Below are 45,867 nucleotides of genomic sequence, written 5' to 3'. Positions count from 1 at the left end.
TTCTCCACCCTGAGATTTTCACCTCTCTTAACCAAACTACAAATTAGTCCATTACACAACACCTTGAAAGGGCTAGTCCTAATAACGAACAAATAGAGATTAAAAATGCTTTTCTCCCGAATAATAAGTCGCCAGAGATGAGATTGTTTCAGTTTTAGAAATGCGTGAACGCACATACTCAAAAAAGCTGATTCCCAATTTACGAGGAGTGGCAAAAAGCTGACAAACTCAGACTGTGGTTTTTCTATGGCTTGCTAAGTGGGAGAATCTTTAGTAAAGCAATTCCAGAAATCATCTACAACGACTCTAAATAGCTCAAAAGATCCGCCATTTCTTGGGTGCTAGGCTGAAATTTTGGCATTGGCGGCGTTTCGCCACTGATCACCTGGTGAATCAATCCATATTGAGATTTATGCTTGGAAACAGCTTGCAAACTGGGCCCTACTCGCCCGTCTGCTTCCAAGCCGTGACAACCAGCACAGTTAATTTGAAAGATCGCGTGTCCTTGAACTGGGTTTCCTGTTAGAGATAGAACACTCTTAACATAAGGATCGGAGGCTTGAACCAACTGAATACCAAAAAAGCCCAAAGGGACTGATAGCAGTATGGCCAGCGTCAATAAAACGATGCGCTGAATCAAAATTTCAGGTTTGGTAAACTGGTTATCCAAAAGGTTTGCTGTGAAAATCTAGGTGTGCTCAAAAGTTTTCATTTCCTACACATAGCTTAAAAGTTCTTGATCGTGTCTGCAAGCACATAAGACTATTTTCTTGTGAGCAATCTCTCTCCAAAAAGTCTGTAGGGCGCAGGATTCATACCAAATTTGGTAAAATCAAAAACAGGCAACGAATATTTAATAATTACAAAGAGGAGATTTCCAGTGGTTGAACCCCTGCTATCAGGTATTGTCCTTGGTCTAGTTTTCGTCACCCTCGCCGGACTGTTTTACGCTGCCTATAAGCAATACAAGCGCCCCAATCAGTTGGGCGGTTGAGGAAATGCTGTTAGCAGAGGTAGCGGGACGTTTAGCCCGTGCTGAATAGGGGAGACAAGGGGGACGAGGAGGACAAAGAAGCAATTTTTCTCCCTTCTCTCCCTTGTCTTTCTCACTCCCTTGTCCTCTCATTGCACAATTCTGTAGAAAGTAAGTGATGTGTTGCCGTAAACTTTCTCGCGGCAAATTTCCCAAGCGGGAATCTCTGGGGGTATCCAACCTTGTGAGGCGTGTTCAACTGCGATTTCGCCACTAGGATCTAAAAGTTGATGGTGAGCGATCGCTTCTAATACTGGCTGGTACAATCCACTGGCATAAGGTGGATCGAAGTAAATTCTATCGAATTGCTTGCCTGATAAAGTCTTTAACTGCTGCGTAATATCTCCCCGCAATACCCGAAATTCTTGCTCGGCATTAGCTACCTGCTGCCAATTTTCTTGGATGGTGGCACAGGCTCGCCTGGATTGTTCAATTCCCACTGCTAGGTTGGCTCCTCTACACAAAGCCTCGGCGCCCATTGAACCAGTACCGGCGCACAAATCTAGCCAGCGACAACTTGCAATTTCTCCCTGCCAAATATTAAATACTGCCTCTCTTACCCGCGCACTGGTAGGTCTAGTTTCTTTTCCTGGTAAAGTTTTTAGCTGGCGATTACCGTAAATTCTCAGGCTCATTGGTTATTAGTCATTGGTCATTAGTTATTAGTCATTGGTCATTAGTTTTAGACAAAGGACAAAGGACAAAGAACAAATGACAAAAAGAGTATTAGGCAGGAATTTTTTCGCGGACTTGAGCAACAAAATTAGACAGAATTTGCAATCCGATATTAGAGGATTTTTCGGGGTGAAATTGAACTGCCATGAGGTTTTCGTGAGCGATAGCAGCTGTGACGGTTTGAGTACCGTGGGTGATGATTGCTGCCCTGATTAGCGGGTCTATTGGCTCAACATAGTAAGAATGAACAAAATACACCCAAGGATCGGACGGTAAATGCTCCCACAAAATGCTTTTTGCCTGAGTCATTTGCAGCTGATTCCAACCCATGTGAGGAATAGTGATGTCAGGTTCGGGACGAAACCGCCGCACTTTTCCTTTGATAATTCCTAGTCCTGGTTGGATACCTTCTGCACTTGATTCAAAGAGAATTTGCAATCCTAAACAAATTCCTAAGAAAGGTTTACCAGATGCGATCGCTTCTTTAATAGGTTGTTCCAAACCACGCGCTCGCAGGTGTTGCACTGCTGGATCAAATGCTCCTACTCCTGGTAGTACGATTGCATCTGCCTGCTCTAATTCCTTTGGAGAATAAGTAACATTAGGAGTTGCCCCAGCTTTTTCTAAGCCTTTACAGACTGAGTGCAAATTTCCCATCTCGTAGTCTACGACCGCAATAACTGGCATTCACCTGCTCCTTGTAAATTTATTATGGAGGGTTTTTCTATTCTAAATAATATTTGTTATGAAGAAAAGAATTCTATTAACTTCTTTTGACATTTGCCTAAAAGATCGACAGTCGAATTCTTCTGATGATTTATTACTTGAAGTTAGCAAACTCGATCTGATACCAGATTACTTAAGTTTTTTCCGCCAGTTACCCGTAGACATGCAACTGACAAGTACTCAGGTAATGAAAAAAATCAATGCAATTCAATCTGATTAAATTATCTGTTGTAGACACGCTACAATCCTTACACAATTAAGTGTGGAAGCAGTTGCTAGCTGGAAAAAATGGTTTTATAGACAGAAGTTGATTTAGAAAAATTAGTGGTGTGAGCAGTGGCAATTGACATTAGCCATGACTGCGGTAAATTTGTCTTTACTATTCAGTGTTGACTACTTAACCGAAAATCAACTCACGATCCGTTGTATTTTTGTTCGAGTACTGGTTCTCAATCAAGAAAATTTGATGGGGATTCTTGCAAATTTCGTATTAATTATTAACAAACTGGCACTTTCATCAAGTTGTTAATGTCTGTATGGTGAAAGAAATATCTAAGTATATGTTTCCATTGTTACTAATTTTTCCAATAGCTCAATCAACTCTTACCACACTACCACCTGAAGAAGTCGTGCAACCGCAAGAAGTACGTCCTTTACCAGGTCAATTGGATACAGTGCCAACTTTTAATAGCAATAGTCCAGAATTGGTTTTAAAAGAAGGAATTTTACTCTCCACTTTTCCACCAGATGGGAAAAAAGTGCCAACAGCACATCTGAATTTTCCCTTTCGCGGACGATTTGATATTTTTGCCCATCATGTTGCTAGGGCTGAACCACCAGAGAATTTGCAATCGCTCTATCTTGGGATAATTTTGCATAACCCTGGTTCTGAAGCAGTGAAGGTGAATATTTGGCAGGCGGCGAGTTATTTGAGTCAACCAGATGCACCATTTATTCAGTTACCATCTTTTAGCCAAAATCCTTTAGGGACAATTTTTGCTGGTCCAGGCGATCGCGTTATGTCTGATGTGCTGAGAGGACAGCGACAAGGGATTTTCCCAGCCCAAATTGAGATTCCAGCAAAGCAAAGTCGGATGTTACTAAATTTACCAATTCCTGTGCAGGGATTAACACCGCCTCTGAATGGTCGGTCTACATTGATCCGATTGCAAAGTAATGGCACTGTCTATGCAGCTAGCCTCGCGATGTTTGCAAGGGTAAATCCTGATGGCAGTGAGCGATCGCCTACTTTAGAAGAGTGGCAGAATTTACTAGATAATGGCGATCTGGCTGGGCCACGAGATAAAGCGCCCACTCCCCTAGAAGAAACTGCCAAGCCGATAATTTATGGGCGTGTTGCTGGAGTCGCTGGTGGTTCGCGATGGAGAGCCTTATTAGTGGATAATCCTAAAGCTAGGTATCTGACTATTCCCCAGCCTGGTCAAGTATTTTCTTACGCTTTGAGTACCCTGCATGGCGGAACATTGGGAACTGGTCAAATTCAAAGTGCGCCGATGCTGGTGCGCTATCCTGACACCGCATATCGCGCTCATGGCAACTATGGGATTCAATATAATCTCAAGTTACCGCTATACAACAATACTCAAAGTTCTCAAACTGTGAGTGTGTCCATACAAACACCACTTAAAGAGAATCAGTTAGTCAAACCAGGGTTACGCTTTCTGAGTACACCAGCCCGTGAAGTCTTTTTCCGAGGGACAGTGCGGGTACGTTATAAAGATGAGCAAAATCAGCCACAAACTGAGTTTGTGCATTTAGTGCAAAAGAGAGGTCAATCAGGAGAACCCTTAGTTTCATTAAATATGAAAGCTGGCGATCGCTCTTTAGTAGAAGTAGACTTTCTCTATCCGCCTGATGCCACACCACCACAAGTCTTAACAGTGTCAACCCAAGGGCAGAGTCGGTAATGAATCATAGGTAATTAGGTATAGCTTTTGTCCAATTACCTATTACCTATTAAACTTTTGTAAAAGGATAAAGCTGCCATAACTGTAAATATCCATGCTACTTCACGTTTAGCAGTGCGGAATGACTACTGGGAAACAAGTAGAAATAGCTATCCCAGAAATTTAATTGTAAAAAATGACTCTTGATGAGGCACTAAATATCCTTGAGGAGATTTTAGAGATAGAGCAGTTGAATAAGGTACAAAAAATTGTCTTTTGCCAGTCTTGGGAAGGGCAGTCTTACATGGAGATTGCCAATAGTTTTGACTATGACTATGGCTACATCAAAGATACTGGTTCGCAACTTTGGCAGATGCTCTCAGCTAATCTAGGACAGAAAGTGACAAAATTAAACTTTCAAAGTGTCCTCAAGTATTACGCTAAACATCAAAAATCTCAGTTCCCCAGTCAATCAGCTTCTCTCATACCAGAAGTTAAACCATTAGGGAGTTCGCCATCATCAGAATATTCTGCTTCTTTGATTGGAGAGCATGAAACTCGCTGGATCGGGCGTGAATTGTTAGTTGATGCTTTGACTCAGAAGATTCAGGGCAATTGCCGTGTTCTGATGCTAGTCGGGATTACAGGTATTGGTAAGTCATCCCTTGCGGTTCGACTGGGCTTAGAACCAGCAATGGCTCAAACCTGGCCGATACTTAAACTAATTCGCTTTGATGACAATTTGCACATATTTAAACAGTTTGCTCACCAACTCTTAGAGAAGCAAATGCCATCAGAGCCAGAGTTAGGACAGAATTCTCAAAAACTGGTCATTGACCTCGTTACGTATTTGCAAACCCACCCCTGTTTGCTCGTTCTCGATATGGTTGAGGAAATTCTCGAAATGGGCGCTCGTGGCGAGTTTCACTACAAAGATCCCTTATTTGCCAAGTTTTTCGATCTGTTTACGCAAGCAGAAACAATGCCATCCCGTCTGATTCTAACCTCTCAGGATCGACTCCCTGTGATGGTCGAGGGACGGTATTTAGAGCGATCGCACCTGGAATGGCTCAAAGGCTTAAATCCCGAAGAAGCCCTCGAACTTTTTGGGATTTGGGAGGTTCATCCTCAGACAGACTCCGAACATGAATATCTCCAGCGCATCATTAGCGTTTATGAAGGTCATCCTCTGGCCTTGCGGGTAATCGCTGGAGAAATTCGAGAAAGTCCATACAACTGCGACATCCAAGCCTACTGGCACGATTATGGGGAAGAGACGATCGCCATCGAACAACAAAAACAGGCTTCTGATTTACGTTCAACCGCAGATTCAGTAACTTTAGCCAATTACAGCGTCAGTTTAACGGATCTAGTTAAGTGCCGCGTCGAAAGGACATTTACCCGTCTGCACGTTTCATCTCCTTTAGCTTACGTTCTGCTTTGTATGGGAGCTACATATCGATGCTCTGTAGAACGAACGGCCTGGTTAATTTTAATTGCAGATTCTTCCAAAGAAGCGCAATTAATAGCATTTCAAACCTTACAACGCCGCTTTTTACTAGAAACAGATTATACTGTTGGTCGGGTTTTGTATCGACTCCACAGTTTGATTCGCAGCATCGCGCTCCAGCATCTTACCAATCCTGAGTCAAAGGCCGCCCGATGAACGTTTCAAATCGAGAGTTGCAACTGAAGACATTCACAGAGACCGAGATTCTGAACTGTTGCTTTACAGCGACAGGACAATTGGTTCTAGATAGCGCCAACGATCTTGACCGACAACCGACTCTTCATCAAAAAGCGCATTTCCGAGCAGCTATTTACTGGCTTAAGCATTATCAACCCGATCGCCAAGCCTCCCAACTAGAGCAAGTGCGAGGCTACCTAGAGGCTGCTTACCATTTAGCGCAGCTTGAAGCCTGGGATTTGATTTGTCAAATTTTATTCGTTCGTCTTGATAGCGATCGTAATTTGCCATTACATCAGCAGCTTGGCATTTGGGGATTATATCGAGAACAGATCGATTTGTGTCAACCTTTGTTAGGTAAAGCCAATCATGAATTAGACTGCCTTTGTCTGAATAATCTAGGCTATGCCTATACCCATCTGTGCCAGTATCAAACAGCAGTTAATCACTACCAGCGTTTATTACAACTAGCAACAGAGAATCAGAATACAGAAGCTCAAGCTAAAGCGTTGGGGGGTTTAGGGCTTTGCTATGGCAATTGGGGACAATATCAAACAGCTTGGAATTACTGTCAGCAGCAGTTGCAGGTATTGGAGCGAATTGATGAATCTCGCTCTAGCACTAAATCGGGGAATGCCATATCAGTAGAAAGTTTAGAATGGGAGCAAGATAGTTATGGTGAATGCCCGTCTACAGCAGTTGAGAGAGGCCAAACTTTTGCGACTCTGGGGTATCTAGAAATTCACCTGCGACGTTACCGAAAGGCCATTTATTATTGTCAGCAAGCATTAGCGATCGCTCATACCATCAACGATACCCAAACCCAATGGTATGCTCTAGGACGGCTTGCAGTCGCCAATGCTCAGTTAGGAAAACGTCAAAAAGCCTTGGATGCCTTACAGCAACAGTACCAGCAGCGACACCAAAACTACAATTGCCGTCAAGTTAGTGCCGTATTAGTGAATCTGGGCTTAGTCTACTGCTATCAGCGCAACTTTCAAGCCGCCATCAACTGCGGACAAGAACTTTTAGAAATTAATCAACAGAATGGTGATATCAGCGCTCAGTGTTATGCCTTACTAACCCTATCTTTTATTCATATTTGGCAAGATGAAGTTCAACTGGCGATGGAAAAAACTCGTCAGTGTCTGAGTCTTGCCCGTCAATTTAACTATCCACACCACGAATCTCAGTCGTTATCACAATTTTCTTATCTCCATAGCGCAATGGGAGAGATTCCTCAAGCCAAAGATTATGGAGAACAGGCTTTAGCGATCGCTCAAAACGTTAACAATTCTTTATTTAAAGGTATTGCATTTGCTGTTTTGGGATTGGCTTACCTCGAAGCGGGTAAGTTTGTCCATAGTCTGCGTTTTATCGTTGCTAGTTTTATCACTCTCCCTCCTTGGCGCGGTGGAGATAGCAAGTTATTGTTAGCTTTAATTCTCAAAAGATTTTTCAAATATTTGTCAAAACTGAGCTTTATTCATTTGAACAAATTCGTCGAGTAATTTGTTCGCTAAGGCAGTCTAAAAGTATCTACCAGAGCTGAAAAGCTAGTGCAGCACGGCAGAAATAACTATCCAGTTGAATTTAAAAAGCTTACTGTATAAGCTTTCTTGACTCCTGCCTTCTTGCACTAGTATTTTTGCTATAGCCGAGTACTAATACTACGTGTGTATGGTGAAGTTCTCTATATATTTACTAACCTCTTTGAAAACCCTTTGCTGGCTTTTGTTGCCCCTTACCCTTGGGCTTAAATTTGCTAACTTCTCCTAAAGCTTCCTGAAATAAGTTATGCAAATGTATGGGTACACTAGCAATATCTGGTAACTCTGGCTCAATAGGTTTGTGGAATTCTTGCAAAAGCGTATCCAAGTTACTTTCAAGGCGAAACTCTGGACGTTGCAAAAATGTTTGCAACACATTTTCTAATTGAGTTGGATATTGTTGCGCTAATCGATGCCAAACAAAGGCATTAATACTTTTATCTTCGAGATAGTAGCGAATTAGTTTTTCCGCCCCTTGAATACTTTGCCAGTCATCTGCCGATAAGATTGCTTGTATCTTACTATATGTTGGTAAAAACATTTGTCCCCAACGGGGATGAGAAAGGGCTGTTACCTGTTCAGCTTTCTTGAGTTCAGCAGGCAAATCAACCTTTGGCATCACCATTTTGCTATTGCCGCCTTTGCTGTTCAACATCTGAGAGACTACGTTAGAATCAGCACCAAATTCTTGTGCTGCTGCTTTGATTTCCTCGTCTCCAATGCCAGCTGCTTCTGCCACTTCTGCTAAAGATTTTGAAGGATCAATTCCTGCGGCTGCAAGGGTTTTTTCTGTAATTACTTCTTGAAATTCCGCTATCTTTTTATTTAAATGGTATCCAGATAGAGTGATTTCATCAGAGCCAAAAAAGTCCACAAACTGTTGATGATATTTTTCTACTGACTGCCAAGCTTCTTCTAGCAAGTCTGGAGCATCGCTGTAAAGATTACTTTTATAGTTTTCTTTGAAATTGCCAATTGCTACAGCCAGTTTTGGTTTACCTAATTTACCCATTATTGTGTAGGGGCCAGACAACATCCAGTAGCTATCGGTGACAGGAGAAATGCGAGTTAGTAAAATTTCTCCTATTTTCAACCGAGATATTGCCTGTAATGTTTGAGTATTGTTTGGCTTGACAATGTAGCGTTTATCCGTCAGCCAGTTAGTCAATTCAAAGCCATCAGGTAGGATATTACTAATGGCAAATAAGCCAATAAAACTATGATGCCAGCTTTCGATCAGGTTGCGATCGCTCTCTTCTAAATCTGGATGGCTTTCAATAAACAACTCTAATGGTGATTTGTCACCGACTTTTCCGCCTGTCAGAAAGCTATCGATGATTAAGTCCTGCTGTGTACTATCGCCACTTCCACGGCGCGACTGTTCTGCTGCATAAGTTTCCAGTGCTTTTGCCAGTTCACCTTCAGCATCAAAGACAAAATCTACTAAGGCTTGTTTTAATTGGTGCGATCGTTCTAATATGACATCCACAAGTTAATCTCTCGGTGCGACAGATGTAGATTATAGCCTTTGAGAGAATTACAGCATCTAGCAATAGCTAGATTTATGGTGGCGTGTACTTAGCATATTTAGCTGTCAAACTTCTCTTAAACTAGATACAAAGCATTACACAAGGTTATTACAGATGGTCGCAATTCCAAATTCTAGTTATATTTCCCCAGAAGACTACCTCAAAGAAGAAGAAACTAGTCCTATCAAGCATGAATATAGACAGGGAGAGGTTTATGCAATGGCAGGAGCAAATACTCATGTAATTATTAGCGGGAATCTCTTTGCTATGCTGAGAAATCATTTGCGTGGGAGTGGTTGTCAGACTTATATCTCAGACACCAAAGCACATATTGAGTCCATTAATATCTATTACTACCCCGATGTGATGGTAAGTTGTGACCAACGAGATAAAGCTTTTAATAACTTTCTGCGTTATCCCAGCTTAATTGTAGAAGTACTATCTCCAACAACAGAAGCCTTTGACCGAGGCGATAAATTTGCTGACTACCGACAGATAGAGTCACTTCAGGAATATGTACTTGTGAGCCAAACTCGCTTAAATGTTGAGTGTTTTCGCCGCAACTCAGAGAGACAATGGGTACTTTATCCCTATGGAAAAGAAGATATCATTCATCTGGCAAGTGTAGATTTTCGGTGTGCTGTTGCAGATTTATATGAGGATGTTACTTTTGAATCACCCTAATTGATAGACTACTAAATTAAAAGTCAATACAGTTCAATTAAGCATTTCTTCTTTTTCTTTTCTTCCTTTGCGTTCTTCTCTACGAAACGCTACGCGAATGCGCCCTTTGCGGTAGCCTCGGCAAGCTGAAGGGTCTACGTTAAAAAATTTGACTTTGATAAAGAGTTAGGTACTAACCCAAGCGTATTGGATTAAATTAAAAGTAAGAAACTAGAATCTTGAAGGTTAAAAATGTGTTTTTATAAAGCAAAATAAAAAGGCAAAAGAAGATTTTCTTTTGCCTTTTCAGTTTTTACCTTTTAATCGAGACGCGAGATTTCAAGCCTTTATTCTTCGTCGAAATCATCATCATCGTCTTCTTCTTCTTCCTCGAAATCGTCCTCGTCTACTACTTCATCGGCGATTAATTCATCTTCTTCATCTAGAATTGACCTTTCTGCACGTCTGCTACCAAAACCAGATTCACCAAGAGTCGGAGAATCTAAATTATAGGTGCGGGCTGTACGGTCATCTAAGACCATATCCAGGGGATCGTCAACTTCATCTAAGACACTACTGCTAATTTCAGTAGCATAATCTTCGATCGCACCAGGTTCTTCATAGGTATTGTACCCAGTACCCGCCGGAATCAATCGCCCGATAATCACGTTTTCCTTTAACCCACGCAGCCAGTCAGATTTGCCTTCGATAGCTGCTTCGGTAAGTACCCGTGTTGTCTCTTGGAATGATGCGGCGGAGATAAAGCTGTCGGTGTTCAACGATGCTTTGGTGATACCCAACAATACTGGGGTATACTGTGCCCTCGCACCGCCTGTAATTGCCATAGCTTCGTTCACCTGCTCAACTTGGCGCAGTTCCACCAATTCGCCGGGAAGCATGGTAGTGTCGCCACCATCATCAATCCTGACTTTGTTGGTCATTTGGCGAACAATCACTTCAATGTGCTTATCGGAAATATCAATCCCTTGAGATTGGTACACCATTTGCACTTCGTTCACCAAGAATGTCTGTACCTTCTGCAAAGCAATGCTCGCACAAGCATAGATTCCGTCTTCAGAACCAAGGCTAAAGAAGATTTCTAAAATTTCGTGGGGATTGGATGGGCCATCAGTCAACGGTTGTCCCGCTACTACCATTGAGCCATCTGGAACAATCAAATTTTGTCCAGGGCCCAGAGGATAATCTGTCACCACGCCATTTGATTCTACGACCTTAATAGCGATCGCTTCATCACCACTTTCAGCGTAAACTACCTTAACTTCTCCGCTCCGCCGACATAAAATGCAGGCTTCTTTCGGTTTACGAGCTTCAAGTAGTTCCTCAATCCGGGGCAAACCTTGAATGATATCTCCGGTTTTGGCGCGTTCAAACACCAGCAACACCAAGTTATCACCCCGTTGTACCAAATCGCCGTCTTCTATCTGCAACACAGCACCAGGGCTGACTCGATAAGGACGACCGATACGGGTAGTAACAACGTAGTTTTTAGTACTCAGAGATGATTCCCCACCAGATGCAGCAGCAGCATTTTTAATATCTACTACCTGTCCTGATTCTGGAGCAAAAACTCCAGGAGCAACTTCTGTTCCTTCTACTAGCAAGTCACCCACTTTCACTTTGGGCTGAGTACTAGTATTAATAGTGAGCCTGTCAGCGTCACGCAACACTAAACAGCGACGCACGTTTTCGGTTCCTTTGCGGACACCTCGCACTTCCCCGCCTTCTTTACACAAGATTTGGGTACGTGCGACTACAGATCCAGGGGCGATGGTTAACCCATCGTGTACCTCAAGTGTCGTCTGGGTGCTACCTTGGGTGGCATCGGCGGTAATGTCTCGACGAATTACCAAGGATTCCAAAATTACCAGTTGTAAACGTTGAACTTCTGGATCTTCAGTATCCTCTACTAATTCAATATCTGCTGCCAGGGGTGAAGCATTATGGTCTTGTTCGCCTTCTTGCTCAATTTCCAGTACTAGCTGGGTTCGCAGTAGTTCTACACCTTCAACAGATTTGACACGTTCTGAATCTTTGTAAGGTAGTCTTTGTACCGCTCTTAATTGAATCGATCGTCCGGTTTGTTGACTTACCGATGTAGTGGATGGCACATCTGGGTTATCAGGTACAGCAAACTCGACTACTGGACGACTCAACAGGGCAGGGCCTTCTGGTGTCTCCACATACTGGATATAACGCAATTCCGTGGCGACATTACCTTGGAATTCCTCACCTGGTTGGATGAAGGTGTTATCTCGCCCGATGACTGATTCTGGATCGTCAACCATCAGCAGTTCCCCTGGCTTCACCACCACTTCCCGCAGGATGTCGTTTTTCTGGGTCACTTCTACCACACCACTATTTTGGCAGAAGATATCTTTCACGACTTCGGTGCCAGCTTCTACAAACTGACCGTCTTCCACCAACAGCAAGGAGATATCTTTATTAACTTCGTGGCTTTCTTCAGGAATCCACAACAGTGTACCGCCCTGAACGACTTCATAACCCAGCTTGGCTTTGCCTTTTTTCTGGACTTCGACACCTGCAAATTTCAGGAATCCACCAGTGGTTGTGCGATAGCGGTCATCAATTAACTCAGCGACTACTTGACCATTTTGCACTTTTGTGCCTGGTGTAGCTCGGAGGTTAAATACCTGGTTGTTGCCAGTAGATACTAAGTAGTTATTACGACCTTGAGAACTTTGAACTGTCACCGTTGCTTGGTCTAAGACCACAGAAGCAGTGATAATCTCAATTTCCCTAGTACTCTTACCTGGGGTAGCTTCTGGCAAGCGCACCACACCGCCGTGTAAACTGGCTAATTTGGTTTCTGCTAAAACTCCATTAGCAGCGATCGCATCACCATTTTTCACTATCAATTCGGCCCCTGGAGGCAAGTTGTAAACTTCCCCAGACAGAATCCAAATCAAACCACCACGTGCGGCTGTGGTTGTGGTATTACCTTGACGGTCAGTTTTTTGTTCTGGAACTACTTCGGCAAATTGCACTTCCCCAGCTAAGTCAGAGGCAACATCTTTAACTGCTTTTTCTGTATTAGTCCGAGTTGTCCGTCCACCAAGGGCGACCTCTGCCAACAACTGCCCTTGTTTTACCTTATTTCCATCAAATACATATAGTGTTGAACCTTGGGTAAGATGAACCTCTTGGTTCTCTGGAGTAACATCACCTACTTTTGTTGGTTCCAAAAGCATGATGCCATTAGCCTCAACATAAAGGGCATCTTCCCCGTGGCGAGTCCGATATGTTCTAGTCTTCAGTTTGCGTGGAAGCTTGACAGTCCCATCGATTTTAGAACGAACTTGTTGCGCCACTTCCCCAGTAAACACCCCACCAGTGTGGAATGTCCGCATCGTTAGCTGAGTACCAGGTTCCCCGATACTTTGAGCAGCAATGATCCCCACAGCTTCGCCTAAGTCTACCATCTTGGCGTGGGCCAAACTCCAGCCGTAGCAGTGTTGACAGACAGAACGTGCGGCTTCACAAGTTAGTGGCGATCGCACCACAACTTCTCCCACCCCAGATTTTTCAATTTTCTTGGCCAAGTCTTCAGGAATTGGCGAATTGCGGGCTGCAATCAATTCTTTAGTTACCGGATGCACCACATCTTCGCCAATTACCCGTCCCATCAACCGGGTTCCCAAAGGAATCAAGGTTTTAGCACCTTCTGTCATTGGTCGAATGGCAAGACCTCTAGTGGTTCCGCAGTCAAATTCCCGAATAATTACATCTTGGGAAACGTCCACCAACCGACGGGTGAGATAACCAGAGTCAGCCGTCCGCAAGGCAGTATCCACCAATCCCTTTCTGGCACCGTAAGACGAAATAATGTATTCCGTCACAGTTAGCCCTTCACGGAAGTTGGTTTTGATCGGTAAATCGATAATTTCCCCTTGAGGATCTGCCATCAATCCCCGCATCCCCACCAACTGCCGAACTTGTGAGATGTTACCCCGTGCCCCGGAGAATGCCATCATGTATACAGAGTTCAGGGGATTAGTCTTCTTGAAGTGAACGACTACTTCATCTTTCAAGGCTTCACTAGTACCATTCCAAGTATCGATTACCTTTTGGAAGCGTTCTACTTCAGTGATTTCTCCCCGTTGATAACGGGTTTCAGTAGCGCGAATTTCTTCCTCGGCTGCTTCTAAGAGCAATCGCTTAGTTGGTGGTATCATCAAGTCATCTACACTGATGGAAACCCCTGCTTTGGTAGCATAGCGAAATCCCAAATCTTTCAATTTGTCCGCCATCACTGCGGTTCGCGCTGTACCATAATTCGTAAAAGCCCAAGAAATTAAATTTCTCAGTTGACCTTTGTCAACCACGCGATTGCGAAAAATCATTTTTTCGTTAGTCATTAATCATTAGTCCTGAGTCATTGGGTATTGGGCATTGGGCATTGGGCATTGGGCATTGGTAATTGTTTCCTATGCGCTATGCCCCATGCCCTATTCCCTAACTTGCTAGTGCTTCCTGAATGGCATTGTTGTAAATAACGCGCCCAGGAGTTGTATAAATATACTGAGAAAGTACATTGCCTTTAGCATCTTGTCTGACTCGGCGGAACTTATACATTAATGTCCGAGTCCCATCCTCGTTTTCCGTCACTTTCACAGGTTCCGTATCCGGTTGGTCTGATTCTATGTCACCGTCAAACCGCACGTAAATATAGGCGTGTAAGTCAATTTGATCTTGCTGGAAAGCCATAATTACATCTTCCAGCGAAGAAAAGTAATTTCCTGCGCCTTTTGTTGCACCGGGATTTTCTGCTGTTAAGTAATAGGCTCCCAATACCATATCTTGGCTAGGCGTGATAATTGGTTTACCCGTGGCTGGTGACAAAATATTGTTAGAAGCCAACATCAACAACCGCGCTTCAGCCTGACTTTCTAACGACAGAGGTACGTGTACCGCCATTTGATCCCCGTCAAAGTCGGCGTTAAATGCCGGACACACCAGAGGATGCAGTTGAATTGCTCTACCTTCTACTAAAATCGGTTCAAAAGACTGAATACCCAAGCGGTGCAATGTTGGTGCCCGATTTAGCATTACAGGGTGTCCTTCAATCACCTCTTCCAGCACATCCCAAACACTGGGGTCATTACGTGATATCAGCTTTTTCGCAGCTTTGATATTGTTTACCATGCCGCTACGAATCAGGCGGTTAATCACAAATGGTTGAAATAGCTCAATTGCCATTTCTCTAGGCAAACCGCACTGGTGAATTTTCAGTTTTGGCCCGACCACAATAACCGAACGTCCAGAGTAGTCAACCCGTTTACCTAACAAGTTTTGTCGGAAACGTCCTTGCTTACCTTCAATAATGTCGGACAAAGATTTCAGTGGTCGGTTATTTGCCCCTACCACAGTGCGTCCCCGACGACCATTGTCAATCAAAGCATCTACTGCTTCTTGCAGCATCCGCTTTTCGTTCCGCACAATAATCTCTGGTGCCAAAATTTCTTGCAAGCGTGCCAAACGATTGTTACGGTTAATTACCCGCCGATACAAATCATTCAAATCGCTGGTAGCAAACCGTCCGCCATCTAGTTGCACCATTGGGCGCAAGTCGGGGGGAATAACGGGAATAACTGCCATTACCATCCACTCTGGTTTGGAACCAGTAGCGATGAAGTTGTCAATTACCCGCAGTCGCTTAATTAGCTTGGCTCTCTTTTGCCCCTTGGCGTTACCAATTTCTTCGCGTAGGCTTTCGGCTTCTTGTTCCAAATTGATATCGGCAAGCAAACGCAACAGCGCTTCAGCACCAATACCTACCTCTACGCCTTGCAGCACAGAATCTTCGCTATAAATTTGGTCTTCTATTTCCAACCACTGGTCTTCACTCAGTAGCTGTTTGTAAGTTAAAGTTTCGGCATTACCTGCACTCAGGACAACATAAGAGTTGAAATAGACAATCTGCTCGACATCCCGCAAAGGCATATCCAACAGGATGGAAATATAGCTAGGAATGCCTTTGAGATACCAAACGTGAGCTACTGGTGCGGCGAGTTTAATATAGCCCATGCGGTGACGACGCACCCGTGACTCGGTGACTTCCACGCCACAGCGCTCACAAACAATACCTCTATGACGGACTCTTTTATACTTACCACAATGGCATTCCCAATCTTTCGCGGGGCCAAAGATGCGCTCACAAAATAAGCCATCCATCTCTGGCTTGAGAGTTCGGTAGTTAATTGTCTCTGGCTTGGTAACTTCACCGACTACTTGACCATTAGGCAATGTTCTTTCGCCCCACTGCCGAATGCGTTCGGGGGAAGCCAAGCCGATTTTTACGTAGTCAAACTGATTAGTTTGGGCAGGTCTCATACTTAAGTGCTGAGTTTCGAGTTATGAGTTTTGAGTATATTTAGTTTTAAGGTTTGAATTAAGAGATATCCAAGTGCTAAATGCCAATTACTGAGTTTTTTAATACTCAGCACTCAGCACTCAGCACTCAGCACTCCTTATTCGTCATCATCCAGCGATTCGCGGGAAAGAGATTCGTAAGTTGGTCGGGGAGGTGTGCGACGGGCTGATTGGTCTGCCATCAAATCGACTTCCACATCTAGGGAACTGCCATCTGCTTGGGTTTCTACCTTGTGTACGGCAATGTCTAACCCCAATGATTGCAACTCGCGCATTAGCACCTTAAAGGATTCTGGAGTTCCAGGTCGAGGAATTGCCTTACCTTTAACGATCGCATTTAACGCTTCATTTCGTCCTTGCATATCGTCAGATTTAACTGTGAGCAATTCCTGTAAGGTGTAAGCTGCACCAAAGGCTTCCAATGCCCACACTTCCATTTCTCCAAACCGTTGACCACCTTGTTGTGCTTTACCACCCAAGGGTTGCTGAGTCACCAGCGAGTATGGGCCTGTAGAACGGGCGTGGATCTTATCATCCACCAAATGCACCAGTTTCAGCATATAAGCTACACCGATGGTAATTGCTCGGTCAAAGGGTTCGCCTGTACGACCGTCATACACCATGATTTTGCCTGGGTTATCTGGGTTATATACCCAGTCTTTCCCTGTTTCGTCCCGTGCTTCTTGCAATTTGCCATGCACGATTCGGCGGGATGTCTCTTCCCCATACATTTCATCAAAGGGAGTAATCTTAAATCGTACTCCCAAGGTCTGACCAGCCCAACCCAAGAGGCATTCAAATACTTGTCCAACGTTCATCCGACTGGGTACGCCCAAGGGGTTGAGTACAATGTCCACTGGTGAACCATCGGGCAAATAAGGCATATCTTCCGCCGGTAATATCCGAGAAATAATCCCTTTGTTACCGTGGCGTCCTGCCATTTTGTCGCCAACTTGGATTTTACGTTTTTGGGCAACATACACCCGGACTACCATGTTTGCTCCTGGTGGTAGTTCATCGCCTTGTTCGCGAGTAAACAAGCGCACATCAACTACGCGACCTTTTTCACCGTTGGGGACTCGTAGGGAATTGTCCCGCACATCCCGCGCTTTTTCACCGAAAATCGCCCGCAACAGTTTTTCTTCTGGTGGTTGGTCAGATTCACCCTTGGGCGTGACTTTTCCTACCAAGATATCACCAGCTTCTACCCACGCCCCAATGCGAATGATTCCCTGTTCATCCAACTGACGCAAGGCATCTTCCCCAACGTTGGGAATTTCTCTGGTAATTTCTTCTGGCCCTAGTTTGGTTTGTCTAGCTTCAATTTCATATTTTTCAATGTGAATTGAGGTGTACACATCATCCTGCACCAATCTTTCAGAGATTAAAATTGCGTCCTCGTAGTTGTAGCCTTCCCAAGGCATGTAGGCTACAACGATATTTTGTCCTAGCGCCAATTCACCGCCTTCAGTGGAGGAGCCATCAGCCAATACTTGACCAGCAACAACCTTTTCGCCAATGCGGACGAGAGGTTTCTGATTTAAACAGGTGTCTTGGTTGGAACGTTGATATTTGGAAAGGGTGTACTTAATTTCTGCGGTATTAGCTTTAGGACGGACGCGAATTTCTTTAGCATCCACATAAGTGACATCGCCATCGGTACGCGATACAACCACCATCCCGGAGTCTCTTGCTCCTTGCGCTTCCAAACCAGTACCCACCAAAGGACGTTCTGGCTTAAGCAGGGGTACTGCTTGCCGTTGCATGTTCGATCCCATCAGCGCCCGGTTAGCGTCATCATGCTCCAAGAAGGGAATCATGCTGGTTGCTACCGATACAATCTGTACGGGGGATACTGCTACGTAGTCCACCTGTTCTGGTGTTGTGGTGGAAAATTCTTGCCGATAGCGCACTGGCACCAGAGGCCCAATAATGTGTCCGGTTTCATCTACAGGAATATCTCCCGGAGCTACCCGTAGGTCGTCTTCTTCATCGGCTGTCATGTAGGCGGGAGGTATATCAAACCTAACCTGCCCATTTTCTACAGGTCTAAATGGTGTTTCGAGGAACCCGTACAGGTTAACCCGCGCATGGGTTGCTAAGGAGCCAATCAATCCGGCGTTGGGGCCTTCTGGTGTCTCAATGGGGCAAATACGTCCATAGTGACTAGGGTGAATATCCCGTACAGCAAACCCAGCGCGTTCGCGGGTTAAACCACCAGGGCCAAGGGCACTTAGACGGCGTTTGTGCGTCAGTTCTGCGAGAGGATTGGTTTGATCCATGAACTGACTTAATTGGCTCGAACCAAAGAATTCTTTGATTGCTGCTACCAATGGTTTGGGGTTCACCAAGGAAGCGGGGGTTAGCACTTCAGCATCGGATACTGTCATCCGTTCCCGAATAATTCTCTCTAAACGGTTTAAGCCTACCCGCACTTGGTTTTGCAGCAATTCACCAACGCTTCTCACTCGGCGGTTGCCCAAGTGATCGATGTCATCGATGTTACCGATGTCATATTCTAGGTTAATTAGGTAATCTACGGCTGCCAAGATATCGCCAGCAGTCAATACCCGCATCGTGTCTGGGACAGAAAGGCGCAATTTCTTGTTGAGTTTATACCGTCCAACGCGACCAAGGTCATAACGTTTCGGGTCAAAGAATCTAGAATCTAGGAGTTGCTGTCCACCTAATACTGTGGGTGGTTCACCAGGACGCAGTTTCCGATATAACTCCATCAGGGCTTCTTCTTCAGAAAACTGCCCTTCTTTTTCGATGGTTTTTTGGAAATATTCGGGGTGGCGTAAAGCGTCAAAGATTTCGTTGTCTGATAACCCTAAAGCCTTTAGTAGTACCTGCGCGGAGAGTTTCCGGGTTTTGTCGATACGTACCCACACCAAATCGTTACGGTCTGTTTCAAATTTCAGCCATGCTCCCCGGTTGGGAATTAAGCTAGCTGAATAAGTACGCCGCCCGTTTTTGTCGATTTCTGATTTGTAATAAACCCCAGGCGATCGCACTATTTGGTTGACAATTACTCGCTCGGCCCCGTTAATAATAAACGTGCCGCGATCGGTCATCAAAGGCAAATCACCAATGAATACCTCTTGCTCTTTGATTTCCCCGGTTTCTTTATTAATCAACCGTGTGGGAACATACATTTGGACGGCATAAGTGCTGTCACGCCGTTTCGCTTCTTCGACGCTGTACTTTGGCTCCTTGAGTTTGTAGTTATGACCCAAAAAGTGCAATTCTAATTTGCCCGTATAATCTGTAATAGGACTAAAGGAGTTCAGTTCTTCTATCAGCCCTTCTTCCAAAAACCAGCGAAAGCTTGCTCGCTGGATTTCAATCAAGTCGGGCAACAGAAAGGCGGGTTCCATATATGTTTCTTTAGTCATGCCTCTTCCTTTGTCAACCTGGTAAAATTTTCCCTTGGACACTGATGTTTGAAGCTTCCCACTGCTAGTCAGTATCCTTAGTTGTTTGGGAACTTCTGACACACTTGCTATTTACAGGTGTGGGCAAACGCAGCGATTAAAGCTGGAACGATCGATTTGGACAAGGGGGTAATTCCCCGAATCGGGTACTCAGACAGCAGAAACCCACTATAGTCTTGATTTAAGAAGAATATACAGTTGAGATATTCCTGAGTTTTATCTACGTTCTTCATTTCCCCTCCAAAAAGCGCGTTAATTCGCTGACGCAGCTCTAGACGGTGTGTTTTAAATCCACCCGACTATTTAGATTCTCAGTGATATCTTTAGATATCCTAAGCCTGAGGGAACGATCCGTACCTTGTCGGTTTTGAATCAGAATCACTTCATTTTGCTGGATTATACTCACAAGCCAATTTCGTTTAAGGATTTTGTATAGGTTAAATACACAGAAGTTGATTGTGTGCAAAAGTTTAGCTCAACCTGTTTTGGCACGGTTAGTCATGTGTGGAGAGCATCCGCTTGTAGAGATTTGGAGGATGGCCAAGCCGATAAGATCGCGGAAAATTAGGCTTAGAAATTTTTTGTTCCTTCCTTTATCATTATGGCGCAAGCAAAATGTTTTTGAGGGAATAATATTACCATATTTTCCCTTCCTAGAGTTTTATTTTTTTTAGCACAACCGAATAAAAGAGATTAAAGCCTACTTTATATTGACAGACCGAATAGTTCACAGGCATTCTGGGTGGTTTGATGGGCGATCGTTTCTACTGTTTCTTGACGCAGTTTAGCTACTTGCTCGGCTACATAAAGTACGTAGGCAGGCTCGTTCCGCCTCTCACCCCGTTTCGGAACTGGGGCGAGAAATGGGCAGTCTGTTTCAATTAGTAGGCGATCGCTACTCACCATCGCAGCTGAGGATTGGATCGCTTTGGCGTTTTTGAACGTTACCGTCCCGCTAAAGCTGATGTAGAAGCCTAGATCGAGAAACCATTGAGTTTCTTCTGGCGTTCCTCCCCAGCAATGCATGACACCCCGCACTCTTTCTCCCTTTAGTTCGCGCCATTTTTGCAACACTTTTCTGGTTGCTTCAGCAGCATCGCGGCAGTGGATAATTACTGGTAAGTTGAGAACAGAAGCGATCGCTAACTGTGACTCAAATACCATCAGCTGATGCTCATAGTTATCAGCTTTGTAAAAATCCAGTCCCATTTCTCCAATTGCGACTACATTCGAGTCAGAACTAGCTAAAGTTTTGATTTTCTCGCCTGTTTCGCTATTCCATTTATCAGCATCTAGAGGGTGTAATCCCACAGCAAAGCTGATTTCGGGAAACTCGTGCGCTAGAGATTGAATGCTGGCAAACTCCTCTGGGTGAACACAGGAATGTACTAAACGTACTACTCCTGCTTCTTGCCACCGCGATCGCACTGTTGCTAAATCTGGCTGAAAACTATCAAAGTTAAGGTGAACGTGCGTATCTACCAGTTGCATTCTTTGTTCTTTGTCGTTAGTCATAAAATTGTTAGTTAGCTCCGATAGCGCGATCGCAACTAAGGACAAATGACCATCTAGGTGAATCTTTCTCCTGTGCTAATCGCTACGCGATCGACAAAACAGCAAGAGTTAAAGCACCCCACCACTTGATTTCAATTGGCAAAACCAGTTTCTAATGGAGCAGCCCTGCTGTAGTTCGGTTAAAACGAATAGAGCAAGGGTGTGGAAACTCTCTAGACTACACTAGCTTTACATGAGCAACTGGTTTTGCCAATTACTACAACTTTAAGAAAGGTCCTAACTCAGTGGTTAACTAAGTTAGAAGAGCGCACTGCCTTACCAATGACTATTGAGCGGCTGTTTGAGTTAAGGGCTTTAGTTTATGAGCCAATCTTGACTTTTTCCTTGCCCCATTGTTGGCGTGAAGGACACCCCGTTTGACTGCTTTATCGATTTTGCCGTAAGCTTCGGATAAGCGAGCCTCTGCTTCTTGTTGTAATTCTGGGCTAGGATTAGCTGCATAGACAGCTACAGCATTAGTGTATTTCTTCATCAGCGTCTTAACTGCTGATTTGTAAGCTTTATTACGCAGTCGGTTACGTTCTGCGATTTGGGCACGCTTGAGAGCAGACTTTGTATTCGCCACAGTCAATTCCAAAAATACTATTAATATGTACACACACTACTAGACTTACTAATATAGCATCCAAATTGCCAATGTTATAATTTCCTAAAAAAATTCTGCGATTGGACAATAGTTTTTCTTCTCTTACTTCCTTCTGTCGTCAATTTAGGAAATGCGTTAAAATAGAGCGAATCCAATACAACCGTTACCCTAACTCATCAACTACCTGATAAAGCGGTGTGACTGCCAATGTAATCTATCCTGAATTTAGGATGTATTGTCAGAGGCAAAAAACTGTAAACAGCTAAATTTCAGGGTTTTCAAAGTATAGAAGCGATATAGTATCGTGTCTGTACACACATTAACTACTGAGAAGTTAGGAAAATAAGTAAAAATTATACTCAGACCCTACCCCCTGTAAATCTAGGGGATTGGATGTGCAAACACACCACCTGCACCCCGAAAGGAGTGAGGGAAAGGGCGTAAGGGAAGTAGGAAATTGGCACACCCACTTCCTGCTGCTAGCCTGCTAAGGGTTGTCGGACTGAGGAATTAAGTTGCCTTGTCAAGGAAACCATCTGTTGGCAGTCTTGAGAGTATCAAAAAAATCCAGGTTAAGCTAGAGAAGAGAATTAGAGTCAGCTTGCACACCCCAGTGGGTCAAGAGCAATACTAAATCTCAGGTGTGAATATTATAATTATTGGCATTGTCCTTACTCCATGCTGCGAATCATCACTCAGCAGGCAGACGTTAGAGCAGAACTGCAACGGATCTGCGATCGCACCCATGACGAACAGGTGCTTCACAAAGAAGCAACGGTACGCGAAGTTTTGCAAGCAGTAAAGCGCCAAGGCGACAAAGCTGTATTGCATTACACAGCCGAATTTGACAAACAAACCCTGAAAGCAGAAGAACTTCGAGTTACAGGCTCGGAACTAGATGCAGCCTATCAGCAGGTGTCAAAAGAGTTGTTGGGCGCACTTCGGCTAGCTTGTCGCCAAATTGAAGCGTTTCATCGTCAGCGAGTCCCAAAAAGCTGGGTACACTTTGGCGACGATGAAGTAGTGCTAGGCAAACGCTACACCCCCGTCGATCGAGCGGGGTTGTATGTGCCTGGTGGCCGTGCAGCCTATCCCAGTACAGTGCTGATGAATGCAATTCCGGCTCGTGTTGCTGCTGTACCCCATATAGTGATGGTGACACCACCAGGCCCAGGGGGTGCAATTAACCCAGCAGTCTTGGTAGCTGCCCAAGAAGCAGGAGTACAAGAAATTTATCGGATTGGGGGCGCACAAGCGATCGCTGCTTTAGCTTATGGCACAGAAACGATTCCGAAAGTGAACGTCATTACTGGGCCTGGTAACATTTATGTCACCCTAGCGAAAAAACTTGTCTATGGAACCGTTGGCATTGATTCTTTGGCAGGCCCCAGCGAAGTGCTGGTGATTGCTGATGAAAGTGCTAATCCGGTGCATGTAGCTGCTGACTTGCTAGCCCAAGCCGAACACGATCCAATGGCGGCAGCAATTTTGTTGACGACAGATGCGGCTTTGGCGAAAAACGTGCAATTAGCCTTGGAAAGACAGCTAGTGGATCACCCACGGCGAATAGACACAGAAAAAGCGATCGCTCATTATGGGTTGATTGTCCTTGTGGAATCCCTCGAAGCAGCAGCAGAACTCTCAAATGAATTTGCTCCCGAACACCTGGAATTAGAAGTCAAAGACCCTTGGGCACTATTACCACAGATTCGCCACGCTGGGGCAATCTTTTTGGGTTACTCCACACCAGAAGCTGTGGGAGACTATTTGGCAGGGCCTAATCACACCTTGCCAACTTCTGGCGCTGCCCGCTATGCCTCGGCGTTAGGGGTTGAAACCTTCCTGAAACACTCCAGTATTATTCAATACTCCCAAACAGCGCTGCAAAATGTAGCTGGGGCTATTGATGTGCTAGCAACGGCAGAAGGCTTACCTTCTCATGCCGATTCAGTCCGCCGCCGAGTTCAGCAAGAAGAGTGATTTGGAATGGTTAAGTTTTTACTAATACTATTGACAAAAGTCACTCTATCAGTAGCGAGTCAAAGTTTGGATGGCGATGTCTGAGGACAAGTCGCTACCCTGCTTAAGCCTTTTGGCGGGCATCTACAAATTAGGCATTGCCCGCCTAATCCACTGGCTTATTAAGGAAAGAGTTATCTGTGTAATAAGCTAGCAAGCACGCCCTAATGTCAAAGTTGGTGAAACCGATTTATGGCATAGCCTCCAATACATAAACTAAATAATCAGATGGGAAAAAATTTAGTGTAACTGCCAACAAGTTTTACTCCAGTTTTACTACATACTTATTTAAAGGGTCTACTCTTATAGGAGACGAGAGCGGTGCTAAAGAATATTTTGGTAGCTCTAGATGGTTCGGAAATTGGAGAACGAGTAATTCAGAGTTTAGATAATTTGGCGTTGTCAAAAGATACCAAGATTATTCTCTGTCATGTATTTCCCACGCCAGAGTCAGAGATGGAAGTACCCGCAGATCGTCCTCAACCAGAGTCCCCAACATTTTCTTATTTTCAGCTTGAAAAACAGTTGCAATCCTATCAGGAAAAATTATCAGTCACAAGTGAGTTAGAATTGGTAACTGGCGATCCTGCCGAAGAAATCATTCGTCTTGCCAATATTTACAAAGCTGACTTAATCCTAATTGGTAGTCGGGGGTTGATTGGGATGAAGCGAATTGTCCAGCGTTCTGTTAGCAGTCAAGTTGTAGAAGAAGCGAATTGTTCGGTGTTGGTGGTAAAGCCGAATTAAAATCAGGTAAAAGCAAATCAGACGAGCGTGCTGTGACTATAACCCCAGTAGTTACTAAACGACTTACCTCTGAATTTCAATTTTTCGTTTACCATCGTGCGAATTGTCAGGTGACTCAAAACCAAAAATACTATCAAGTATCCAGAAGATTTATCTGTGCTGGTAAATATTATGGTCAGTATTATTTCTGGTTCTGGAACTGGAGACTGGGGACGCAAAGAATAACCAATGCCCCATGCCCCAATTCTCATTCCCTTCATCTCCAGTTAATTCAACGTCCTTGAGTTGCCAGAAATTGACGCAAGCTCAACAAACTCAAAGTTTGACCCAAATTCAAGGGCAAAAGTGAAACTCCTTCCAAGCGGGATTGTACCCAACCTTCTCCCCAGTACCATTCGTGAAACCCGTCAATACCTCCACTGAGTAGCAAACGGAGACAGTTGGATTTTACAACCTCTACTTGATGATGAATCGAGACTGGCCCAGTCCAGGTTGTAAACTGAAATCCAGGAAGCAGTTCTTCTGGCATTCCTGGTGCAAAGCGTTGCCCTAAGAGCCATTTTTCTAGTTGTACCGGATGCAGCAGACTGTCACGAATTGCATCTGTTGGCGCTTCAATTTCGATCCGCAGTTGGCTTTGTTGAAAATTACCCAGCATTTTTCTAAGATTGCCTAAAAGTGAGACATCGCTATTTCTAATATTGCAAATAGTTTTTGTGATTAGTCATTAGTCCTTTGTCCTTTGCAAATAACCAATGACCAATGACAGCCGTTTATTTGCTTAACACTCCACTACGTTACTTTTCTTGCAGCAGAGAACTTAGAATATAAAAAGTGAACTTGTTAAGAAATGTAAGGTTATTCATGGCGGATCAGTTAATTCGTGCAACAGCAGCCGAAGGTGGAATTCGTGCCGTAGGTGCGATCGCCACACGTTTAACAGAAGAAGCACGGCAGCGCCACAAACTTTCTTATGTGGCAACGGCAGCACTGGGACGGACTATGGTGGCGGGCTTGTTGATGGCTTCGAGTATGAAGCGACCTGGGTCAAGGGTTAATGTCCGGGTAAAAGGCGATGGGCCTTTGGGCGGCATATTGGTAGATGCAGGCTTAGATGGTACGGTACGCGGGTATGTGGGGAATCCATCTGTAGAATTGCCTCCCAATGCCAAAGGCAAACTAGATGTTGGTGGTGCAGTGGGTGGTGGCTACCTCTACGTTGTGCGGGATGTTGGTTATGGTTATCCTTACTCCAGTACGGTGGAACTAGTTTCTGGCGAAATTGGCGATGATGTGGCTCATTATCTGGTGAATTCCGAACAAACACCTTCAGCTTTAGTTTTAGGTGTGTTTGTGGGAGCAGGCGGAGTAACTGCGGCTGGAGGATTACTAATACAAGTGTTACCAAAAGCTGCCAGAGATGAAGCCCTAGTAGAAACCTTGGAATCACGGGTCGCTAGTCTGGCAGGATTTACGCCATTGTTGCAAGCTGGGAAGAATTTGACTGAAATCTTTACCGACCTCTTGGGCGATATGGGACTGCAAATCTTTCCCGAACGGCAAATGCTGCGCTTCCACTGTGGTTGTTCTTTCGATCGCGTTTTGGGGGCACTCAAAATTTTGGGAGAGGCTGAACTGCAAGATATGATTGTTAAAGATGATGGTGCTGAAGCAACTTGCGACTTTTGTGGCAATGTTTACCAGGCAAGTAGCGAGCAGTTAGCTCAACTAATTGCTGATTTGCAAGCTGAATCTACTGTTTCAGGATAAAGTATAAAATAGCACTGTTTTTTGAGATTGATAATGCTACTCTGTGGAGAGAGATAATCAAAAAAGTAGCTTTTTAATCATGAGAAAGTTACTATGTCAACAATGGAATTATCGACCTAAAACAGAGCGCTATTCAATTATTTTGGTGTGAGAGATGACAGAGCGGGATATTCCAGACAGTTGGTCTTCAGCCAGTGGAAGAAAGCCAGATCAAAACAAAAGATTATCCCGAACAGAGCAATTCGGTGAAACTCAACCATTTGATGTCCCAGCTACTGGTTCTACCTCCAAGTCAGTGAAGCGGCGAAAAAAAAACCATCGGGAAGGATTACCTATAAATAGTAATTCAGAAGAAACTGCCCAACTCAGTAGTACTTCTGGGAAATGGCCACGCTGGATGAAAAGCTGGACATTATGGCTAGTACTACTATTGTTGATTCCCGGCAGTGTAGGATTTTTGGCAATGGCAATGCTGTTAAAGTTGCCAGCTGCTCCTAATTGCCCCTCGATTTTCTGGCCCCTAGCTAGTGCTTCTGTCCGGCTACACTGCGCTCAATTGGCGGCTTCTAAGCAGACAGTAAACGACCTATTGCAAGCGATCGCTCTGGTGAAGCAACTACCACAAAATCACCCGTTGCATGGAGAAATCGATCGTTTTATTGAAGAATGGTCGCGGGATATTTTGAAGCTAGCCGATCAAAGTTTCCAAACAGGAAATTTAGAGGAAGCGATCGCTACTGCTCGTCAGATACCCGAAGATGTGGCAGCTTATAAATTAGTCGATGAACAAGTTGACAAATGGCAGTCAATTTGGTCAAAGGCTGAAGCCACATACAACGGTGCGATCGCAGAAGTAAAGGAACGACGCTGGCAATCGGCCTTCATGTTATCCGCCAAAATGCTGCGCGTAGACAATCAATTCTGGGCGGGTACTAAATACGACCAATTGAATCGTCTAATTGCCACAGCGCGGGAAGATGGCGATAAGTTAGGAAAAGCTGAAAGTTTAGCAAACAGCAAAGTTGTCGATAATTTACTGGAAGCCATCAAGCTAGCTGAATCCATTGGGCAGGAAAGTTACCTTTATCAAAAAGCTCAGGAAGCGGTTCCAGTTTTTGGACGCAAAATGCTGGAATTGGCACAGGCAAAACTAGACAAGCGGGATGCCGATGAAGCCCTGAATATTGCTCGACAAATTCCCGAAAGTGCGAAACTACAGGGCGAAACAGATGACTTTATTGCCATAGCTGACGCGAAAAGAAGTGCTTGGATAGGTAATGTTTCTGGTTTAGAGGCTGCGATCGCTCAAGCGCAACAAATCGATCCTTCCAGACCAGTGTATAACGAAGCACAGCAACTAATTGCTCGTTGGCAGTTGGAAATTGAAGATGTTGCCCATCTGGAAAAAGCCAGAATATTGGCTAGTCAGGGAACAGTCCCTAATTTAACAGCAGCGATCGCTCAAGTGGAACTCATCCCTGCTAATAACCCTAGAGGCGCAGAAGCTAGGCAAGAGATCGGTCGCTGGAATGCCCAGGTGGAGACAATTGAAGACCAACCTTACTTAGACCGCGCCGAACAGATAGCAATATTTGATGATATTAACTCCTTGCAAACTGCGATCGCTCAAGCCAGCGAAATTCGTAGAGGTCGGGCATTATATCCAGAAGCACGGAAAAAAATTCGTACTTGGGTAGGGAAAATTCAGCGAATTCAAGACCAACCCTACTTGGATCGAGCACAAGAACTGGCTCAGAGTGGAAATCTCACCGCCGCCATTAGCGCAGCCCAACAAATTGCCTCGTCGGGAAGGGCGCTTTCACAAGAAGCACAAGCTGCGGTAAATGACTGGGAAGGTCAAATCCGCACTAAAGAAAACTGGAAAAAAGCCCAGGAAGTGGGCGCGGCTGGCACGCCAGAAGCTTTGGTTGAAGCAATACGGCTGGCAGATCGGGTTTCAAACAATAGTATCTTACGTATGGATGCGAATCTGGCTATTGACCAATGGAGTCAGCAATTGTTAGAAATAGCCCGCTCTCAAGGTCAGTCTGATATTGCCAGAGGGATTGACATTGCCAAATCGATTCCACGCGGTAGTGCTGCTTACAGTGCGGCGCAAGAGCAAATTAAGACTTGGCAAGACTTTCTGAATCCTCAACCTCAACCTGAACCTAAGCCTCAGCTTCAGCCTCAACCTCAGACTGAATCTCTACCATTTCCTCAATCAACGACTAATACTACTGATGGGCAGTAATTCCTTATTAAAGATTAAAACCTTTTAATTCAGCATTTTCAAAGGGTATATCAGGGATGCTGGGGTGTAAAAAGAAACTTTCTTCAATGTGTCTCACAACATTTTTTAAGTAGGGTAGCATAGCTAGCTGTGCTACCCCACGAATATTTATTCCCCCATCACTCTCCCCATTCTTTAATTACAGAAAACAGTGATGAGTAGTCATCATCAGCAAATGACATTTTCACGGCTGTTTGCAAGATTTGCCGAACACCTTTAATACTACTGAGATCCAAACTTCGGGATTTCGCTTCTGAGATAAATAATTCTGTATCTTTGAGTAAATGTTTTGTGGGGAAGTTCGGATCGGCATAATTGCCATCCAACATTCTTTGTAGCTTTTTGTCAAAGGTAGGTGCGTAGAGTGGACTGTCGCGCAAAATTTGCATAAACACATCCACATCAACACCCTGACGCTGGACGAAAGCTAGACTCAGAGCAAAGCTAGTTGTTAGGGAAGCTATTAGTTGATTTAGTGCCAATTTGAGCGCCGCCGCAGATCCCACAGGCCCTATAAGTAAAGGTTCTGTCCCAAAATTTTGGAGTAACTTCAAATGGCGTTGATATTGTTCTGGCTGTGCCCCTACCATAACACTCAACTTGCCAGCTTTTGCTTCTGGAATACTCCCTAATACAGGTGCTTCTAAATACTCACCACCACCACCAACAACTGCATCTCTTATTTCCTGGCTTTCTGTGGGAGTAATTGTTCCCATTTGAATGATTGTGCGTCCTTCCAGAGTTTGCCAAGCAGTATCTGAAAGCAACACATTATAAATGGCCGGGGCATTAGTAAGCATGAGGATTACGCACTCAGCAGCACGAATGGCATGGCGGGGATGTGTAGCAATTTCAGCCCCAGATGCTTGTAGTGGTGCTAATTTTTCTGGGGTGCGATTGTAGGCAACTAGCTGTATATCTGCGGCTAATAACCTTTGAGCCATTGGTAGTCCCATCAGTCCAGTTCCCAGAAATGCCACCTTCATTTTTCATGTTCCTTTAATACAGCATCACCGATAGCGAGTTTTTGTTCGTGCAGCGAGCGTCTCGTGAATAGCTTCACAGCACATGGCGAACATCGCGTTTGCATTGTTTGATTCAAATTTAGTTGGAAAGTAGTTATTTGAGACTTAAGATCCAATCCCAAATCTCAGGTTTTCTACTCCCCACCGCTACTCTCTAACTTTGGCAATCAACCACCTGCGGCAAAAGTCACCATAATTATCACTGAAAGCAAAATACCAGGGGTAAGTAGTGTTGCTAGCATTAGCAGGTCATGAGTGGACATAATTATTACTTTGGTAATGTGTTTAACTTTACAGTATTCACTGTTATGCTAGTCTATATAAGATTGATACTGCATTCTTAAATAGAGTTTTAACTTTTCAAATATACCTTTACTTTGGCAGGGTCAATCCTTTTATTGGTTGAGAAGTTTCTGTATTGTTCAGACCTTTGCTCTGAATTAGGACTCCAAAGCCGCCTAGTCCTGTGGGATCTATAAGTTGGTGTAGTGCGTCGCGTCGCTGTAGTAACTCCAAGAGGGGTTGCTTTTGATAAGAAAGGGCTGCAATCCGTTCGTCGAAGACGCGGCTTAGCCGTTCGCCTAAACCCAACGCCATCAAAAATAATCCTTGCTGGATAAAACCAATATTCTTTAAATTGCACTTCTCGCCCCAGCGTTCCAGAGCCGTAAAGTCAACATGGGCAGTGATATCTTGTTGCCCAATATTAATATAGGGGTTGTCATGGAAACGATGCTGATAATAACACTGTAGCGTTCCTTGCGATCGCCTGGGATTATAGTAACGGCTGGCGGGGTAGCCATAATCAATTGTTAACACATAGCCGCGCTGCAAGCGGTCTGCTACTATACTCAACCATTCTAGAGCAGCTAAATTAATTTCACTACGGTAGCCATCTGGATATGCACTTTGGCTAAAGTCCATTTCCACTAAGTCTAAATATTCAGCTAGTTGGAGCGTTGAAGGTTCCCCTGTGACTTCCAGAAATGATAAGCATGTTTCTTTTTCATTACTATCTGTGGTTATATAGATTTCTCGGAGTTCTCCCGTTTCTAGGGTGAATTGATGCACGGGGAACGCATCTACTAACTCGTTGGAAAAAAAGCAGCCGACGATCGCATTTGGTGGTATATTCTCTAGATTGCACCAACGCACAGAGAAATCTTGCAAGCGTTGCTGCTGTTCTTGTCTTAAAGTTGGGGACTTTTCGACAATGATGTACTCCAGCGCAGTAAAAAAATCTGGGTAGTGTAGCTGATGATATTTGAGGATATGCAATGCTAGCAGCCCTTGACCTGCTCCCATTTCTACCAGAGAAAAGGGTATAGGTTTTCCTAAAATTTCCCACATTTGGAAAAATTGTTCTGCTAGTAACTCGCCAAAGTCAGCGCAGAGGTTAGGAGAGGTGAAAAAATCACCACCTTTGAAGCCTATTTTGAGTGCATCGGTGGAATAGTAGCCGTATTCAGGGTGGTATAATACCATATCCATGAATTGGGCGAAAGTAATTCGCTGCTGGGGACTGGTGGTAATGTAATTTGCGATCGCTGTACACAATGCTGGATTTGAATCCATAAAATTTGATATTTGAGATTAGATTAGGGTGTTGACAAATAAATTATGAGTAAAGCAAAACAAAATTCATAATTTATCTAATGGTCTACAAACCCCATTTACTTTAACTGACAAATCACATTCCATCAGGTACAAACAGATTGTTAAACTGGCCGCAATCGAAAGCCAGCGTACCATTTTTGGCAAATACGCTAAAACCATCTAAAAATTCTATGGCTGATTCATTCTCTGCATGAGGCCGATTTTGCTCATCCAGCAGCACTTTCTGTGGACGTTGACAGGTAAAACAGAAATCTTGAAAAAAGAATGTCCAACCACACTCAGAAACGTATGCTCTTAGTGTGTTCCATAAGTCTTCTTCTATGAAGCCGTGTAGACACGGTTTCTAACCGCCCTTTAACTTTCTAGTATGTAAGGGGCTGTTGCTAGAGTTTGTGCCCCTGCTTGCATCATTTCCATATTTGATGGCGACCAATGATGAGATCCTTGACAGTGATGTGCTGCTAGTAATCCCCATAATCCTCTGGGAATCAAAATTGGTACAACCAGGTTGGCACGAACCTGCATATTGCGGAGAAAATCTCGGTGACAAGATTCGATTGGCTCTAATTCAATATCAGCGATCGCTCTTACCCTTCCTGCCAAGTATAAAGCAGCGTACTCGTCGTTAAAACAACCATCTGGGCCAGTGGAACCCAGGATTGAAAATTCTTGAGAACTCAAAGATTCAAAAGTCACTTGTCCTTGCCACTGTCCGTAAAAGTAATACAACACTATCCGATCAACCTGAAGTGATTCTCTGAGTTGATTGGTTGTTTGCCGGACTAACTCATCGCGCTGCATTGTTTTAACAAGGCGATCGAGCAAATTTTGCAAACCCTGTTCATAGCGATCGCGGCGATGGTTAAATTCGGATTGAGGATGAATTTGCACGGTTCTAAAATGATGACTAAGTAAATGCTGCCGGATTTATATAGTAATTTATTAGACTTTATTTAAATGCATTGTTGTATTTATAGCAGCAATTCAATTGTAACGAAATATAATACTAGTGAACCTCTTCCGTGAATTTAAAATGAATTATTAAGAAGTTGCAATTTTTAATCTGCACTAGGGATGATTCATAATTATAAATTTAAAGTTAATAATTTTGGAATTTTACACATAATATGTGCATTGAGTTTTTGATAGCATAAATATAGCGATCGCTCGTTTGTATGCAATAGACTTTTACCTCTCCTAAAAAGCTATGGTGTACAAACTTTTATGTGACAAGTCAGTTTGTATTCATAGTTACAGAAAATTCTCAGCTAATATATAGCAGTTCTCAGTTGAGTGAGGTACAAGAACCCCTCCCCGCAAGCGATGAGGGGACTATGATGTACCTCATGTGATTAGGAAACGCTATACCGTTAAAAACTCATTGTAAAAAAAGAGCAGTTGCATAATACAACTGCTCTAAGAAATACTTAGATAAATATTTTCTACCTATCCACAGACCCCATAATCACATCAACACTACCAAGAATGACCACAATATCTGCAACTTTCATTCCGCGCAGTAAATGTGGAACAATCTGGAGGTTATTGAAATCTGCGGCGCGAATCTTCCACCGTGCAGGGAAGACATTATCATCGCCAACTAGATAAATTCCCAATTCACCTTTGCCACTTTCTACACGCGCATAGATTTCACCCTTCGGAATCTTGAAGGTAGGGGAAACCTTTTTACCAATGAATTGGTAATCAAATGCGTCCCACTCAGATTTTTTACCTGCGGCTAAACGCTTCGCTTCCAGATTTTCGTAAGGGCCGCCAGGAAGTCCTTTAAGTGCTTGGCGAAGGATTTTCACCGATTCGCGCATTTCCCGCATCCGAACTACGTAACGGGCAAAGCAATCACCAGCAGTTTCCCACTGCACATCCCAGTCGAAATCGTCGTAACATTCGTAATGGTCAACTTTCCGCAAATCCCATTGCACGCCAGAAGCGCGTAACATTGGGCCAGAAAGTCCCCAGTTAATTGCTTCTTCACGGGTGATAGTCCCTATACCCTCAACACGTCGCCGGAATATGGGGTTATCGGTTACTAAGCGTTCGTACTCATCAACTTTGGGTATTAAGTAGTCGCAGAATTCAAAACACTTATCTACCCAACCATAAGGTAAATCGGCTGCTACTCCACCAACGCGGAAGTAATTGTTATTTACCATCCGATAACCTGTGGCAGCTTCCCACAAATCATAAATCATTTCCCGTTCGCGGAACTGGTAGAAGAAGGGAGTTTGAGCGCCTACGTCAGCTAAGAAGGGGCCAAACCATAGCAAGTGGTTAGCGATGCGGTTCAACTCCAGCATGATGACGCGGATGTAGCTAGCGCGTTTGGGGACAGCGACACCTGCAAGTTTTTCTGGGGCGTTAACAGTAACCGCTTCGTTGAACATTCCCGCAGCGTAGTCCCAGCGACTAACGTAAGGGACATACATTACATTAGTACGGTTCTCAGCGATTTTTTCCATTCCTCGGTGCAAATAGCCGATGACCGGTTCACAGTCAACGACATCCTCGCCATCCAGAGTCATGATTAGCCGCAGAACCCCGTGCATTGAGGGGTGGTGTGGCCCCATGTTTAGCACCATTGGTTCAGTGCGGGTTTCTAGTCTGGTCATAGATTTCGTGTTCTCCTGTTTTGTTCGTGTAGCGTGCCGAAAGCAAATTTTGAATTGAACCGCTTAGATGCCAACCAGAATGTTTCAGTTTGTTGCACTTCTTCAATTATTATATGGAAGCTCGATATCCACTTAATTAAGGCATCGGATTTTTTTCACTTCATCGTGCTGAAACAAGGGGACAATGCCCAACAACTTCTGAGTTTTTACGTAAGCCATAGAGATGTTGTGTCAGTTATATTACAGTTTTCTGACGCTAATACATATCTATGACTTTCAATCAAGAGCGTTTTGATAAGCTAATTCAGAAGTTAGAAGTTTTTGCTAATAAACAACCGTATCTTTATAAATTGCATGTTGCTTTTTTGGCTACTTTAGGCTACGCATATATATTTTTGGTTTTAGGTGTAACGTTGACTTTGTTAGTAAGTATTATTTTGGGGATACTTAACGCTCACTCAATTTCTAACTTATCTTTGACAAATCTTCTGTTTTTGCTGACCTTAGCATTCGTATTACTGCGATCGCTTTGGTTTTCTTTTCCTCCACCTACAGGTTTACCACTGCAACCCAAGGATGTACCCAATCTCTATTCTTTAATTAACGAAATCTCATCGAAGCTAAAAGCTCCACGGTTTCACCACATCCTGCTCACCAACGATTTTAATGCAGGGGTTCTCCAAATACCACGCTTAGGTTTGCTGGGATGGCAGCAAAATTACTTAATTGTCGGTCTACCGCTCATGCTAGCACTCCCACCCGAACAATTTCGTGCCGTCTTAGCCCATGAACTGGGACATTTATCAGGAAATCATAGCCGCTTTAGTGGTTGGATTTATCGTCAACGTGAAACTTGGTATCGCATTCTTAAAGGACTCCAACAAAGTGGACACGATCTATCATTGTTAATTTTTCAACTGTTTTTGATATGGTACATCCCATTTTTTAATGCTTATTCTTTTGTATTAGCACGGATGGATGAATATGAAGCAGATAGATGTGCTGTTGATTTAACGGGAGAACAAAATATTGCTAAAGCTTTGATAAGTTTTCAGGTCAAATCTAGATTTTTAGAAAGATATTTTTGGTCTAGTATTTATAAACAAATACAGACAGAAATTGAACCACCAAAAATGACTTATATGGATATGAGGGAGGTTTTAAGCCAGAGACTTAATCAGGAAATTACAAGTACTTATTTAAGTGAAGCTTTATCGAAAAAAACCAACAATGCTGATACTCACCCTTGCCTGACAGATAGATTAAAAGCCTTGGGATATATCGCCGATACTCAGCAGGAATTAGCTATCTTTGCACCAATTGAAATTAGTGCTGCCCAAGAATTTTTAGGAGATAAGTTAGAGAGTTTTATTGATTATTTTAGTCAAGATTGGCGAGAAAAGATAGCAACACCTTGGCGACAAAAATATGCTGAGTTTCAAAAATCGATAGCTACATTAAAAGATTTAAGTCACAAATCGCAAAAACAACACCTAACTCTAGAAGAAGCTAGTCAGCAAGCATTTTTGACATTGGAACTTGAAGGCGAAGAAGCTGTTATACCTCTATTACAAGAAATTATTCATCGTGATGCTTATCATGCATCAGCTAATTATTTATTAGGTCAAATATTATTAAAAAAACAAGATGCGACTGGAATAAAATACATTGAAAAGGCAATAGAGCAAGACTCAAGTATAGTCATAGGAGGTTGTCAGATAATTTGCTCTTTTCTTAAAAACCAAGATAAAAATAATGAGGCGAAGTCTTATCAAGAACGTGCCGAAAATTATCATAAATTAATTTTAAAAGCACAGCAAGAGCGATCTAAATTGAAAAAAGATGATAAATTTTACCCTCATAATATTTCGGATATAGAGGTAAATAAGCTTTGTCAGCAGTTATCTCATTACCCGCAGATAATAACTGCTTATTTAGTTCAAAAGAATTTGCAACATTTTCCTGAAAAACCACTTTATGTTCTAGCTTTAAAGCGTGGATTTAGTTTTTGGGAAGGTAGTCGTATTTATGAAACCGATAACTCTAAAATTGTTCAGAGCTTATTAAATGAAAATGAATTGCCCGATAATGTATTCATTTTTATTTTAAATAGCAATTTAAGTATGGAGAAAAAATTAAAACGGATATCAAATTCGATGATTTACCAGAAAAAAGGTAAAAAATAGGATGAATTAGATCCCGACTTCTTAAAGGAGTCGGGGATTTGGACAACGCGAATTTATGCCTACGGCAGGCTACGCCAACACAAATCAAATAGAATTGCTATAGATGCTTAAAGTTCAACACCTAGAATCAGCTTTAGGTATGGAATTTATGATATTTTCCTTTTGTGTCTTTGTACTTTAAAAACTATTTTTTAGCTATAAACCCACAAAGACACAAAGAAAAGAATACATAATTAAAGTTCATCTGTGGTTTTTTGCCCTAAGTCTCATGAATCGTCAGCTAGCTATTGAAGAACCGATATTTTCCCATCTACCAGTTTTACCGCAGGAAGTTATTGCAGGTCTAGCGGTATCTCCAGGAGGTCATTATCTTGATACGACGGTAGGCGGTGGTGGTCACAGCCGTTTAATTTTAGCAGCTGCGCCAGATGTGCAATTAACGGCGATTGACCAAGATGAGGATGCTTTAGCAGCAGCGAGGAAAGAATTAGCTGAGTTTGGCGATCGCATACAATTTATCTATAGCAATTTTGCTGACTACAAATTTCCCCCTAATACTTTCGATGGTATTCTCGCCGATTTGGGGGTAAGTTCTTACCATTTAGACCAAGCAGAAAGGGGTTTCAGCTTTCGCCAAGCTGCAAATTTGGATATGCGAATGGATCGAGGGCGATCGCTAACTGCTGCTGATATCATTAATAATTGGGATGAAGCAGAATTAGCTGATATTTTCTTTAAGTACGGTGAAGAGAGATTATCACGGCGCATTGCTCGTCGCATTGTTGAACGCCGACCGTTGCACACGACTACAGAATTAGCTGATGCGATCGCTTCTTCTGTTCCCCCAAAATACCGTTATGGGAGAATTCACCCCGCTACTCGTGTTTTTCAAGCTCTGCGAATTGTCGTCAACGACGAGTTAAAATCTCTAGAAACCTTTTTAGATAAAGCACCAAACGCCCTTGTCCCTGGTGGCAGAATTGCGATTATCAGTTTTCACAGTTTGGAAGACCGCCCGGTGAAGCATGGTTTAAGAAATTCACCTTTATTAAAGGTCTTGACAAAAAAGCCGATTATTGCTAGAGAAGAGGAAATTGGTAAAAATCCGCGATCGCGATCGGCCAAACTAAGGATAGCTGAAAAGTTCCTGAATATTGAGTAAGGTGATGAGCAGATAAAGAGACAGGGGAGTAGAGGGAATACGGTTCGGATAAGGTTTTTTGATGACACGCCCTAGATCGCAAAGACGCGATAAATCGCCGTTTTTACAATAATCAGTCCTTTGTAGAGACGGCGATTTATCGCGTCTCTTGCCTTAACCGAACTCTCCAATTCCCAATTCCTTAAAAGAGCGATCTGTTAATCTAGCGTTGTTGGTAAGTTAAAAAATAATAGATGGAAATTAATAATCTGTTTACAGCAGGTGGCATAGTCATGTGGCCTCTGCTGGCGTTCTCTTTGTTAGGCGTAGCCCTGATTATCGAACGGATCGTCTTTTGGGTAAGAATAAGTAATCGGCAAAATAAGATAGTGCGAGAGGTGTTACAGCTTTATCGCCTGGATAATGTAGTTAGTGCTTTAGATAAGTTGCAGAAGAATGCTGATTTACCAATCGCCCGAATTTTTTTAGCAGCTTTAGAATTAGAGGAGCCGACACCAGAAGAATTTCGTTTGGCATTAGAAAGTGAAGCACAAGGCGAAATTCCCTTACTGAAGCGATCGCAAAACATTTTTGAGACAATTATTGGTCTTGCGCCTCTGTTGGGACTTCTAGGCACTGTTTTAGGATTAATTAACTCCTTTGCCTCTCTAAATATTGGAGATGTGGGAGGTACTAAAACAACAGGTGTAACATCTGGAATTAGTGAAGCTTTAGTATCCACAGCATCAGGGTTAGTAGTAGCAATCTTTACATTATTATTTGCTAATACCTTCCGCGGACTCTACCAGCGCCAGATAGCTTGGATTCAAGAATATGGTGGACAGTTAGAATTACTCTACCGTCGTCGCTATGAAAGAGGTGATAAATCTTATGTGCCTAATAGATAAAGCGGAATTGGGTAATTGTAAATTAGGAATCGGTAATTGGGATTAGTTTACTACTTGTTACCGATTTTGCTCTGCAATTTTTGACTCTAATATTGTTCTAAAATAACAAATAGCTTTTTTCAATACAGTTTTCGAGGGAATATTCCATGACTATTTGGGTAAATGAGCAAATCGATCCGTCTGGGATGATTCATGCCTGTATTGCTACTTGTAATGAATCTCAAGCTAAAGAGTGTCATGATTCCTTCCAGAATAATTTGACCGAGAAGCAAAAGGAAGCAGGCTGGATAGCGCAATTAAGGACAGTAGATTCTTGGGATGAAGTGCCGGTGAATTCTTTAAAACTCAATTAATTGGGTGAGATGGAGTTCATTGTTGGGGTTTTAATCGAACAGATTTCAGGAGCATAGGCATAGCCAGGTCTTGGACACTCTGCATCTATGCTAATGCCTATAGCGATCGCAGCAAATCCCATAAACACAGGTTAATAAAGGATAAAATTCGGATTAAAATTATCAAATTATTATCTTATGCTTCTAAAAAAAGTAATATAAAAGAGGAAAATGATGATTTTTCTGAACTTTTAAGAGCTATCATCTATACCGTAGATTGAATTAAAAAACTTGTATAAGCCGAATCAATTTAGTGAACTATCCCAAAGTTTACACTTCGGAGCAAGCCTGTCCTATTAACTTAGTTGGCGAAACAGGACAAGCGGTTCAAATTTCAATTCATGCTCCCAGTCAATATATCTGTGCTAACTGCGAACGGATATTACCAGATTGGAAACGGCAGCCATTTTTACGAGTCGTGATTGTCTTACAGCGATCGCGTTATCAATTAGTCAAAAAGACGGCAGAAGTAGAGTCAGAGAAAGAACGCTTACGAGAAAAATTTATGCGATTTGGCTGTGATTTAGCATTTAATCTGCGCGATCGCGGCTATTTAACTGACCTGATCGACCCTCGTACAGGCTACCCTTTACTGTCTCATCCCGGCGCAATTCCTCACGATGACACAGCAGTTGTCAAAGCTTTACTCAACTATCCAGTGATTAAAAATCAATGCCGTGTGTTAATTCATCCCGAATGGGGTGCAGCAGTTTATCCTAGCATTTTGATATCAGAAGCTCCCCCAATTGCGATCGAATGGGTTACAAAAGGCATAGCAGCCATGCATGGGTGGAGAGAAATTGATTATTAATTGGGCGTTGGATTGCTCTCCTTTAATATTTGGGTTCTTCCTTCAGAGTTAATCTGGCGGCTGTCAGTTCTCAGGCTAATCAAATTGACAAATAGATTCTGGTTTTACAGGACAGATTTTGTGTTGATTCGGGTTATTTTTAATATTAAGAAGATACAACTTTGTTAGAGTGGATAAAGACTTGATATCGCTGATTTCATTTGATTTAAGGTCGAGATCATTCAAATTAGTCAAATTGGACAAAGGTTTGATATCGCTAATTTCATTTGAGCCAAGTGAGAGGGAAATTAAATTAGCCAAATGGGACAAAGGTCTAATATCGCTGATTTGATTGGAGTTGAGGTCGAGATTAGTCAAATTACTCAGAGTAGACAAAGGCTTGATATCGCTGATTTGATTTTCAAAGAGATAGAGATAAGTTAAATGAATCAGAGTAGACAAAGGCTTGATATCACTGATTTGATTGGAGTAGAGATTGAGATACGTCAAATTAGTTAAATTAGACAAAGGCTTGACATCGCTGATTTTATTTGGGCCGAGGTGGAGAAAAGTCAAATTAATTAAATTGGACAAAGGCTTGATATCGCTGATTCTATTTGAGTGGAGGGAGAGAGAAGTCAAATTAGTCAGAGTAGACAAAGGCTTGATATCGCTGATTCTATTTGAGTAGAGGTAGAGAATATTCAAATTAGTCAGAGTAGACAAAAGCTTGATATCACTGATTTCATTTGAGTGGAGGTTCAGATAAGTTAAATTAGTCAGAGTGGACAAAGGCTTGATATTACTGATTTTATTTGAGTAGAGGTAGAGATAAGTCAAATGAGTCAGATTGGACAAAGGCTTGATATCGCTGATTTTATTTGCAAATAGGTCGAGAACATTCAAATTAGTCAGAGCAGACAAAGGCTTGATATCGCTGATTTCATTTGAGTGGAGGGAGAGAATAGTCAAACGAGTCAGAGCAGACAAAGGCTTGACATTGCTGATTTTATTTGAGGCGAGGTTAAGAGCAGTCAAATTAGTCAGAGTAGACAAAGGCTTGATATCGCTGATTTGATTGAAGTCGAGGTCGAGATAAGTTAAATTAGTCAGAGTGGACAAAGGCTTGATATCGCTGATTTCACTTGATCTGAGTGAGAGAGAAGTCAAATGAGTGAGATTGGACAAAGGCTTGATATCGCTAATTTCACTTGAGTAGAGGTACAGTTTAGTCAAATGAGTGAGATTGGACAAAGGCTTGATATCGCTGATTTCACTTGAGCCATCGCTGATTTCACTTGAGCCGAGGTAGAGTTCAGTCAAATTAGTCAGAGCAGACAAAGGCTTGATATCACTGATTTCATTTGAGTGGAGGTCGAGATAAGTCAAATTAGTCAGCTTTTGGTTAGCCTCTTTGCAATTTTGAGTCTGGGCTGTTTCTAACAGTACCTCAACAGTATGTTTTGTCTGTGGAGGTAAAGTTGATTTCTGCTGACACCAATCTGTAAAGCTTTTGGGATTTTCCACAGGAGCAGCAATAGTCTGGGTAGTGTAAAATCCTAAAGTAAAAGTAAATATTGTGGCGATGCTTAATTTAAGTTTCATTGTGGTTTTTTTTCTTGATTTAGTAGACTGTTTGCTAATTGCTATGTTGAATCAATCAGTAAAGGTATAGCACCTATATATAGGTGTACTGAGGTCAGCTATCAATCTTAATTGAAACTAATTAAAATGACAAAAATATTCTGATTTCAAAGGACATATTTTGGAGGCGATCGGGTTATTCTTAATATCAATATAATTCAACTTTGTTAGAACAGATAAAGCTTTGATATCACTGATTTTATTTGAATCAAGACCGAGAGAAGTCAAATTAGTCAGAGTTGACAAAGGCTTGATATCGCTGATTTTATTTGAGTCTAGGGAGAGAAAAGCCAAATTAGTCAGAGTGGACAAAGGCTTAATATCACTGATTTCATTTGAGTGAAGAGAGAGTTCAGTCAAATTAGTCAGAGCGGATAAAGGTTTGATATCGCTGAGTTGATTTGATCCTAGGGAGAGAAAAGCCAAACTAGTCAGAGTGGACAAAGGGTTGATATCGTTGATTTCATTTGAGTAGAGGCTGAGTCGAGTCAAATTATTCAGAGTAGACAAAGCCTTGATATCGCTGATTTTATTTGAGCCGAGGTCGATTTCAGTCAAAACATGGATAGACAAAGTGAGTTACTAGTCTCATTTAAAGCTCATCAAATTGACAAATAGATTCTGGTTTTACAGGACATATTTTTGGTGCGATCTGATTATTCTTAATATTAAGAAAAGTCAAATTAGTCAGAGCGGATAGAGACTTGATATCGCTGATTTTATTTGAGTTAAGGGAGAGTTCAGTCAAATTAGTCAGAGCGGATAGAGACTTGATATCGCTGATTTCATTTGATTCAAGGGAGAGAATAGTCAATTTAGTCAGATTAGACAAAGGCTTGATATTGCTGATTTCATTTGAATTGAGGTAGAGATAAGTCAAATTAGTCAGAGTGGACAAAGGCTTAATATCACTGACTTCATTTGAGCGGAGGGAGAGAGAAGTTAAATTAGTCAGAGTGGACAAAGGTTTGATATCGCTGATTTTATTTGATCGGAGGGAGAGAGCAGTCAAATTAGTCAGAGTAGACAAAGGCTTGATATTGCTGATTTCATTTGTGTCAAGGTTAATAGAAGTCAATTTTTTCAGAGCAGACAAAGGCTTGATATCGCTGATTTCATTTATGCCGAGGTCGATAGAAGTCAAATTAGTCAGAGCAGACAAATGCTTGATATCACTGATTTTGTTTGAGTGAAGGTCGATAGAAGTCAATTTTTTCAGAGCAGATAAAGGTTTAATATCGCTGATTTCATTGAAATTGAGGTTGAGAGAAGTCAAATTAGTCAGAGCAGACAAAGGTTTGATATTGCTGATTTCATTTGAGCCGAGGTCGATTTCAGTCAAATTAGTCAGAGTAGACAAAGGCTTGATATCACTGATTTTATTTGAGTTGAGGGAGAGTTTAGTCAAATTAGTCAGCTTTTGCTTGGCCTGCTTGCAATTTTGAGTCTGGGCTTTTTCTAAAAGAACCTCAACAGTATGTTTTGTCTCTTGAGGTAAAGTTGATTTCTGCTGGCACCAATCTGTAAAGCTTTTGGGATTTTCCAGAGGAGCAGCAATGGTCTGTGTGGTGTAAAATCCCAAAGTAAAAGTAAATATTGTGGCGATCGCTAAAGTAAGTTTCATTGCGTGATATTATACTTTCAAGGTATGCAATTACACTATACAAGCATTACTTAAGACTTAGTATAAAAAAGTAGTTCAGGAAAAATAAAATCAGCTATTTTTCGGTCGCCGTAGTTTCTTAGAATTAATCGGGCCGAGAATTTGATTAAGGCTACGCAATTGTTCTGCTGTACCCATACCAATTAGCCGATCGCCTGGCATTAAGACTGTATCGCCAGTGGGGCCACCAATTAAAGTCCCATCAACGCGGCGAATTGCCAGAACTAATGCCCCAGATTGCGATCGCAATCTCGCTTTTTGCAAACTCTGACCCACAAAGGGACAAAAAGCCGGGTCGAGTAAAAATTCTTCCATGTATAACTGGCGATCTGCACCTGTTAAAATCCCGTCTACAAAGTCCAACACTTGGGGTCTGAGAGCCGCAGCAGCCATGCGTTTCCCACCAGTAATATAGGGGGATATGACTTCATCTGCGCCACCGCGTCGTAACTTCTGTAAAGCTTCTTCTGTACTTGCGCGGGCAATGACCCGAATTCCAGAATTCAGTGTTTTAGCGGATAGGACTATGTATAAATTTTCGGCATCGGAAGGCAGGGCTGCAACAATACACATCGCCCTTTCAATACCAACTTTCAAAAGCGTATCATCTAGGGTAGCATCACCTTGGAATGCTGTATAACCTTCCATCTGCGCCCTTTGCACAGATTCCATCTCCGAATCAATCACTACAAAAGGTACGCCTTCTGCCTGAAATTCCTTGGCAATTTGCCGACCAGTTCGACTAAATCCACAGATGATGTAATGTTCTGACAGGGATTCCATTAACCGCCTCTGTTGTTGTAGCCGAATTCCTTCTTGAAAGTAGCCTTGAATAATCGCTTCTGTAAATCTATTGACAATGTAACCAATATTGACTACACCCAACAAAATCAGGGCAATCGTAAACAATCGTCCGCGGCTACCCAGTGGATGAGTCTCACCGTATCCCACAGTCGCTAGAGTGATGACTGTCATGTAAGCCGCATCTTCCCATGCCCAGCCCTCCACTAATGAGTACCACGAAGTGCCAATGAGGAAAACACCGCCAAGAGCGATCGCCCCAGCCATTAACTCCTTTTGGATACGTTGATATTTTTGCTCAAGTGTTGAGAATGAAGTAACAATAGTACTTTTAACCTACTTTTTCTAGTTTTCTGCTAACTTTTTAGTATATTTAAACTCAGTTTGACTTTGAGGATTAACTGATGGCTCAAGCCCTACAAAGAAAACTAGTTACGTTTGAAGAATTTATCACTAAATACCCTGAAAACTCAAATAAACGCTACGAATTACACGATGGAGTAGTAATTGACATACCACCACCGACAGGCGACCATGAGGAGATTATTTTATTTTTAATCGAGAGATTTATTTTAGAATATACCCGACTGAAGCTATCTTATGGCTGTCCCAAAACAGCATTTGTAAAACATCAACTCGACCTGTTTCGTGGAAGCCAACCCATCCAATCACCCACTTTCCCAGAATTGGATTTAACCGCAGAGCAGATTTTTAATGCTGGTAATATCTGAACGACATTTTTTGAACCGATAAAAATTACTGAAATCCTTATTCAGAAAGGGTTACGTTGATTTTATTAAACACGCTGTTCATTCCCCACCTGATTCTGTAGCACAAAATCAAGTGGGGAATGTGAGATATAAACGTTAACTTAAAAAGAAGTACGAATTGTGCTAAATAAAAAGTAATTTTTAGGGATTTCTAGGAAACTAGTAAATAACTATATAATGAAAAACTTTCAGGAGGAGCGGTAGTGAGCCTACAAACTCTCGTTGACGAAGCCACCATCCCCCCAGATTCAGGGTCTGTAACGTCTAATCCCTTTGATACAGATAGCTTTAATCAAGCTGTCATGTCTACCTACGGTCGGTTTCCCTTAGCCCTAGAACGGGGTGCTGGGTGCCGGGTTTGGGATACACAGGGGCGCGAATATCTAGACTTTGTAGCGGGAATTGCCACTTGTACTTTGGGACACGCCCACCCAGTTATGGTAGAAGCGGTAACACGCCAAATCCAGAAGCTGCATCATGTCTCTAATTTGTACTATATTCCTGAACAAGGAGAATTGGCAAAATGGCTCGTTGAACATTCTTGTGCCGATCGCGTATTTTTCTGCAATTCTGGAGCAGAGGCTAACGAAGCCGCAATAAAACTGGCGCGGAAATATGCCCACACAGTATTAGACATTGAAAAACCAATAATTTTAACCGCCAATGCCAGTTTCCACGGGCGGACTTTAGCAACTGTTACCGCCACTGGACAACCAAAATATCAAAAGCATTTCGATCCTTTGGTTCCTGGGTTCCACTACGTAAATTACAACGATATTAACGCTGTGGAAGTGGCGATTAGCGAGTTGGATGAAGGCGATTATCGGGTAGCGGCGATTCTGATTGAGCCATTGCAGGGAGAAGGCGGTGTGCGTCCGGGAGATGTTGCCTATTTCAAAAAGCTTCGGCAGATTTGCGACGAAACTGGCGTTTTGTTGATTTTTGATGAAGTGCAAGTTGGTATGGGGCGCAGTGGCAAATTATGGGCTTACGAACATCTCGGCGTTGAACCGGATATCTTCACCAGTGCCAAGGGCTTAGGTGGCGGTATCCCCATCGGTGCGATGATGAGCAAGAAATTCTGCGATGTGTTTCAACCGGGGGAACACGCCAGCACCTTTGGCGGCAATCCATTTGTGTGTGGTGTAGCACTCAGTGTTTGCCAGACATTGGAACGGGAAAATATTTTGCAGAATGTGCAAGACAGGGGCGAACAGTTACGAACCGGATTAAGAGCGATCGCAGCTAAATATCCTCAGTACATTGGCGAAGTTCGGGGTTGGGGTTTAATCAACGGTTTGGAGTTACGAGCCGATATTCAACTAACCGCAGCCGATATCGTCAATGCTGCCATCAAGGAGAGCGTATTGCTGGTACCAGCCGGGCCAAAAGTAGTCCGATTTGTACCACCGCTAATTGTCACAGAGGCAGAAGTAAACACTGCCTTGGAAGCTGTGGAAAAGGCGATGTCTAACGACAAGCTGTAGGGCATCTACGCAACTTTTACAAAGCGAGGATAAGTATTTGTGTCTATTTCTCGCTTTTTCTTTGTTTTATCAGGATTCGCGGAAAACCCCATCCGTCTGTACGGTGGGGATTATTGCGGTCTGCGGAGCGCAGCGCAGTAGACAATCATTCTTTTCCGCCTGACTGCTCTTTAATGTAATCTTTGACTATTTCCAATGGCGCTCCACC

The 45,867-nt window shown here is 42.9% G+C and carries 40 protein-coding genes; 17 read left to right on the top strand and 23 right to left on the bottom strand.

Annotated features, from left to right (window positions below):
• Positions 1-295: 295 nt before the first annotated feature.
• Entirely contained in the window at positions 296-670 is a 375-nt protein-coding gene (locus tag CDG77_RS16825; RefSeq protein WP_094330493.1) for a c-type cytochrome, read from the bottom strand.
• A gap of 210 nt (positions 671-880) precedes the next feature.
• Between CDG77_RS16825 and petG the strand changes: the two genes are divergently transcribed.
• Entirely contained in the window at positions 881-994 is a 114-nt protein-coding gene (gene petG / locus CDG77_RS16820; protein WP_063721252.1) for a cytochrome b6-f complex subunit V, read from the top strand.
• 128 nt (positions 995-1,122) lie between these two features.
• Here petG and rsmD read toward each other — a convergent pair whose 3' ends face one another.
• Positions 1,123-1,668, bottom strand: a complete 546-nt coding sequence (gene rsmD, locus CDG77_RS16815) for a 16S rRNA (guanine(966)-N(2))-methyltransferase RsmD (RefSeq protein WP_094330492.1) — start codon at positions 1,666-1,668, stop codon at positions 1,123-1,125.
• A 91-nt stretch (positions 1,669-1,759) separates the two neighbouring features.
• Positions 1,760-2,395, bottom strand: coding sequence for an imidazole glycerol phosphate synthase subunit HisH (gene hisH / locus CDG77_RS16810; protein ID WP_094330491.1), 636 nt, complete (start codon positions 2,393-2,395; stop codon positions 1,760-1,762).
• A 58-nt stretch (positions 2,396-2,453) separates the two neighbouring features.
• On the opposite strand from hisH, the gene CDG77_RS38860 reads away from it, so the two are divergent.
• From CDG77_RS38860 to CDG77_RS16790, 4 genes are all read left to right on the top strand, one after another.
• The gene (locus CDG77_RS38860) at positions 2,454-2,654 is read left to right on the top strand and encodes a hypothetical protein (RefSeq protein ID WP_317615920.1); all 201 of its coding nucleotides are present in this window, start codon (positions 2,454-2,456) and stop codon (positions 2,652-2,654) included.
• Between the two features lie 340 nt (positions 2,655-2,994).
• Positions 2,995-4,362 carry a DUF3370 domain-containing protein gene (locus CDG77_RS16800; RefSeq protein WP_094330490.1) on the top strand — a complete coding sequence of 456 codons (1,368 nt, stop codon included), beginning with the start codon at positions 2,995-2,997 and terminating at the stop codon, positions 4,360-4,362.
• Between the two features lie 175 nt (positions 4,363-4,537).
• Positions 4,538-6,007: an ATP-binding protein gene (locus CDG77_RS16795; protein WP_094330489.1), complete on the top strand. Its 1,470-nt coding sequence runs from the start codon at positions 4,538-4,540 to the stop codon at positions 6,005-6,007.
• The gene (locus CDG77_RS16790; protein WP_094330488.1) at positions 6,004-7,539 is read left to right on the top strand and encodes a tetratricopeptide repeat protein; all 1,536 of its coding nucleotides are present in this window, start codon (positions 6,004-6,006) and stop codon (positions 7,537-7,539) included. The genes CDG77_RS16795 and CDG77_RS16790 overlap by 4 nt, the downstream gene beginning before the upstream one ends.
• A 193-nt stretch (positions 7,540-7,732) precedes the next feature.
• On the opposite strand, the gene CDG77_RS16785 is transcribed toward CDG77_RS16790, so the two are convergent.
• On the bottom strand, positions 7,733-9,067 hold the full coding sequence (locus CDG77_RS16785) for a hypothetical protein (protein ID WP_094330487.1): 1,335 nt from the start codon (positions 9,065-9,067) through the stop codon (positions 7,733-7,735).
• 154 nt (positions 9,068-9,221) lie between these two features.
• Here CDG77_RS16785 and CDG77_RS16780 point away from each other — a divergent pair, with 154 nt between their 5' ends.
• Positions 9,222-9,791, top strand: a complete 570-nt coding sequence (locus CDG77_RS16780) for a Uma2 family endonuclease (protein ID WP_094330486.1) — start codon at positions 9,222-9,224, stop codon at positions 9,789-9,791.
• Between the two features lie 326 nt (positions 9,792-10,117).
• Here CDG77_RS16780 and CDG77_RS16775 read toward each other — a convergent pair whose 3' ends face one another.
• The 6 genes from CDG77_RS16775 to rpsT all read right to left on the bottom strand — a co-directional run bounded on the left by CDG77_RS16775 (position 10,118) and on the right by rpsT (position 21,758).
• Positions 10,118-14,167, bottom strand: a complete 4,050-nt coding sequence (locus tag CDG77_RS16775; RefSeq protein ID WP_094330485.1) for a DNA-directed RNA polymerase subunit beta'' — start codon at positions 14,165-14,167, stop codon at positions 10,118-10,120.
• 97 nt (positions 14,168-14,264) lie between these two features.
• Positions 14,265-16,142, bottom strand: a complete 1,878-nt coding sequence (locus CDG77_RS16770; protein ID WP_094330484.1) for a DNA-directed RNA polymerase subunit gamma — start codon at positions 16,140-16,142, stop codon at positions 14,265-14,267.
• 137 nt (positions 16,143-16,279) lie between these two features.
• Complete coding sequence (gene rpoB / locus CDG77_RS16765; RefSeq protein WP_094330483.1) at positions 16,280-19,579, bottom strand: DNA-directed RNA polymerase subunit beta; 3,300 nt, start codon at positions 19,577-19,579, stop codon at positions 16,280-16,282.
• A 107-nt stretch (positions 19,580-19,686) separates the two neighbouring features.
• Positions 19,687-19,851, bottom strand: coding sequence for a hypothetical protein (locus CDG77_RS36565; RefSeq protein ID WP_181154474.1), 165 nt, complete (start codon positions 19,849-19,851; stop codon positions 19,687-19,689).
• Between the two features lie 472 nt (positions 19,852-20,323).
• On the bottom strand, positions 20,324-21,109 hold the full coding sequence (locus tag CDG77_RS16760) for a TatD family hydrolase (protein WP_094330495.1): 786 nt from the start codon (positions 21,107-21,109) through the stop codon (positions 20,324-20,326).
• Positions 21,110-21,458: 349 nt separating this feature from the next.
• On the bottom strand, positions 21,459-21,758 hold the full coding sequence (gene rpsT, locus CDG77_RS16755) for a 30S ribosomal protein S20 (protein WP_094330494.1): 300 nt from the start codon (positions 21,756-21,758) through the stop codon (positions 21,459-21,461).
• Positions 21,759-22,457: 699 nt separating this feature from the next.
• Here rpsT and hisD point away from each other — a divergent pair.
• Positions 22,458-23,759 carry a histidinol dehydrogenase gene (gene hisD / locus CDG77_RS16750; RefSeq protein WP_094330482.1) on the top strand — a complete coding sequence of 434 codons (1,302 nt, stop codon included), beginning with the start codon at positions 22,458-22,460 and terminating at the stop codon, positions 23,757-23,759.
• Positions 23,760-24,119: 360 nt separating this feature from the next.
• Positions 24,120-24,545 carry a universal stress protein gene (locus CDG77_RS16745; protein WP_094330481.1) on the top strand — a complete coding sequence of 142 codons (426 nt, stop codon included), beginning with the start codon at positions 24,120-24,122 and terminating at the stop codon, positions 24,543-24,545.
• Positions 24,546-24,562: 17 nt separating this feature from the next.
• On the opposite strand, the gene CDG77_RS16740 is transcribed toward CDG77_RS16745, so the two are convergent.
• Positions 24,563-24,796, bottom strand: coding sequence for a hypothetical protein (locus CDG77_RS16740; protein ID WP_094330480.1), 234 nt, complete (start codon positions 24,794-24,796; stop codon positions 24,563-24,565).
• A gap of 20 nt (positions 24,797-24,816) precedes the next feature.
• Positions 24,817-25,203 carry a hypothetical protein gene (locus tag CDG77_RS16735; RefSeq protein WP_094330479.1) on the bottom strand — a complete coding sequence of 129 codons (387 nt, stop codon included), beginning with the start codon at positions 25,201-25,203 and terminating at the stop codon, positions 24,817-24,819.
• Between the two features lie 206 nt (positions 25,204-25,409).
• Between CDG77_RS16735 and hslO the strand changes: the two genes are divergently transcribed.
• The gene (hslO, locus tag CDG77_RS16730; RefSeq protein WP_094330478.1) at positions 25,410-26,315 is read left to right on the top strand and encodes an Hsp33 family molecular chaperone HslO; all 906 of its coding nucleotides are present in this window, start codon (positions 25,410-25,412) and stop codon (positions 26,313-26,315) included.
• Positions 26,316-26,469: 154 nt separating this feature from the next.
• Positions 26,470-28,569, top strand: a complete 2,100-nt coding sequence (locus CDG77_RS16725; RefSeq protein WP_094330477.1) for a chromosome segregation ATPase — start codon at positions 26,470-26,472, stop codon at positions 28,567-28,569.
• 158 nt (positions 28,570-28,727) lie between these two features.
• Here CDG77_RS16725 and CDG77_RS16720 read toward each other — a convergent pair whose 3' ends face one another.
• From CDG77_RS16720 to CDG77_RS38565, 6 genes are all read right to left on the bottom strand, one after another.
• Complete coding sequence (locus tag CDG77_RS16720; RefSeq protein WP_094330476.1) at positions 28,728-29,594, bottom strand: NAD(P)-dependent oxidoreductase; 867 nt, start codon at positions 29,592-29,594, stop codon at positions 28,728-28,730.
• Between the two features lie 411 nt (positions 29,595-30,005).
• Positions 30,006-31,208, bottom strand: coding sequence for a class I SAM-dependent methyltransferase (locus CDG77_RS16715; RefSeq protein ID WP_094330475.1), 1,203 nt, complete (start codon positions 31,206-31,208; stop codon positions 30,006-30,008).
• Between the two features lie 115 nt (positions 31,209-31,323).
• Entirely contained in the window at positions 31,324-31,572 is a 249-nt protein-coding gene (locus tag CDG77_RS39110; protein WP_442946427.1) for a DUF6745 domain-containing protein, read from the bottom strand.
• A 32-nt stretch (positions 31,573-31,604) separates the two neighbouring features.
• Positions 31,605-32,141 (bottom strand): GAF domain-containing protein, encoded by a 537-nt coding sequence (locus CDG77_RS16710; RefSeq protein WP_094330474.1) that lies wholly within the window; start codon positions 32,139-32,141, stop codon positions 31,605-31,607.
• 551 nt (positions 32,142-32,692) lie between these two features.
• On the bottom strand, positions 32,693-33,877 hold the full coding sequence (locus tag CDG77_RS16705; RefSeq protein ID WP_094330473.1) for an NAD(P)H-quinone oxidoreductase subunit H: 1,185 nt from the start codon (positions 33,875-33,877) through the stop codon (positions 32,693-32,695).
• Positions 33,878-34,331: 454 nt separating this feature from the next.
• Positions 34,332-34,463 carry a hypothetical protein gene (locus tag CDG77_RS38565; protein WP_258169807.1) on the bottom strand — a complete coding sequence of 44 codons (132 nt, stop codon included), beginning with the start codon at positions 34,461-34,463 and terminating at the stop codon, positions 34,332-34,334.
• Positions 34,464-34,575: 112 nt separating this feature from the next.
• Between CDG77_RS38565 and CDG77_RS16700 the strand changes: the two genes are divergently transcribed.
• The 4 genes from CDG77_RS16700 (at position 34,576) to CDG77_RS16685 (ending at position 38,465) form a co-directional block, all read left to right on the top strand.
• On the top strand, positions 34,576-36,063 hold the full coding sequence (locus CDG77_RS16700) for a M48 family metallopeptidase (RefSeq protein ID WP_223269837.1): 1,488 nt from the start codon (positions 34,576-34,578) through the stop codon (positions 36,061-36,063).
• A gap of 268 nt (positions 36,064-36,331) precedes the next feature.
• Positions 36,332-37,225 carry a 16S rRNA (cytosine(1402)-N(4))-methyltransferase RsmH gene (rsmH, locus tag CDG77_RS16695; RefSeq protein WP_094330471.1) on the top strand — a complete coding sequence of 298 codons (894 nt, stop codon included), beginning with the start codon at positions 36,332-36,334 and terminating at the stop codon, positions 37,223-37,225.
• A gap of 233 nt (positions 37,226-37,458) precedes the next feature.
• Positions 37,459-38,112, top strand: a complete 654-nt coding sequence (locus CDG77_RS16690) for a MotA/TolQ/ExbB proton channel family protein (protein ID WP_094330470.1) — start codon at positions 37,459-37,461, stop codon at positions 38,110-38,112.
• Between the two features lie 146 nt (positions 38,113-38,258).
• The gene (locus CDG77_RS16685) at positions 38,259-38,465 is read left to right on the top strand and encodes a glycogen debranching protein (RefSeq protein WP_094330469.1); all 207 of its coding nucleotides are present in this window, start codon (positions 38,259-38,261) and stop codon (positions 38,463-38,465) included.
• Here CDG77_RS16685 and CDG77_RS38560 read toward each other — a convergent pair.
• Positions 38,462-38,593: a hypothetical protein gene (locus CDG77_RS38560; protein WP_262985162.1), complete on the bottom strand. Its 132-nt coding sequence runs from the start codon at positions 38,591-38,593 to the stop codon at positions 38,462-38,464. The genes CDG77_RS16685 and CDG77_RS38560 overlap by 4 nt on opposite strands.
• A 164-nt stretch (positions 38,594-38,757) precedes the next feature.
• Here CDG77_RS38560 and CDG77_RS16680 point away from each other — a divergent pair, with 164 nt between their 5' ends.
• Positions 38,758-39,315, top strand: coding sequence for a methylmalonic aciduria and homocystinuria type D protein (locus tag CDG77_RS16680; protein ID WP_181154475.1), 558 nt, complete (start codon positions 38,758-38,760; stop codon positions 39,313-39,315).
• A gap of 75 nt (positions 39,316-39,390) precedes the next feature.
• Here CDG77_RS16680 and CDG77_RS16675 read toward each other — a convergent pair whose 3' ends face one another.
• From CDG77_RS16675 to CDG77_RS16660, 4 genes are all read right to left on the bottom strand, one after another.
• Positions 39,391-40,899 carry a leucine-rich repeat domain-containing protein gene (locus CDG77_RS16675; RefSeq protein WP_094330467.1) on the bottom strand — a complete coding sequence of 503 codons (1,509 nt, stop codon included), beginning with the start codon at positions 40,897-40,899 and terminating at the stop codon, positions 39,391-39,393.
• Positions 40,900-41,016: 117 nt separating this feature from the next.
• The gene (locus CDG77_RS16670; RefSeq protein ID WP_094330466.1) at positions 41,017-41,511 is read right to left on the bottom strand and encodes a leucine-rich repeat domain-containing protein; all 495 of its coding nucleotides are present in this window, start codon (positions 41,509-41,511) and stop codon (positions 41,017-41,019) included.
• A gap of 19 nt (positions 41,512-41,530) precedes the next feature.
• A complete protein-coding gene (locus tag CDG77_RS16665) occupies positions 41,531-42,562 on the bottom strand; it encodes a leucine-rich repeat domain-containing protein (RefSeq protein WP_094330465.1) in 1,032 nt (343 codons plus the stop codon).
• Between the two features lie 90 nt (positions 42,563-42,652).
• The gene (locus tag CDG77_RS16660) at positions 42,653-43,669 is read right to left on the bottom strand and encodes a potassium channel family protein (protein WP_094330464.1); all 1,017 of its coding nucleotides are present in this window, start codon (positions 43,667-43,669) and stop codon (positions 42,653-42,655) included.
• Positions 43,670-43,806: 137 nt separating this feature from the next.
• On the opposite strand from CDG77_RS16660, the gene CDG77_RS16655 reads away from it, so the two are divergent.
• Positions 43,807-44,133 carry a Uma2 family endonuclease gene (locus CDG77_RS16655; RefSeq protein ID WP_094330463.1) on the top strand — a complete coding sequence of 109 codons (327 nt, stop codon included), beginning with the start codon at positions 43,807-43,809 and terminating at the stop codon, positions 44,131-44,133.
• Between the two features lie 242 nt (positions 44,134-44,375).
• Complete coding sequence (locus CDG77_RS16650) at positions 44,376-45,659, top strand: aspartate aminotransferase family protein (RefSeq protein WP_094330462.1); 1,284 nt, start codon at positions 44,376-44,378, stop codon at positions 45,657-45,659.
• Positions 45,660-45,867 lie beyond the last annotated feature (208 nt).

The sequence above is a fragment of the Nostoc sp. 'Peltigera membranacea cyanobiont' 213 genome (assembly GCF_002245975.1).
In the GTDB taxonomy this organism is placed as follows: Bacteria; Cyanobacteriota; Cyanobacteriia; order Cyanobacteriales; family Nostocaceae; genus Nostoc.
This window is presented reverse-complemented; position numbering and strand designations above follow the sequence as displayed.

Bases quoted from the DNA above. Each gene is read 5' to 3' on its own strand.
- rsmD (WP_094330492.1), bottom strand. From the start codon at position 1,668: ATGAGCCTGAGAATTTACGGTAATCGCCAGCTAAAAACTTTACCAGGA.
- hisH (WP_094330491.1), bottom strand. From the start codon at position 2,395: ATGCCAGTTATTGCGGTCGTAGACTACGAGATGGGAAATTTGCACTCA.
- CDG77_RS38860 (WP_317615920.1), top strand. From the start codon at position 2,454: ATGAAGAAAAGAATTCTATTAACTTCTTTTGACATTTGCCTAAAAGAT.
- CDG77_RS16800 (WP_094330490.1), top strand. From the start codon at position 2,995: ATGTTTCCATTGTTACTAATTTTTCCAATAGCTCAATCAACTCTTACC.
- CDG77_RS16795 (WP_094330489.1), top strand. From the start codon at position 4,538: ATGACTCTTGATGAGGCACTAAATATCCTTGAGGAGATTTTAGAGATA.
- CDG77_RS16790 (WP_094330488.1), top strand. From the start codon at position 6,004: ATGAACGTTTCAAATCGAGAGTTGCAACTGAAGACATTCACAGAGACC.
- CDG77_RS16780 (WP_094330486.1), top strand. From the start codon at position 9,222: ATGGTCGCAATTCCAAATTCTAGTTATATTTCCCCAGAAGACTACCTC.
- CDG77_RS16775 (WP_094330485.1), bottom strand. From the start codon at position 14,167: ATGACTAACGAAAAAATGATTTTTCGCAATCGCGTGGTTGACAAAGGT.
- CDG77_RS16770 (WP_094330484.1), bottom strand. From the start codon at position 16,142: ATGAGACCTGCCCAAACTAATCAGTTTGACTACGTAAAAATCGGCTTG.
- rpoB (WP_094330483.1), bottom strand. From the start codon at position 19,579: ATGACTAAAGAAACATATATGGAACCCGCCTTTCTGTTGCCCGACTTG.
- CDG77_RS36565 (WP_181154474.1), bottom strand. From the start codon at position 19,851: ATGAAGAACGTAGATAAAACTCAGGAATATCTCAACTGTATATTCTTC.
- CDG77_RS16760 (WP_094330495.1), bottom strand. From the start codon at position 21,109: ATGCAACTGGTAGATACGCACGTTCACCTTAACTTTGATAGTTTTCAG.
- hisD (WP_094330482.1), top strand. From the start codon at position 22,458: ATGCTGCGAATCATCACTCAGCAGGCAGACGTTAGAGCAGAACTGCAA.
- CDG77_RS16740 (WP_094330480.1), bottom strand. From the start codon at position 24,796: ATGAGAATTGGGGCATGGGGCATTGGTTATTCTTTGCGTCCCCAGTCT.
- CDG77_RS16735 (WP_094330479.1), bottom strand. From the start codon at position 25,203: ATGCTGGGTAATTTTCAACAAAGCCAACTGCGGATCGAAATTGAAGCG.
- hslO (WP_094330478.1), top strand. From the start codon at position 25,410: ATGGCGGATCAGTTAATTCGTGCAACAGCAGCCGAAGGTGGAATTCGT.
- CDG77_RS16725 (WP_094330477.1), top strand. From the start codon at position 26,470: ATGACAGAGCGGGATATTCCAGACAGTTGGTCTTCAGCCAGTGGAAGA.
- CDG77_RS16720 (WP_094330476.1), bottom strand. From the start codon at position 29,594: ATGAAGGTGGCATTTCTGGGAACTGGACTGATGGGACTACCAATGGCT.
- CDG77_RS16715 (WP_094330475.1), bottom strand. From the start codon at position 31,208: ATGGATTCAAATCCAGCATTGTGTACAGCGATCGCAAATTACATTACC.
- CDG77_RS16705 (WP_094330473.1), bottom strand. From the start codon at position 33,877: ATGACCAGACTAGAAACCCGCACTGAACCAATGGTGCTAAACATGGGG.
- rsmH (WP_094330471.1), top strand. From the start codon at position 36,332: ATGAATCGTCAGCTAGCTATTGAAGAACCGATATTTTCCCATCTACCA.
- CDG77_RS16690 (WP_094330470.1), top strand. From the start codon at position 37,459: ATGGAAATTAATAATCTGTTTACAGCAGGTGGCATAGTCATGTGGCCT.
- CDG77_RS16685 (WP_094330469.1), top strand. From the start codon at position 38,259: ATGACTATTTGGGTAAATGAGCAAATCGATCCGTCTGGGATGATTCAT.
- CDG77_RS16675 (WP_094330467.1), bottom strand. From the start codon at position 40,899: ATGAAACTTAAATTAAGCATCGCCACAATATTTACTTTTACTTTAGGA.
- CDG77_RS16665 (WP_094330465.1), bottom strand. From the start codon at position 42,562: ATGAAACTTACTTTAGCGATCGCCACAATATTTACTTTTACTTTGGGA.
- CDG77_RS16660 (WP_094330464.1), bottom strand. From the start codon at position 43,669: ATGGCTGGGGCGATCGCTCTTGGCGGTGTTTTCCTCATTGGCACTTCG.
- CDG77_RS16655 (WP_094330463.1), top strand. From the start codon at position 43,807: ATGGCTCAAGCCCTACAAAGAAAACTAGTTACGTTTGAAGAATTTATC.